48 protein-coding genes (1 of these 48 running past the window's edge) are annotated in these 57,671 nt (G+C 32.0%); 28 read left to right on the top strand and 20 right to left on the bottom strand.

Translation table 11 applies throughout. From position 1 onward, the window contains the following. From GBO31_RS06925 to GBO31_RS06915, 3 genes are all read left to right on the top strand, one after another. A protein-coding gene (locus GBO31_RS06925; RefSeq protein WP_219007605.1) for a cellulase family glycosylhydrolase crosses the window boundary here: on the top strand, window positions 1–1,375 show its 3' portion. The gene continues 98 nt to the left of window position 1, outside the view; 1,375 of the gene's 1,473 nt are visible here — the last part of the coding sequence; the start codon falls outside the window, past its left edge; its stop codon occupies window positions 1,373–1,375. A 140-nt stretch (window positions 1,376–1,515) separates the two neighbouring features. Beyond that, entirely contained in the window at window positions 1,516–1,866 is a 351-nt protein-coding gene (locus GBO31_RS06920; RefSeq protein WP_219007604.1) for a hypothetical protein, read from the top strand. Window positions 1,867–1,984: 118 nt separating this feature from the next. Then, window positions 1,985–2,584 carry an E3 ubiquitin ligase family protein gene (locus tag GBO31_RS06915; protein ID WP_219007603.1) on the top strand — a complete coding sequence of 200 codons (600 nt, stop codon included), beginning with the start codon at window positions 1,985–1,987 and terminating at the stop codon, window positions 2,582–2,584. 3 nt (window positions 2,585–2,587) lie between these two features. On the opposite strand, the gene GBO31_RS06910 is transcribed toward GBO31_RS06915, so the two are convergent. From GBO31_RS06910 to GBO31_RS06900, 3 genes are all read right to left on the bottom strand, one after another. Further along, entirely contained in the window at window positions 2,588–3,058 is a 471-nt protein-coding gene (locus GBO31_RS06910) for a CBS domain-containing protein (protein ID WP_219007602.1), read from the bottom strand. 340 nt (window positions 3,059–3,398) lie between these two features. Next, the gene (locus tag GBO31_RS06905) at window positions 3,399–4,217 is read right to left on the bottom strand and encodes a DUF2306 domain-containing protein (protein ID WP_219007601.1); all 819 of its coding nucleotides are present in this window, start codon (window positions 4,215–4,217) and stop codon (window positions 3,399–3,401) included. A 54-nt stretch (window positions 4,218–4,271) separates the two neighbouring features. Next, the gene (locus GBO31_RS06900) at window positions 4,272–4,760 is read right to left on the bottom strand and encodes a hypothetical protein (protein ID WP_219007600.1); all 489 of its coding nucleotides are present in this window, start codon (window positions 4,758–4,760) and stop codon (window positions 4,272–4,274) included. A 199-nt stretch (window positions 4,761–4,959) separates the two neighbouring features. On the opposite strand from GBO31_RS06900, the gene GBO31_RS06895 reads away from it, so the two are divergent. Beyond that, a complete protein-coding gene (locus tag GBO31_RS06895) occupies window positions 4,960–6,108 on the top strand; it encodes a sensor histidine kinase (RefSeq protein ID WP_219007599.1) in 1,149 nt (382 codons plus the stop codon). Window positions 6,109–6,118: 10 nt separating this feature from the next. Continuing rightward, entirely contained in the window at window positions 6,119–6,826 is a 708-nt protein-coding gene (locus GBO31_RS06890; protein ID WP_219007598.1) for a LytR/AlgR family response regulator transcription factor, read from the top strand. A gap of 77 nt (window positions 6,827–6,903) precedes the next feature. Here GBO31_RS06890 and GBO31_RS06885 read toward each other — a convergent pair whose 3' ends face one another. The 5 genes from GBO31_RS06885 to GBO31_RS06865 all read right to left on the bottom strand — a co-directional run bounded on the left by GBO31_RS06885 (window position 6,904) and on the right by GBO31_RS06865 (window position 13,363). Next, complete coding sequence (locus GBO31_RS06885) at window positions 6,904–7,470, bottom strand: hypothetical protein (RefSeq protein WP_219007597.1); 567 nt, start codon at window positions 7,468–7,470, stop codon at window positions 6,904–6,906. A gap of 140 nt (window positions 7,471–7,610) precedes the next feature. Beyond that, entirely contained in the window at window positions 7,611–9,803 is a 2,193-nt protein-coding gene (locus GBO31_RS06880; protein ID WP_219007596.1) for a prolyl oligopeptidase family serine peptidase, read from the bottom strand. Between the two features lie 120 nt (window positions 9,804–9,923). Further along, window positions 9,924–10,670 carry a succinate dehydrogenase/fumarate reductase iron-sulfur subunit gene (locus GBO31_RS06875; RefSeq protein WP_219007595.1) on the bottom strand — a complete coding sequence of 249 codons (747 nt, stop codon included), beginning with the start codon at window positions 10,668–10,670 and terminating at the stop codon, window positions 9,924–9,926. A 6-nt stretch (window positions 10,671–10,676) separates the two neighbouring features. Beyond that, window positions 10,677–12,692 carry a fumarate reductase/succinate dehydrogenase flavoprotein subunit gene (locus GBO31_RS06870; protein ID WP_219007594.1) on the bottom strand — a complete coding sequence of 672 codons (2,016 nt, stop codon included), beginning with the start codon at window positions 12,690–12,692 and terminating at the stop codon, window positions 10,677–10,679. Between the two features lie 11 nt (window positions 12,693–12,703). Then, the gene (locus tag GBO31_RS06865) at window positions 12,704–13,363 is read right to left on the bottom strand and encodes a succinate dehydrogenase cytochrome b subunit (protein WP_219007593.1); all 660 of its coding nucleotides are present in this window, start codon (window positions 13,361–13,363) and stop codon (window positions 12,704–12,706) included. Between the two features lie 357 nt (window positions 13,364–13,720). Here GBO31_RS06865 and GBO31_RS06860 point away from each other — a divergent pair, with 357 nt between their 5' ends. From GBO31_RS06860 to GBO31_RS06850, 3 genes are all read left to right on the top strand, one after another. Then, the gene (locus GBO31_RS06860; protein ID WP_219007592.1) at window positions 13,721–15,412 is read left to right on the top strand and encodes a helix-turn-helix domain-containing protein; all 1,692 of its coding nucleotides are present in this window, start codon (window positions 13,721–13,723) and stop codon (window positions 15,410–15,412) included. A 546-nt stretch (window positions 15,413–15,958) separates the two neighbouring features. Next, window positions 15,959–16,138, top strand: coding sequence for a hypothetical protein (locus tag GBO31_RS06855; RefSeq protein WP_219007591.1), 180 nt, complete (start codon window positions 15,959–15,961; stop codon window positions 16,136–16,138). 78 nt (window positions 16,139–16,216) lie between these two features. Further along, a complete protein-coding gene (locus GBO31_RS06850) occupies window positions 16,217–17,362 on the top strand; it encodes a methionine aminotransferase (RefSeq protein WP_219007590.1) in 1,146 nt (381 codons plus the stop codon). 1 nt (window position 17,363) lies between these two features. On the opposite strand, the gene GBO31_RS06845 is transcribed toward GBO31_RS06850, so the two are convergent. Both GBO31_RS06845 and dinB read right to left on the bottom strand, forming a co-directional pair. Then, window positions 17,364–18,113, bottom strand: coding sequence for a hypothetical protein (locus GBO31_RS06845; protein WP_219007589.1), 750 nt, complete (start codon window positions 18,111–18,113; stop codon window positions 17,364–17,366). A 39-nt stretch (window positions 18,114–18,152) separates the two neighbouring features. Continuing rightward, window positions 18,153–19,259, bottom strand: a complete 1,107-nt coding sequence (dinB, locus tag GBO31_RS06840) for a DNA polymerase IV (protein WP_343211291.1) — start codon at window positions 19,257–19,259, stop codon at window positions 18,153–18,155. A 205-nt stretch (window positions 19,260–19,464) separates the two neighbouring features. On the opposite strand from dinB, the gene GBO31_RS06835 reads away from it, so the two are divergent. From GBO31_RS06835 to GBO31_RS06800, 8 genes are all read left to right on the top strand, one after another. After that, on the top strand, window positions 19,465–20,520 hold the full coding sequence (locus tag GBO31_RS06835) for a T9SS type A sorting domain-containing protein (RefSeq protein ID WP_219007588.1): 1,056 nt from the start codon (window positions 19,465–19,467) through the stop codon (window positions 20,518–20,520). A 131-nt stretch (window positions 20,521–20,651) separates the two neighbouring features. After that, a complete protein-coding gene (locus tag GBO31_RS06830; RefSeq protein WP_219007587.1) occupies window positions 20,652–21,320 on the top strand; it encodes an NAD(P)H-binding protein in 669 nt (222 codons plus the stop codon). Window positions 21,321–21,429: 109 nt separating this feature from the next. Beyond that, entirely contained in the window at window positions 21,430–22,128 is a 699-nt protein-coding gene (locus GBO31_RS06825; protein WP_219007586.1) for a hypothetical protein, read from the top strand. Window positions 22,129–22,158: 30 nt separating this feature from the next. Continuing rightward, complete coding sequence (locus tag GBO31_RS06820; protein WP_219007585.1) at window positions 22,159–23,262, top strand: AraC family transcriptional regulator; 1,104 nt, start codon at window positions 22,159–22,161, stop codon at window positions 23,260–23,262. Window positions 23,263–23,285: 23 nt separating this feature from the next. Further along, complete coding sequence (locus GBO31_RS06815; RefSeq protein WP_219007584.1) at window positions 23,286–24,119, top strand: DUF2911 domain-containing protein; 834 nt, start codon at window positions 23,286–23,288, stop codon at window positions 24,117–24,119. 35 nt (window positions 24,120–24,154) lie between these two features. Further along, window positions 24,155–24,658, top strand: coding sequence for a hypothetical protein (locus tag GBO31_RS06810; RefSeq protein WP_219007583.1), 504 nt, complete (start codon window positions 24,155–24,157; stop codon window positions 24,656–24,658). Between the two features lie 44 nt (window positions 24,659–24,702). Then, window positions 24,703–25,170 carry a CYTH domain-containing protein gene (locus GBO31_RS06805; protein WP_219007582.1) on the top strand — a complete coding sequence of 156 codons (468 nt, stop codon included), beginning with the start codon at window positions 24,703–24,705 and terminating at the stop codon, window positions 25,168–25,170. Window positions 25,171–25,287: 117 nt separating this feature from the next. Next, complete coding sequence (locus tag GBO31_RS06800) at window positions 25,288–26,193, top strand: transporter (RefSeq protein WP_219007581.1); 906 nt, start codon at window positions 25,288–25,290, stop codon at window positions 26,191–26,193. 48 nt (window positions 26,194–26,241) lie between these two features. Here GBO31_RS06800 and pbpC read toward each other — a convergent pair whose 3' ends face one another. Beyond that, a complete protein-coding gene (gene pbpC, locus GBO31_RS06795) occupies window positions 26,242–28,593 on the bottom strand; it encodes a penicillin-binding protein 1C (RefSeq protein ID WP_343211290.1) in 2,352 nt (783 codons plus the stop codon). 366 nt (window positions 28,594–28,959) lie between these two features. Here pbpC and GBO31_RS06790 point away from each other — a divergent pair, with 366 nt between their 5' ends. The 6 genes from GBO31_RS06790 (at window position 28,960) to GBO31_RS06765 (ending at window position 36,217) form a co-directional block, all read left to right on the top strand. Next, a complete protein-coding gene (locus GBO31_RS06790; protein ID WP_219007580.1) occupies window positions 28,960–31,164 on the top strand; it encodes a tetratricopeptide repeat-containing hybrid sensor histidine kinase/response regulator in 2,205 nt (734 codons plus the stop codon). A gap of 206 nt (window positions 31,165–31,370) precedes the next feature. After that, complete coding sequence (locus GBO31_RS06785) at window positions 31,371–32,228, top strand: helix-turn-helix domain-containing protein (RefSeq protein ID WP_219007579.1); 858 nt, start codon at window positions 31,371–31,373, stop codon at window positions 32,226–32,228. Window positions 32,229–32,291: 63 nt separating this feature from the next. Then, window positions 32,292–32,879 carry a carboxymuconolactone decarboxylase family protein gene (locus tag GBO31_RS06780; RefSeq protein WP_219007578.1) on the top strand — a complete coding sequence of 196 codons (588 nt, stop codon included), beginning with the start codon at window positions 32,292–32,294 and terminating at the stop codon, window positions 32,877–32,879. Between the two features lie 209 nt (window positions 32,880–33,088). Continuing rightward, the gene (locus tag GBO31_RS06775) at window positions 33,089–34,609 is read left to right on the top strand and encodes a CocE/NonD family hydrolase (RefSeq protein ID WP_219007577.1); all 1,521 of its coding nucleotides are present in this window, start codon (window positions 33,089–33,091) and stop codon (window positions 34,607–34,609) included. A gap of 121 nt (window positions 34,610–34,730) precedes the next feature. Continuing rightward, on the top strand, window positions 34,731–35,570 hold the full coding sequence (locus GBO31_RS06770; protein WP_219007576.1) for a helix-turn-helix domain-containing protein: 840 nt from the start codon (window positions 34,731–34,733) through the stop codon (window positions 35,568–35,570). 89 nt (window positions 35,571–35,659) lie between these two features. Then, window positions 35,660–36,217 carry a YbhB/YbcL family Raf kinase inhibitor-like protein gene (locus tag GBO31_RS06765; RefSeq protein ID WP_219007575.1) on the top strand — a complete coding sequence of 186 codons (558 nt, stop codon included), beginning with the start codon at window positions 35,660–35,662 and terminating at the stop codon, window positions 36,215–36,217. Between the two features lie 119 nt (window positions 36,218–36,336). Here GBO31_RS06765 and GBO31_RS06760 read toward each other — a convergent pair whose 3' ends face one another. From GBO31_RS06760 to GBO31_RS06745, 4 genes are all read right to left on the bottom strand, one after another. Further along, a complete protein-coding gene (locus tag GBO31_RS06760) occupies window positions 36,337–36,729 on the bottom strand; it encodes a GNAT family N-acetyltransferase (RefSeq protein WP_219007574.1) in 393 nt (130 codons plus the stop codon). Window positions 36,730–36,736: 7 nt separating this feature from the next. Next, window positions 36,737–42,265 carry an alpha-2-macroglobulin family protein gene (locus tag GBO31_RS06755; RefSeq protein ID WP_219007573.1) on the bottom strand — a complete coding sequence of 1,843 codons (5,529 nt, stop codon included), beginning with the start codon at window positions 42,263–42,265 and terminating at the stop codon, window positions 36,737–36,739. Between the two features lie 195 nt (window positions 42,266–42,460). Next, window positions 42,461–42,817 (bottom strand): hypothetical protein, encoded by a 357-nt coding sequence (locus GBO31_RS06750; RefSeq protein WP_219007572.1) that lies wholly within the window; start codon window positions 42,815–42,817, stop codon window positions 42,461–42,463. A 163-nt stretch (window positions 42,818–42,980) separates the two neighbouring features. Beyond that, window positions 42,981–43,955, bottom strand: a complete 975-nt coding sequence (locus GBO31_RS06745) for a TIR domain-containing protein (RefSeq protein ID WP_219007571.1) — start codon at window positions 43,953–43,955, stop codon at window positions 42,981–42,983. A 125-nt stretch (window positions 43,956–44,080) separates the two neighbouring features. Between GBO31_RS06745 and GBO31_RS06740 the strand changes: the two genes are divergently transcribed. From GBO31_RS06740 to GBO31_RS06725, 4 genes are all read left to right on the top strand, one after another. Next, window positions 44,081–45,154 carry a PA0069 family radical SAM protein gene (locus tag GBO31_RS06740; RefSeq protein ID WP_219007570.1) on the top strand — a complete coding sequence of 358 codons (1,074 nt, stop codon included), beginning with the start codon at window positions 44,081–44,083 and terminating at the stop codon, window positions 45,152–45,154. A 50-nt stretch (window positions 45,155–45,204) separates the two neighbouring features. After that, window positions 45,205–46,953: a tetratricopeptide repeat protein gene (locus GBO31_RS06735; protein ID WP_219007569.1), complete on the top strand. Its 1,749-nt coding sequence runs from the start codon at window positions 45,205–45,207 to the stop codon at window positions 46,951–46,953. Window positions 46,954–47,190: 237 nt separating this feature from the next. Next, window positions 47,191–47,568 (top strand): hypothetical protein, encoded by a 378-nt coding sequence (locus GBO31_RS06730; RefSeq protein ID WP_219007568.1) that lies wholly within the window; start codon window positions 47,191–47,193, stop codon window positions 47,566–47,568. A gap of 690 nt (window positions 47,569–48,258) precedes the next feature. Further along, the gene (locus GBO31_RS06725) at window positions 48,259–51,798 is read left to right on the top strand and encodes a discoidin domain-containing protein (RefSeq protein WP_219007567.1); all 3,540 of its coding nucleotides are present in this window, start codon (window positions 48,259–48,261) and stop codon (window positions 51,796–51,798) included. A 91-nt stretch (window positions 51,799–51,889) separates the two neighbouring features. Here GBO31_RS06725 and GBO31_RS06720 read toward each other — a convergent pair whose 3' ends face one another. The 4 genes from GBO31_RS06720 to GBO31_RS06705 form a co-directional block, all read right to left on the bottom strand. Next, a complete protein-coding gene (locus GBO31_RS06720; protein ID WP_219007566.1) occupies window positions 51,890–52,543 on the bottom strand; it encodes an HD domain-containing protein in 654 nt (217 codons plus the stop codon). Between the two features lie 9 nt (window positions 52,544–52,552). Continuing rightward, on the bottom strand, window positions 52,553–53,554 hold the full coding sequence (locus GBO31_RS06715; protein WP_219007565.1) for an acyl-ACP desaturase: 1,002 nt from the start codon (window positions 53,552–53,554) through the stop codon (window positions 52,553–52,555). 2 nt (window positions 53,555–53,556) lie between these two features. Beyond that, entirely contained in the window at window positions 53,557–54,324 is a 768-nt protein-coding gene (locus GBO31_RS06710; RefSeq protein ID WP_246615791.1) for a lysophospholipid acyltransferase family protein, read from the bottom strand. A 184-nt stretch (window positions 54,325–54,508) separates the two neighbouring features. After that, a complete protein-coding gene (locus tag GBO31_RS06705; protein WP_219007564.1) occupies window positions 54,509–54,919 on the bottom strand; it encodes a BrxA/BrxB family bacilliredoxin in 411 nt (136 codons plus the stop codon). Between the two features lie 210 nt (window positions 54,920–55,129). On the opposite strand from GBO31_RS06705, the gene GBO31_RS06700 reads away from it, so the two are divergent. Together GBO31_RS06700 and GBO31_RS06695 are read left to right on the top strand one after the other, a co-directional pair. Then, window positions 55,130–55,864, top strand: a complete 735-nt coding sequence (locus GBO31_RS06700; RefSeq protein ID WP_219007563.1) for a TerB family tellurite resistance protein — start codon at window positions 55,130–55,132, stop codon at window positions 55,862–55,864. 73 nt (window positions 55,865–55,937) lie between these two features. Then, window positions 55,938–56,981 (top strand): transglutaminase domain-containing protein, encoded by a 1,044-nt coding sequence (locus GBO31_RS06695; protein WP_219007562.1) that lies wholly within the window; start codon window positions 55,938–55,940, stop codon window positions 56,979–56,981. A gap of 3 nt (window positions 56,982–56,984) precedes the next feature. Here GBO31_RS06695 and GBO31_RS06690 read toward each other — a convergent pair. Then, a partial coding sequence (locus tag GBO31_RS06690; RefSeq protein ID WP_246615790.1) for a lycopene cyclase family protein occupies window positions 56,985–57,671 on the bottom strand: 687 nt, incomplete at its 5' end.

Below are 57,671 nucleotides of genomic sequence, written 5' to 3'. Positions count from 1 at the left end.
TGGGAACAAATTATTGGACTCTAATGGAAATGAAGTAATCTTGGCTGGTGTGAACTGGTTCGGATTTGAAACACAACTTAGTAGTTTCCATGGTATTTGGTCTAGAGATCACAAAAGTGTATTACAACAAGCCAAAGATTTAGGTTTCAACTGTTTTAGAATTCCTTGGCATAATATGATGCTAAGAGATGGCGCTTCCATAAATATAAATTCTTATGGAACTGATCCCTACACAGGTGTATCACCAATGAACGAGGAAGAAGCAAACTACACGACTCCTTTAGAATTATTAGACAGAGCCATCGAATGGTGTCAAGAAAATGATATGAAAGTCATTCTTGATTGTCATTCTAGAAATCCTGATGCCTACTTAGTAGAAAAATTATGGTACACAGATAATGTTCCAGAACAACAATGGATTGATGATTGGGTATTTATTGCAGATCGTTATAAAGATTATGATGCTGTAATCGGAATGGATATTAACAATGAACCTAACGGTAAAATTGACAATCCTGAAGGAGCCAGATGGGGAACTAACGATGAATTCGACTGGAGATTAGCAGCTGAAAAGTGTGGTAATGCCATCCTAGAAGTGAACCCTAATGTCTTGATTATGGTTGAAGGAATTGAAGCCTATAGAAAACCGGACGGAGAAGTTACCTCATATTGGTGGGGAGGAAATCTTCAGGGAGCAAGAGATTTTCCTGTAAGATTATCGAATCCAGAAAAATTAATGTATTCTCCTCATGAATACGGCCCTACAGTTTTTGATCAAGAATGGTTCTCTGCACCTGATTTTCCTGATAATATGCCAGGTATTTGGGAAGAACAATTCAATTTTCTTAATACGAATGGAACATCTCCTCTATTAGTTGGGGAGCTCGGAATTAAAGGGCAAGGTGGAAAAGATGAAATTTGGTTCCAAAAGTTTATTGATTATATCAAAGAGGAAAAATTACATTTTACATTTTGGGCGTTAAATCCAAACTCTGGAGATACTGGTGGTATTCTGGATAATGACTGGACCACAGTAGTACAATGGAAAATGGATTATTTGCAACCTATTTTATCCGATCCAATACCTAACTGTTCTGGATCTGTACTAAGCGTTGATGAAGTATCTGAAATTTCGTTTAGAATGTTTCCAAATCCAGCTTCTGAGCAACTGAATTTTAATTTTAAACCGGGAAGTATACAATCCATCAAGATTTATGATTTAAATGGAAGAAAAATAGATATGATAGGCAATGAGGTTTTATCTTCCGATAGTTATAGCTATGATATTTCTAAGCTAACAGCTGGAGTATACCTTTCTGAAGTTACTACTTCCAATTCAAAAGAAGTATTTACCAAGAAAATTGTTATTCAGTAATCAGCAATAACAAATTACTATATTTTAATAAGCGGTTTATTAATAAAATAAACCGCTTTTTTATGTCAAAATCAAATTTCAAAAGCATTTACAAACGATTACAATGGATTATTGTATCTTGCTGATCAAATAGGAATTGTATGCAAAAGGACTGTCTAGAATGTGGTGCAAAAATTGTTGGTAGAGCAGATAAAAAATTCTGTAGTGACTATTGTAGAAATGCTTTTAACAACAAACTCAATAAAGACAGTAAAAATCTGGTAAGAAACATCAACAATCGCCTTAGAAAGAATTATAGAATTCTTGAAGAACTAAATCCAAAAGAAAAAACAAAAACGACTAAATCCCGCTTAATTTCTAAAGGTTTTGATTTTCAATTTTTTACAAGTATCTACACTACCAAAGCAGGAACTATTTATTACTTTGTATATGATCAAGGATATCTTCCCTTAGAAAATGAATACTATGCACTTGTAAAAAGAAATAATTGATATGATTGCTCTTCATTTTTTACAGGTGGACATAGGAAAAGGAGGTATCTTTTTTATTTTTCTTTCGATTTTCTTAATTGTAATCATGTTAACCCAGATATACAGCAAGAAGAATAAGATGTTACGAAAGTTAAAAGAGCATTCTTTTAAAAGGATCCAACTATGTAAGGATAATGAATATATAAAAGTAAAAGGTAAGGCCTTCCCTATTGGCGAACCACTGCTATCTCCTATTGGAAAAAGAAAATGTTTATACTATAAAATTCAGGTAGAAGAAAAAAGAAGTAACGGAAAAAGTAGTTCATGGAGAACTATCATTAAAGAGGAAAAATTTCAAAACTTTATGATCGAAAACGAAGGAGATAAAGCTATCGTTATGGCAGAAACACCAAAGCTCGATAAAACTACATATCTTAACCAAGATGTAGCGTATACTTCAGGAACATGGAACGATGCTCCTGAGTTTTTAGAAAAATATTTAGCATCTCATGGTAGAAAAAGCACTGGATTTCTTGGCTTTAACAAAAGCCTTCGTTATAAAGAAGGTATTATAGAAATAGGTGAGCAAATCACAGTGTTAGGCGTAGGAAATTGGAAGGAATCTGATCATAATTTTGATAGATACTCTTCAAAAAGTCTACACATATCCGGAAACAGACAACAAAAACTTATAATTACCGATCTACTGAAAGCTTTAAACCCTAAAAAATCCAGATAACTGTTATAAATCTCTCCAATGTTGGCTATTCATTTTTAAGGCTGCCTTCATTACATCTTTTTGACTGATTTGACCAACCAATTTACCATCTTCTATGATTGGAAAACGTCTTCTTTTGGTTTCTAAAAATTTATTAGCCGCATCAAAAATGCTAATATTACCATCTATGGTTTCTACATTCTTAGCCATAAATCTTTCTACCTGAGCATCATCAATAGGCATGTTATAATAACGACTTTCATTTAATTGCTTTATACAATCACCTTCAGAAATAATACCTAACAATTCGTTTCGTTCATTGACTACAGGACCACCAGAAATTTTATTTTTTACTAAGGTTTCCATTACCTCTAAAACTGACTGTTTTGGAGAAAAAGTAATCAAATTTCTGGTCATATAATCTGATACCCTAATTGGTGTATTGTCTTGCTTTTTAACTTTGGTTCTCGCGCCCTGAAAACTTATAATTCCCATAATTATAGTGATTTAGTGAATCTTAAATATAGTCATTTTGAATTAGTTATTCAATACCATTTTAACATTTACACCTATAAAATCTTATTTTATTGCCTTTTTACAAATAAATTATGCAACAAAAATTGGGTTTTTACTAAAAAAACAATACTTACAAGAACAATCTGAAAAAAATAGTATCAAAATTGGGGAAATAAGAACTAAATTGATAAAAATAAAGATGTTTTCAATTATTTAAATCAACTATCTTTTACATTACAAAAATCTAAACATCAAATATTTACATTAAGTTACAACTCTTAATTCTAATTTTTCATTTAAGAAGACATTTCTTCGTTCATCATAATCTTGGAAGCCATAATCCCATAGTAGCTGCAAAAATTCCGACCCCAGTCGCAATAGTTGCTACAAATAAGAACAAGGACATACTCAATTGTTCTAATGCTATTTTTCTATCCTTTACCCTAAAATAAGTTTCAAGAATCATTAATGGAATGACATATTGACCAAACCCTAAAAAAGTAATAAACGGTCCTCTAAACGTCTCCGCGTCAAAACCTACTGGCTTCCCATGAATAAATAACCACAACATCAAACCAATTCTAAAGAACCAAACACCATTTACCGCAAGAAACAATCGCAATACCCATCGTTTATGCACTAAAAATTTCTTCTGTAGTGCAGTACGCCAAGCTAATACCGCGAATATCATCATGAGAACTCCATTAAAGCTTACACTTACATCACCAATCCATCCAGTAACAGCACCTTTGGATAATATCATATAAATTCCACTAAAACCAGCTATAAATGTGGTAACAATATATATCTTTCCGTTCCATCGATGAAAAGATCGAGCCTTTGTTCTAATTTTATCGATAAACTGCAATGGTCCACCTATGATAATAATTACCGCAAACAATAGATGAATACCTACTACAATATTACTAATAGTTGCTCCTTCTGTATAGCCATGAGGCAACACTTCATTCCATTTCTGAAAATCTCCATCCATCGCTGCAGTTCCATAAAATGTGGTTACGTAATATGCAAAGATCCATTGACCAAGTACTGCAATGACAAACCAAAATTGAGAAACCAGAACTAATATTTTTTGTGATTTTATTGTTTTATTTTCTTTAGCATATGTTGTATTCATAATTTTAAATTTTAATAATGTGATTGATGAAATTCATATTCTAGAATGATCGTTCTAGTAGAATTTGAAAAGATTTTTGATATAAGTTTTGTAAACATATATCCATGGAATCACCAAGAGGTCTATTGGAATTCCAATGGCAAATGGCTTTAAAAAACCATCAAAAGCTTCAGGAAGATTTCCAGATGACCATAATGGAACGTAAATTCCAAAAAAGAAAATGGATTTATAGAAAAGCTGTAATAACAATAAGGGTAGCATCTTTAATGGATATCTTATTCCTAATCCCATGAGTAAAGCATACGCTGCCCAAAAACTATAGGTAATACCATCATAAGGCCCCCATTGCTCATTTGGATTGAGTATTTCAGACCAAGAACTATATCCCAAGGTTACAAATGTAAGTAGATATAATCCTTTCATAAGGTAGCATCTAAACTTGGATATACTTATACTATCGAAGTTCTTTACAGACAATTCTTTCATATTGGTATTCGCATTCATGATAACAATTGTATTAGTATGTCTGTAAATCAACTTCATTTAATACTAATAGGAAAAAGACTTTGATTACATAACGGAAAGATTTGACAACCAACAAAAATGATTCTTTTACGGTCCTATTTTCCTAATAAGCGTTTAATAAAAACCTGTTATACCTAATAAGTAACATTTGATCAAAAAAAAGCTTCATTTGATAAATCAGAAAAGGAATTTGATTGGTTTTTTATATATTAAAACCATGTTATTCTTTAAAGACATAAAACAACACTGGTTTTTTACTTATAAAATCTATCATTTCCCCTTTTGGGCATTCTATTTCTTTTCTTGGGGCGTAATAGAGCTTAGCTTACCGATAGCTTATAAAGCAATGTTTTTCTCTCCTAGATATGTGATATTCTTATTTTATGTAGTCATACATACGTTAGCAAATTATTTTAATCTATATGTATTATTGCCAAAATATCTTTATAAGGGAAAACTAACAACATATATTCTATCACTTGTTTCATGGATTGCTGTTGTAAGTTGTGTCATGTTTGGTTGTTATTTTCTGAGTGCCTTCATCATTGGTGAATCTTTAGACTATTTTTGTGTCTTTAATGAAGAAAAAGGAGAAACGTATTTTCATACGCTGACTTCACAAATATTACCAGCAACTTCTGGAACTATGCTACTTGGTTTATGTATAAAACTTGCCAAAAATTCATTAATAGCTCAGAAAAAGCAACAGTTATTAGAGAATGAAAAGTTAGCCACCGAACTTAAATTCTTAAAACATCAGTTTAATCCTCATTTTTTGTTCAATACCATCAATTCTATTTTCTTTTTAATTCATAAAGCTCCAGGAGAAGCTTCAGAGGCTTTAGCTAATTTTTCGGATTTACTTCGATACCAATTATATGAATGTAATGAACAGTTAATTCCTATTGATCAAGAGCTTAATTATCTGGAAAATTTCGTTGCCTTAGAAAAGCTACGAAGAAATAAGAACCTAAAGATTGATCTTTCTGTACATCTTTCTAACAAAAAACCTTTAGGAATCGCTCCTTTTATTCTGGTTACCTTTGTAGAAAATGCATTTAAGCATGTATCTAACTCTAAAGAAATGCTTAACTGGATTGAAATAAAAGTGGAAGTAGACGATAATAATTGCCTACATTTTGATGTAACTAATAGTATCGAAACCAAAAGTGATTTCAATACTAATCTGACTTATGGAGGAATTGGTTTGGAAAATGTATCTAGAAGATTGGATTTGATATATTCAAAAAACTATGATCTAAAAATTGATCATCAAAAAACACGATTTAGTGTTGCGCTAAAAATCACCTTAGAAGAATTGGTTCTTAAAGATCAAATCTCACAAGAAAGAAATATGGTTTCATAAAAAAAGCACTATGATAAAAACGGTTATTGTTGATGATGAACCATTAGCTAGAGAAGGACTTTCCAACTATGCAAAAGAGGTGGATTTTTTGACAATTATAGACACTTGTGAAAACCCATTAGAACTAGTCGAAATATTGGATAGTCAGACTGTAGATTTGATATTTTTAGACATTCAAATGTCCAAGATGAACGGAATTGACTTTTTAAAAATTACTAAGAATTTACCAATGGTAATTATTACTACAGCCTATCCTAGCTATGCGATAGAAGGATTTCGACTCAATGTGTTAGACTATCTTTTAAAACCAATTACTTTTGATAGGTTTGTGCAAGCAGTTCAAAAAGCAAAAGAGCAATTTATCTTAAAGTCTGATAAAAAAGAGGTTTTAGATTCATATTTCTTCGTGAAATGCGAACATAAATATGAAAAGATCTATTTCGATGAGATTCTTTACATACAAGGTTTACAAAATTATGTAGCTATTCATACTACCAAGGGAAAACACATAACACTACTCAATCTAAAGGATATTGAGGGAAAACTAGATCCCTTACATTTTATGAGGGTTCATAAATCTTATATTATTGCTATTACCAAAATTGAGACAGTAGTAAGTCACGAAATTAAAATTCAAAACACACTTATTCCCTTAAGTAGAAATTATAGAGATCAGGTATTAAAAACAGTTGTAGAAGAAAAATTATGGAAAAAATAGAAGATTAAGATTTCTAATTGAATTCACTATAAAACTCTTCAATTTACAAGAGAAAAGATTTGAATTTAAAACACTTTTTAGTCACTTAAATCCAGCCTTGTTATCAATGAGTCAATTAATTGTTCTTCTCTATATGGATTTGGTAATGTAAATCGATTTCCAAATTTCATTCGATGCATCCTTTCTAAATAAAACGAAAAACTACCCGTACTCAAGTCTCCACTACGATACGCTTTATATAAGTGCTCAAAATTTCTCTCTCGAGATGCTATATTTCCAGAATGATGAATCACGAGGCAAGGTGTTCGACTAGCTTTATCTCCATGTTTAGCAATAGTTGGATGTCCATATTGTTGTAAATACAATTCAATTCTTTGAAAATTCTTGTGATCATGATTCGCCATTGTTTTCAATGCTTCTTTTCTCTCAACACTATCATATCCATATTTCAATTCGATATCCATCAACGTTTTCCTTGATTCCTGATCAACATTATAGATTTTCTCTAGAAATTCTTTTTGCAAATCATTAGTTGATAAAGAATTAACTTCTTTGACAAAATCTTCTTCTAAATCGACTTTTTTTTGATGACAACCAGAAACAAAAACCAATAAGATTAAGAGGGAAATTAGTATTCTTTGCATATCACTATCCTTAAGGTTAAATCATAGACATACTAATATAACTTCAAAAGAAAAGCGATGTGTCACTATTGACAACGTAAGACCATAAAAAAACTCCAAGCCGTAATCGATTTGGAGTTTTGATTTGATTTTAGGAATAGTTATTTCTGCAGTTTATAATCAGGATGTCCCACTTGCCAGAATGCAAAAGCAAACACATTAGCCATTTGTTCAAATTCCTTTGATTTTGTATCATTGATTCCATGTCCCGACTGATAATCAACATGAAAAACAATTGGTTTATCAGAGGTGTTTAAAGCTTGTAATTTTGCTGCAAACTTGCCTGGTTGCCATGCAATTACTCTTGGATCATTCATTCCCGTTGTGATGAGAGTTGCAGGATACTTTGTTTTTTCCTTAAGGTGTAGATATGAATCCATTGCTATCAAAGCCTTACACTCTATTTCATTTTTACTAGTCCCGAACTCTTTTGTGTTATTTGGACCATTAGGTGTAACCTCGTTTCTTAATGGATTCATCATACCCACTTCAGGAATCGCTACTGCAAATAGATCTGGTCTTTCTGTCATTGCTCTTCCAATGAGAATMCCTCCAGCACTACCGCCATGAATAACCGTTTTGTTTTTAGAAGTATATCCCTCTTTGATCATATACTCTGTACAGGAAATTAAATCTTTCCAGGTATTAGGTTTGGTGACCTTTTTACCAGCTTGATACCATTTATCACCCTTTTCTCCTCCTCCTCTAACATGCGCAATACAAAAAATACCTCCTTGTTCTACCCAAGATAATCTAGTAGGAGAAAAAAACGGTCGATAAGACACACCATACGAACCGTATCCTAATAGTAAAGTTGGATGTTGTCCATTTAATTGAATATCTTTTTTATGAATAATGGACAATGGTATTTTTTCTCCATCATGTCCAGCAACAAATACTTCTTTTACAACAAAATCTTCGAACTCTGGATATTCAGCTTCTTCTATTAGATTTTCCTTTTTAAATTGTTTTGTTTTAGCATCATATTTATAACGAGTATTATCATCTTTCCATCCCATTGAAGTAATCCAAAATTCAGGAGAACTGGCTCCTTTGAAATCGATATTTAAACGGCCTGCTACTTTTGGTAATTTGACTTCGGTATCTTCATCATCGTTCTTAAAGTACAACTTTCCTTGAACACCATTTTCAACCGTTGTATAATATAATCCGTCAGAAGTCATTCCWAAGCTTCTTAAAACCTCATCATCTTTTTGCTTTATCAAAACTTCAGCTTTTGTAAGATCTAAGTTATTCATCGAAGTTTTTAACAAACGGAAGTTAGGCGCATTTTGTGCTGACATATAAATAAAATCATCTCCACTAAACATTCCTTCTCCAACTTTATCTTCTTTTTTATAAAGTGGTTTCCAATTAATATTACCTTTTCCTAAATCCTTTATATCACCATAATAGCAATCCTGATATGCAGTAGCACCCCCAATGTAACCAAATATGTATGTATCACCTTTAGATCGAATAGAAGCAATTGGAAAGTCCTCAGGAGATAGTCCTAATTCTGGATTCGTCTCCCTGCTCAGTACTACGTTCAATTTTTTCGGATCATCCCCTAGTTTATACAAAACAGATTTCATGTCTTTTAAAAATTGATCCGAGGTATGATCAATTTCAGGATAGTATAAATACATAAAACCGCTATTATCTGGCATCCAGCTAACTCCTCCTCCATCAGACGGCCAACAATGATCAATAATCTGCGGTAGTGGTTGTCGGGTTTTCATATCAATAATAATCATCTCAGAAATTTCAGCACCACTATGAGTCATCGCAACTACCAAATGAGAGGCATCCCAACTAGGTTTGATATAATTTATAACATATGTATTTCCAAGATTAGGCTTAAAGTCCTTTGGATCATAAAGTAACTCGTCTTCACTATCAAAGTTTTTACGATAGAATAATCGTGCGACATCTTCATTTTTACCTTGTTTCAAAAAGAAATATTCATCTTTTTCAGTAACTTGAATATTAGAAACTTTATGTGATTTTCTGCTATCATACTCCATCATTTTCTTAATCAACGCTTCTTTTCCAGAAATTTTGTTAAGAATATTATCCGCAAATTCTTTTTCAGCATGAAACCATTTTAAAACAGAGGAATCTTGTAAATCTTCAAGATTCCTATATTCGTCATTAATAACAGTGTCAAAATATGTTTCTTTTACTGGCTTTGAAGGAGCCTCAGGATATTGGAAAGCTTTTTCCTCTCCTTTTGAATCTCTAATACAGTTTATGCAAAAAACAAATACCACCAATAGACATAGGTATTTCATAAGTTGGTTTAAAATTAATTGTTATTGTTTCTATTAGTACTCCAATAAAGAGAAATGTTACCATAAAAAAACTCCAAATCGATTTCGATCCGGAGTTTTCCTTATTCATATAATTGAATATTATCCTTTTAGACTAGCTTTTAGGTACTCACGATTCATACGAGCAATATTTTCTAAGGAAATACCTTTTGGACATTCAATTTCGCATGCTCCTGTATTCGTACAATTACCAAACCCTTCTTCATCCATTTGATTCACCATTGCTAATACACGTTCTGTTGCCTCTACTTGTCCTTGAGGTAATAATGCATATTGCGATACTTTTGCAGAAGTAAATAGCATTGCAGAAGCATTTTTACAGGCTGCAACACAAGCACCACAACCAATACAAGTTGCTGCAGCGAAAGCATCATCAGCATTTTCTTTATTGATCGGAATTGCATTTGCATCGATTGTATTTCCGGAAGTATTTACAGAAATATATCCTCCTGCATGTTGAATTCTATCGAAGGCACTTCTATCTACCATTAGATCCTTTACAACTGGGAAAGCTTTAGCTCTAAAAGGCTCGATGAAAATAGTATCACCATCATTAAACTTTCTCATATGCAATTGGCAAGTAGTAATCAAACGATCCGGTCCATGAGGTTCTCCATTGATTTGTAATGAGCATGCACCACAAATACCTTCTCTACAATCATGGTCAAATACTACAGGTTCCTCTCCTTTATTGATCAATTCTTCATTTAACACATCTAGCATTTCTAAAAAAGACATGTCTCCTTCAATTCCTGAAATTGGATATTCTACTATCTTTCCTTTGGATTGAGCGTCTTTTTGACGCCATATTTTTAATATAAGATTCATAGCTTTTTATTTATAAGAACGTGTTTTTAATTCAATATTTTCAAATACGAGATCTTCTTTATGAAGTACTGCATCTTTAGGTTCTCCTTTATACTCCCAAGCAGATACATACTTAAAGTTCTTATCATCTCTTAGGGCTTCACCCTTCTGTTCTCCAGATTGTTCTACAGATTCTTCTCTAAAATGTCCTCCACAAGATTCATTACGATCTAGCGCATCTTTGGCAAACAATTCTCCAAGCTCTAAGAAATCAGCAACTCTTCCCGCTTTTTCTAGTTCTGGGTTCATACTATCAGCTGTTCCAGGAACTTTTACATTTTTCCAGAAGTCAGCTCTTAATGCCGCTATTTCATCAATAGCTTCTTTCAATCCGCTTTCATTACGAGACATTCCACATTTATTCCACATGATTTTACCTAATTTCTTGTGGTAATAATCTACAGAATGTTCTCCTGAACCAGACATTAATTTTTCAATTCGATCCTTCACATCTTTCTCAGCCTGATCAAACTCTGGTGTATCCGTTGGAATCTTACCCGTTCTAATATCATGAGAAAGATAATCTCCAATTGTATAAGGCAATACAAAATAACCATCAGCCAAACCTTGCATCAACGCGGAAGCTCCTAATCTGTTTGCTCCATGATCAGAGAAATTAGCTTCTCCTGCTGCATAACATCCAGGAACTGTAGTTTGTAAATTATAATCTACCCAAAGACCACCCATTGTGTAATGCACAGCAGGATAAATCATCATTGGTGTTTTATATGGATTCTCGTCTACGATTTTTTCATACATCTGGAATAAGTTACCATATTTATTTTCGATAACTTTTTCTCCAAACTCTAAAATCTGTTGAGCAGAAGGATTATGAATTCCCGAAGTCAAAGCTTTTTCTTTTCCATATCGTTGAATTGCTGATGCAAAATCAAGATAAACAGCTTCTCCTGTCTTATTTACTCCAAAACCTGCATCACATCTTTCTTTAGCTGCTCTAGAAGCCACATCACGTGGTACTAAATTACCGAAGGCAGGATATCTGCGCTCTAGATAATAATCTCTTTCCTCTTCTGATAGTTGTGTAGGCTTTAGTTTACCAGCACGTATTGCTTCAGCATCTTCTTTTCTTTTTGGAACCCAAATTCTTCCGTCATTACGAAGAGATTCTGACATCAGTGTTAATTTCGACTGATGATCACCAGAAACAGGAATACACGTTGGGTGAATCTGAGTGTAACAAGGATTTGCAAAGAATGCTCCTCTTCTATGTGCTCTCCAAGCAGCCATTACATTACTACCCATTGCGTTCGTACTCAAGAAAAACACGTTACCATATCCTCCTGTTGCTAATACAACTGCATGTGCAGAATGACGTTCTATCTCGCCTGTTACCAGGTTTCTTGCGATTATACCTCTTGCTTTTCCGTCTACTTTAACAAGATCCAGCATCTCATGACGGTTAAAAGCTTCAATTTTTCCTCGATTTATTTGACGATTCATTGCAGAATAAGCACCAAGCAACAACTGCTGACCTGTTTGCCCTTTTGCATAAAATGTACGAGATACTAATACACCTCCAAAAGATCTGTTATCTAACAAACCTCCATATTCACGAGCAAAAGGAACCCCTTGTGCTACACACTGATCTATAATATTTGCAGAAACTTCTGCTAGTCTATATACGTTTGCTTCTCTCGATCTATAATCACCACCTTTTATAGTATCATAAAAAAGGCGATAGCTAGAATCTCCATCTCCTTGATAATTTTTTGCTGCATTGATACCTCCTTGTGCAGCAATTGAATGCGCACGTCTTGGAGAATCTTGATAACAAAATGTTTTTACATTATATCCAAGTTCTGCCAAAGTAGCGGCAGCGCTTCCTCCAGCTAATCCAGTACCAACGACAATAACATCGATATTACGCTTGTTAGCTGGATTTACTAGGTTGATTGTATTTTTATGTTTTGTCCACTTATCTGCCAGTGGACCTTCTGGTATTTTAGAGTCTAAAATTGACATAATAGTGGTTTTTAATGATTAAAATGAAGTACTAAGGAAATGATGATAAAACCTAAAGGAATTACAACTGCAAATACCTTAGCAAATTTAGTTGCTCCTACAGAAAACTTATTATTAAATCCTACTGATTGAAAAGAGGAAGCAAACCCATGCCACAAGTGCAATGCCAAGAAAAAGAATGAAAGCACATACAATCCTGTTCTCACTGGACTTACAAATTTTTCTGACAACTCATGATAATATCGAGAAGGATCTTCTGGAGCAAACTCTACATATTTATGAACCATTTCAGGAATCCAAAAATCATAGAAATGCAATCCTAAGAACGCCAAAATTACTAATCCAGAAAGGATCATGTTTCTTGACATCCAAGAAGAATTAGCACCACCACTATACTTTGCATACTTAACCGCTCTTGCATTTCTATTTTTAATCTCTAAAATAAATCCCATAATAAAATGGAAAACCACTCCAAAAATTAGAACAGGTTGCAAAGCAAACTGAACTACTGGATTTGTACCCATAAAATGAGACAACTCATTGAAGGTATCCGGACTAAAAATAGAAGTAAAATTGATGGTAAAGTGTTGTAATAAGAAAAATACTAAGAAAAGTCCCGAAAGTGCCATCGCAACCTTTCTAGCTATTGAAGATTTTATCAATCCACTCATTATAAAGAATGTTTAAAATTTTTGATTAGCAAAAATAAGGCTCAAACATCTTTTTAACAACATTTTGATACAGGAATGCAGTATTTATAATGAATATAAAATAGATTCTAAATTTTGTTTAGTGTTCATTACGAAATCGTTTGAAATAAGCTACTAAATTTAAACAAAAAGCAATGAGACTACTATTTGGTAGTTTAGAAAATATAAATTCGTACATATATATTGTCAGGACATACATCAAAACCAACTCGGTAAAAACCAACTCTAATTTGGACAACTATCTATTCTTTGAGATACAAAATTCGAAAAACGTTACTTTTGAAAAAATGATCAAAATTCTAACAAATTAATTCTTTGGTGAAACATATCCTTTTTACATGTATTTTTTCAATACCTATACTTGGTTTTGGAAACTTATTAATGACGGTAAATCAATCTAAAAAATCAGATAGTTTACAAACTAAATCCACCCAAGAAATAGTTACATATTTAAAATCCTCTAGTCCAGAAGAAAGTATCATATTAGAAAATGCCCTTTCTAACCGTATTACCGATCTATCAATTTTGGCAGAGTATTACTATATTATTTCAGATACTTTTTACGAAAAAGGAAAAACAGATCGCAGTGAATATTATTTAAATAAAGCCATTAGCAATGCTAAAACTGCAGGAAATGATTCAATTTTAAGTAAATACTTTATCGGATTAGGTCATACCTATTTAAAGGATTGGAAAAATCAAAAATCATTAGACTATTATAATGAAGCATTGGAGATTGCTGCCAAATATAAAAACACTCAACATCAATATTCAGCTAATTCTGGAATGGCCATAATTCTAAAAAGAATGAAAAAGCTAGATGAGGCATTAGATGTTTGTAAAGGTATATTAAAGCAAATCGAAAAGTCTGAGGATAGAAATACCGCAAATCAAGTGAGATTTCTTACCATTATCAGCGAAGTCTACCTAAACCAAAAAAAATATGATTCAGCAATATATTATGCAGACCAAGGATTGGCCATTAGCGAACCTATAGATCACTCAATAGGATCCATTGATTTGTATACCAAAAAAGGGATTGTTGCTCTAAAAAGACAAGAAAGAGCTAAGGCACTACAATATTTTCGAAAAGCGGAAGAAATCATTGTTACCAAAGACATTTCGCAAAAAAAATCAATATTAAATCTCAATTATTTCTTTGCTCGCACCTTTCATGAGGAAAAAAAATACGATCAAGCCATWTCCTATCTAAACAATAGTATATCTATTCTTGAAGAAAAAGATGTTGCAAATGTTAGAGTTCTTGAAACTTATATTCTTTTAGCAGAGTGTTACGCTGAAATCGGAGAAACAAACGTGGCCACATACTGGTTTCAAAAATCAAATAAATTACGAGATCAATTTCAGGAAGCAAAACATCAAACCATATCTAAGATTAACGATCAAAAGATCAATAAATTAGAAAAACAAATTGAGCAACTCAAAAATCAAGAAATAAAACAAGCCTATCATAAAAAACTGATGTTTTTCATTTTGATAGGAGTTTGTTTGAWTTTACTGTTTTTTGTTTTCAAGTATTTTCAAAAACAAAAAAAGAACAACCTAAGATTTGATCAATTAATAGAAAAGATAAACTCCTTAGAATCTAGAGAAAATAATGATAAAAAAGATTTTGTAATCGATGATAAAAAAGTAAAGGATGTTTTAAATGGTTTAGAGAAATTAGAAAAACAAGAATATTTTCTGCAAACGGATTGCGATCTACGATCCATGGCCAAAAAAGTAAAAACCAACACTACCTACTTATCAAAAATTATCAAAAAACATAAAGCAACCAGTTTTAATGATTACATCAATGAATTACGAATTGACTATGCATTAAAAAGATTGAAAAACGACAAAAAATTCAGATCCTTTTCAGTTAAATCCATTGCTTTAGAGATTGGTTATAAAACCGATAATTCTTTTACCAAACATTTTAAATCCAAAACTGGATTGAATCCTTCTTACTATATTAAAAAAATAGAGCATCAAAGGGAAAATTCCTAAAGATTCAAAATAACCAATATCAATTTTTCTCCTTTTGATATGCACCGTTAAAAGCCGATTAAACCTTACCTTAATTTCTTTAAAATAAGGTACGTGTTTTATGAATTAATGACGAATAAAAGTACCTTGATACGAGATTCAAATTGGAATAAACTAAAAACAATCTATTTTTAAAATTAAGATCATGAAAACAAAACAAGAAAACAAAATTCCGTTCAAAAAGCTTACTATTGCTAAGATTAACTTACATTCTATGACAAAAATAAAGGGTGGTGATTGTGATCCTATAAAACCAGATACTGATTCACATCATACCATGTGTGACTGTGATAATATACTTTAAATGGATAAAGATTTTATTCTTTTATTTATAACTCTTTTTGCATCCGTATTTTTCGAAAAATACGGATGCTTTGTTTTTTTGAGGGTTTATTTCGGTATACCTTGAGTACAGAATCATATTAGCTAATGTTTGATTTTAAAGGGGTAAACCGAAAACCTTTAACAGAGTAGGTGACACATAGTATAACTTAAAAACACCAAATTATGTTATCCAAAATTTTAGAATTAAAAGAAGTTAAAAAATTGAATAAAGCTGCAAAGCAATCCATCAATGGAGGTTATTACTGTAGAACCAATATTCCTTGTCAAACATCACAAGATTGTTGGGATTTTTCAGGTGATTTTTCCGATAGATGTAACCAAGGGTACTGCCACGTATTTTAGACAATATACTTCACATTGTAATATCACAACCCTGAAAATTTCAGGGTTTTTTTATACCTTGACTTTTTTGTTTTATCTATGAAAAATATCAGTACAAAATTACCCAATGTAGCTACTACCATATTTACTGTGATGAGTAAAATGGCAAATGAGTTTCAAGCTATTAATTTGTCTCAAGGTTTTCCGAATTTTGAAACAGATAAAAAACTTACAAATTTGGTGACTACTGCCATGCAAAAAGGGTACAATCAATATGCACCCATGCCAGGATTGCTATCATTAAGAGATGTTATAGCGCAAAAAACCAATTCTTTGTATGGCAGCAATTATCATCCTGAAACCGAAGTAACGGTAACTTCAGGAGCAACACAAGCTATATTTACAATTATTTCTGCGTTTATTAATCCTGAAGATGAAGTTATTATTTTTAAACCTGCCTATGATTCCTATGAGCCTTCTATAGAATTATTTGGTGGTACTGTGATTCCTATTCAGTTGTCTGCTCCTAATTTTACAATAGATTGGAAAGAAGTAGCGGATAAGATCACTTCAAAAACCAAGATGGTCATCATTAATACACCGCATAACCCTTCAGGAACCGTTTTATCCAAAAATGACATGCTCCAATTAGAAGCTTTACTAAAAGGGACTGATATTATTTTATTAAGTGATGAAGTATATGAACATATCATTTTTGATAACAAAGAACATCAGAGCGTAGCCAGATTTCCTCATTTAAGAGAACGTTCATTTATAACAGCTTCATTTGGAAAAACATTTCATACCACTGGTTGGAAAATGGGATACTGCATCGCTCCAAAAGATCTGATGGAAGAATTTAGAAAAGTTCATCAGTTTAATGTTTTTTGTAGCAATCATCCTATACAATATGCATTAGCCGAATATCTTAAAACTCCTAGTAACTATAAAGAACTACCTAATTTCTATCAACATAAAAGAGACCTATTTTTATCCCTTATCAAAGAATCAAGATTTACTTTTACACCAGCTGCAGGTACTTATTTTCAACTATTGAATTATGAATCCATAACCCTTGAAAACGACGTGAAATTTGCAGAACGATTGACAAAGGAGTATAAAATTGCATCTATTCCCGTCTCTGTTTTTAATCTTAATCAACAAGATGATAAGGTATTACGTTTTTGTTTCGCTAAAACTGATGACACTTTAAAACGCGCTGCAGAGATACTATGTAAAATATAAATTACCGGTTTCCTCTTAAAGCGGTATAATTCATCAAGACCACTTCTACGCTTTCATCATTCAATATCTCTCGTGTTGTCAGAAAGTCAATATTTACAAAAGGGACCAAAATCCAAATATATTTTTTCTGATTTGGGAAATACTCTTTTATAATACTATAATCTTTATGGCTAGTTGAAATTCCAWTCGAAGGTTGTTCTTTAAGTACGCTCTTTATCATTTTTATATCTTTCTGTAAAGAAATACTATCTTTTTTTGCCATATAAAAAGGAAGATAATAACTTGTTTTAAAACCTGCTTCCATAAAAATAGGTAAAGCTTTTGGATATCGTGTTTCGATCAAAATACGATCCAGAGGATATTGTTTTTCTCTAAACAATAGGCGCAATTTATCTAATATCAATTGAGCATTGTCTTCTTTTAAATTTTTAATATCAAGCCATAATGATGGATATGGTTGTTTTTCCAAAGAATTAATGTACGTTTCAAACCTTAAATCAATTGATTTTGCTGGTGGATGATTGATATCAAAAAAGTTTTCCTGGCTATTATARATTAGATCCAACTCCACTCCTTTGTAATAGTTAAGTGCAGAATGAAGTTTTTCGATACTATTAGCTCGATGTGCCCATATTTTATGGTAATGACCTAAAAACTCTAGCTTATATGGATTTAGATAATAACACCATAAACCTACTAATAGCACACATCCAATTACAATTCTTGATTTAGACACTTTTCTAATTTTCACAGGTTTAAATTTCTTAATGTTCGTTTCATCTGTTTATATCTAAAAATCAAACTTTAATTGAATAATTTCTACTTCTTGTTTCTCTTTTTCCTTTTTATCTTTATTAGATGTATTCAGATTTGAAAGTGATATACCAAGCAATCGCACGGAGTTTTTCATCTTTTCCTGATATAATAATTCTTTAGCTGTTTCTAACAAAATTGCCGCATCACTAACAAAATACGGTAATGTTTTACTTCGTGTTTGTAACGTAAAATCACTGTATTTAATTTTTAATGTCACCGTTCTTCCTGCTACTTTACTTCTTTTCAAGCGTTTTTGTAATTCTTCGGCTATATTCTCTAACCTTTCTAACATATAAATCTCTGAAGAAATGTTTTCGCTAAAAGTTCTTTCTGCAGCCAGTGATTTCCTTTCTCTGTTAGGTTTTACTTCACTTAAATGAATCCCTCTGACTATCCGATAATAGTGTCCTCCTGATTTCCCAAAATGCTCTGTTAAGAATTCCTCGGACTTTGCTTTTAAATCTTTCCCTGTATAAATCCCCATTTGGTACATCTTAGCTTGGGTAACTTTTCCTACTCCATAAAACTTCTTTACATCCAGGTTTTCCAAAAACTCCAATACCTCTTCCGGATTTACCGTCTTTTGTCCATTTGGTTTATTATAATCGCTTGCTACTTTTGCAATAAATTTATTGATAGATATTCCGGCAGAAGCGGTAATACCTACCTCATCCAAAATACGTTGTCTTATTTCTTGTGCAATTAAAGATGCACTTGGATTTCCCTTTTTATTGGTACTTACATCCAAATATGCTTCGTCTAAAGACAAAGGTTCTACCAAATCTGTATACTCAAAGAATATTTTTCGTATTTGCTTAGAAATCTCATGATATCTATCGAATCTAGGTTTTACAAACAACAGATCAGGACATAATTTTCTCGCTTTAAATCCAGGCATTGCAGAGCGTACACCAAATTTTCTTGCTTCATAGCTGGCTGCACTGACAACACCTCGTTTACTTCCGCCTCCAACTGCTAAAGGTTTCCCTTTTAATGCCGGATTATCCATTTGTTCTACAGAAGCGTAAAAAGCATCCATATCAACATGTATAATCTTTCTATGTTGTACTACAGTTTCCACAAAACAAAAATAATGGATTTGGCTATTCCTTCTTGATAACAAACCCGATAATCACATATACTTTAAAAAAACCAAGCCTTCATGAAAGGAAAATTTTATAGAAAATAAAGAAACTTATACTACAAAAACCCCGAAAACAGTGATTTTTAATATGATAAAAGCTATTAATTTTATTACATCAAATCTACTTATCAAGGCTTATATCATGAAAAACTATCTTTTGCTTTTAATTCTTATCCTATCGGTAACTTTTAAGATCCATGCTCAAAAACCTTCTCCCGATAATACTGGTACAACAGGTACTCTTACTGAATATACAGGCGCTACTACCATAACTCAAGATGGAACTACCCTTGAAAATTATAGTATTAATGGAACTTTAAACATTAGAGCTAACAATGTGACGATTAAAAATTGTTTGATTGCTACTAGTGGAATTTATGGAATACGTGCTAATTATGGACATACTGGATTATTAGTAGAAAACTGTGAGATAAAAGATATGCAAAGTGCCGCCATACTTGGAGATAATTTTACTGCACGAAATTGCAATATATGGAACAGTGGAGGCGATGGGATTAAACCTGGCAATAATTTTCTGATTGAAGGATGTTATTTTCAAAAATTAGGATATAAAGAAGATGCTCACGCTGATGGAATACAAATGGTAGCTGGAGGAAATGGAATCATTCGTGGTAATACTTTTGATATGCCTTATGATGTGCAAGGTTATAGAAATAGTCAATGTATTATCATCCTTACGAATAATGCTTCAATTGATAATATCTTAATCGAAAATAATTGGATAGATGGCGGTGGTTATAGTGTACAAGTACGCGATAAAGGAAATGGTCATGGTATACCAACAAATGTAGACATTAAAAATAATTTGCTTGGTAGAAATCATCAATTTGGAACGCACGTTTTAGATGAAGGTGTTGTATGGAGCTGTAATCGTTGGGAAGACACCAACGAACTTATTGGCTCTTGTAATTCTTTATCCGTAAATGATGAATCTTTACAATCGGTTATCTCTATTTATCCAAATCCAGTTTCTAATGAATTGCATATTGAATTATCCAAGAATGTTAATGGGCAACTTAATATCTCAAGCATAGAAGGAAAGAAAGTAAACTCATTTCAAATTAATAACAAAAAAATGTTCCAGATACCTACTAGTGATTTAGCAAACGGATTATATATTCTTACTTTCAAAAATGGAAGATCTTCTATTTCTCGTAAAATTTTAGTTCAGAACTAGAGATAGCGATCCAAATTAAACGATAACTGCAGTTATATATTTAATACACTCTTGTAACGCTATAAAAGATTTTATAATACAAAAGAATTAAGAACTATTGTTTTGCTTATTTTTAAATATAAATTTGTTTAATGGGCAAAACAGCTATTATACTAGGCGCTACAGGATTAACTGGCAACATCCTACTAAATAAATTATTAGGCGACAAGCGCTATGATACTATCAAATTATTCTCAAGAAAAGCCATTGGTATATCAAACCCCAAAATTGAAGAATATGTGATCAATCTATTACAGCTACAATCAWGTATTAATGAATTTAATGGCGATGAGGTATTTTGTTGTATTGGAACTACAAATGCTAAAACTCCCGACAAAGAATTATATCGTTCTATCGATTATGGTATTCCAGTCACTGCTGCTCATCTTTGTAAACAAAATAATATTGAAACTTTTATAGTGATCTCTGCTTTAGGAGCAGATTCGAATAGTAAAATATTTTATAATTGTACTAAAGGTGAAATGGAAGAAGCCGTTTTGGACTTAAAAATTTCTAAAACCCATATTTTGCAACCTTCACTCATAAGCGGAAAAAGAAATGAAAAAAGAAATGGTGAATACTTTTTCAAATTACTAATGAAATTGATCAATCCATTCTTAATTGGCTCGCTTAAAAAATATAGATCCATACATCCTGAAATTATTGTTTTTTCAATGATATGGCTTGCCAATAATTTTTCTAAGAAAAAAAGAGTCCTTTCTGATGAAATCAAAGAATTATACGTAAATCACACTGAATAATTTGTTCGTATACGGTATCCGTATCTTTCTGAAGCCCTATTATTACTGAATTTCTAATTCCACTTCTACATTTGTCATAAAAGTTATAATTCCTAAAAAACGACAAGTTATGAAGCTATTAAAAAATCTATCGCTACTACTTTTCATCTGTTTGATGATGTCTAATATCAATGCTCAATCAGATATCAAATCTTTCTCATTCAAAAAAGGAGAAATTCTTGATATTCTTCTATTAACTACAAAGCCAAATACAGATTCGCATTTTGATAGATATAAAAAAACGGCTTTTCCGGTTGCTTTTAAAAAAACATACCAACCGCTACCTGGTTTTAGAATTGCCAAAACAACTCAAGGAAACATTCAGCCTTCTAGTTTTATATTAGGTAAGTGGAGCGATCTAAAAAATCGAGAAGCCTTTATAACAGAAATTGAAGAAGTTGTACCAGATTTCCATGAACAACGAAGAGATTTGTGGTCTATTTTTAATTTAACGTATTATGAAATGCAGAAAGACGTTTCCTTTAAAATTAACAAAAGTAAATACACCGTAGCTACCTCTTATTGGAAAAAAGAACCGGCTTCTTTTAAAAAATTTGTAGATCAATGGTATCAAAAAACTACATCAAAAGGCGGAAAGAAAATCCTTGAACTTACCAACGGAAAATCTCCTGTAGGATATTATCACAATCCTGATTTGTTGGTAATTACAGAGTGGAACACTAAAGAAGAGTTCGAAGCTTTCTATACAGAAAATCTTAAAATGAATCATGAAGGCGTATTACATGTAAATCAGTTTGTTTTAAACTAGTATCTTAAAGCCGAAAAAGATCAAGCTTCTATGCAATCATTCCTAAATCAACTTGTATATTTTGGATATTTTCAAAGTCTATTTTTGCTATTTATCTATATTTTTTCTCCCAATAAAAGAAAAACTATTAACAAATACATAGCATTTTTAGTACTTGTCCTTGCAATAGGACTTACAGGTCGTGTACTTTATATTTCGGGATTATTTGGAGATAACTATAGATGGGTGATTTTTTCAGAATTTTCAACTTTATTGTTTGGAGCTACTATTTATCTATTCACTAGATCTAGTTTAGTAAACAAAACCTTTTCTTATAAGGAGTTACTTCATTATGTACCTGCAGTATTTTATAATATTGGAGTTACTATTGCATTTATTCTTCCTTCTGACGAAACATTACGACATAGAGTTGAAATCGGAAATCAATTTAGAATCACACTAATTTTTATCGCCATTGGTTTAGTTTTTAATATTGGTTATTGGACGAAAAGCTTTCTAATTTTCTGGAGGTTCAAAAAAGCCATTCAGAATGAGCTGAGCTATCATGTGAAGTCTCGATTTTTTTTAAACTTTCTAATTGCAATTGGTATTTGCCTTTTTTGTTGGTGTACCATGTTTATCAATTGGATTTTTGACTATGGACTTTTTAATAGAATTAGTTGGCAAGTGATATGGATTAGTATTGCATTGATTATTTTATTCATCACATTTTATGGAATGAAAGAACCTGATTTATTTAAGGTATCTTCTAAACTAATTCCTAAAAAATATTCACAATCTAAATTATCCAATAACCAATTAGATGATTTAAAAACCCGATTAGAACAGCTAATGATTGAGAGAAAACCTTATTTAAATAGAAAACTACTCAAATCTGAATTAGCCGAAATGTTAGGCGTAAGTAATCCGGAAGTAGCGCGTTTACTAAATGAACGCATAGGAATGAATTTTTTCGAATACGTAAACTATTACAGAATCAAAGAATTCATTGCTTTATCAAAAACAGAACAGGCCAAAAACATGACCTTTTTTGGTCTTGCACAAGAAGCGGGCTTTAATTCCAAAACCACTTTTAACAAATCCTTTAAGGATCTTATGGGAACTACTCCAAAAGAGTATTTCTCAAATCATTAATCTTAGTAAAATTTCAAAACATTATGTTCAAAATATTTTTTATCAGTGTATTTACTGTAGCAACTGTTCATGCCCAACTTTCGATACCAGCATTGAGTCCTTCATCAAAATTCACCCAAACTGTTGGGTTAACAGATATAGAAATTCAATATTCAAGACCTAGTAAAAGAAACAGGGTAATTTTTGGAGAAAATGGTATTATTCCTTTTGGAGAATTATGGAGAACCGGAGCAAACAGGGCAACAAAAATTACCTTTAGTGAAGATCTTAAAATTAAAGGAACCCTCATACAAAAAGGATCCTATGCGATTTTAACGAGGCCTAATAATCCTAATTGGGAAATCAATTTCTACACATATGAATCAGGTAATTGGAGTTCATATGTTGACAAAAAACCAATTGTTAGCCTAACAGCAAAACATCAAAAATTAACGGATGTCTTAGAAACATTTTTAATCTATATAGATCAAATCACCTTGGATACTGCTTCTTTAACCTTTGCATGGGATCAAAGTAAAATTGTATTACCATTACAACTAGGCACCCATCCAAAAGCAATGGCTAATATTGAAAAAACACTCGCTGGTCCATCCAGTTTCGATTATTTTCAAGCGGCATTATATTTACATGAAACAGGAAACAATCTAGAAAAAGCTCTTACGTATATTCAGAAAGCTACCAAATCAGAAAACCCGCTTTTCTTTCAGGTACATAGAGAAGCATTAATTCTAGCAGATCTTAATAGAAAAACTGAAGCAATAACTGCCGCAAAAAGATCTTTAGAACTTTCTAAAAAAGCTAATAACAAAGACTTTATTCGTTTAAATGAAAAATTTATTGAAAAATGGTCTAGATAAACAATATCTTTCGGGAAGATTAAATTAATATTTCCATGAAATACCTATTGTTATTCTTACTTATTTGTATTGGTTGTACTAATACAACCAATACAAATAAAGAGAGTAAGGTTGAAGAAAAGCCAGACCCACCTAAAATTGAAAAAAATAATAGTACTAAGAAATCAGATGATTCCTTTGATATGGTTTTTATGGCTAAGGAGGAGAATACAAATGATGATTTTTCTCAAAAGCTAAGAATTAACTGGTTTTCGCTATATGAAATCCAATATAACATCATATATTCCAATCAATTGTGCGAAGGCGAGTGTAGTGGAAACGCTGTTCGTAAAGATTTTAAAATCACCACCAAAACCAATACATATCCAGAGGGAGATTATGAATTTTCTTTTATTGAATTTGAAGATCAAAAAGAAGATTTTAGTATCCTAATCAGGATACAGGCTTCGGATAAAAAAGAAGCAGAAGTGGAATTTGTTTATAAAAACGAACCAGGTGATTGTAGTCCATATGAGGCATTAATGCTAAAGGTTAAATAGAAGCTTAGTTCTTATAAATTCTTTAAAAAAGATTCGAAATTACAATGATTGAAATAGAGCGTAAATTCTTAGTGTCTTCAGATGTTTATAAACAAGAAGCGCATAAAAGCACACTTATTATTCAAGGGTTTTTAAATACTGATCCCGAAAGAACCGTAAGAATTAGAATCAAAGGTGAAGAAGCCTATATTACCGTAAAAGGTAAAAGTAATAGATCTGGAACTACTCGATTTGAATGGGAAAAGAACATTACTGTTGAAGATGCGAAGCAATTAATAACAATTTGCGAAAAAGGAGTTATCAAAAAAAACAGATATGAGATACCTTTTGGAGATCACGTTATTGAAGTAGATGAGTTTTTTGAAGATAATGAAGGATTAATTATTGCAGAAATTGAATTAAAAGATGAAAATGAAACTTTTCATAAACCCGATTGGTTAGGAAATGAGGTAACAGGCGATCCTAAATATTATAATTCTCAATTAAGCAAGCATCCATTCCGAAATTGGTAAAAAAACTTCCAAAATTTGATAATATTTCAATTAACAAATATGTAACATTTTAGTTTGTAATTATGGGTAAATATTCCCCGTCTAAGGAGGCTTATTAACCTTTTTAAATAAATTATTATGTTACGCAAATCTAAAAAGTCTCTTTTAGGGGCAATGGCATTATTATGTCTATCCGCTCCTTTGGCAGCACAAACAGAAGTAAGTGGATTTTATCCACAAAAAAATGAGCTTACAATCGCTCCGAGCTATTCATTTAAACAATACGATCGATTTTATAGAGGAACCGAACTTACAGATGGTAATCCAGCTGGTTTAGGTGAAATATCATCATATATCGTAAATTTATATAGTGAGTACGGAATTACTAATTGGTTATCTGCATCTCTTAACATGCCTTATATTTTTATAGAGAGCGAAACAGGAGAGCCAGATCCCGTACAGGGAACATCAAGTGTGGATGGTATTCAGGATTTAAGTGTCTTTTTAAAAGGAAGAATTTTAGAAAAAGACATACAATCTTTAGGCAAACTTGGTTTAGGTGCTGCGGTTGGCGCAAGTATTCCAGTCGGTAATTATGAACCTGAAGGTGTTTTATCCTTAGGGAATAATGCAAATACTCTTAATGCGAATGTTATGGCACAATTGACTACTAAGGTGAATTTCTTTACAGAACTTCAGTATGGGTATAGCTTAAAAGATAATAGTGATTTCGACGTTCCTAACGCTATGGTATATGGTATAAAATTAGGGTATTTTAACAATTATTTTTACACACATGTACAATTGGCTGTGCAGGATTCTATGGATGGGTTGGATATTGGAACTCCAGAATTTGCCGAAGCTGGAGGACCACGAGCACTTCCAGAAACTGAAGTTGATTATACCAATCTAAATGTGAACCTGTATATTCCTGTTTATAAAAACGAAATCGGTGTTTCTACCGCTTACAATCAGAACTTAGATGGTCGTAATTTTAGTAAAGAAACTTCATTCTCTCTTGGATTAGTATATAAACCTTTGTAAACCAATATATCAAAAGTCTATATCTCAATAACGCATTGGGATATAGGCTTATTCTTTGATTTCAATTCTCTTTTTGAGTTCGTTTCCTTTTTCGTCTATTACAGTAATAATATGCTTTCCTGGTTTTGGTTGCACTGGCATTTCATGAAACTGCTTCGTAACCCCAATAAATTTGTTATCCACATACCAAAAGACTCTTGTTTCTGGTTCAGTATGTGCTATTTTTAACACTACTTGATTAACCTTTCCATCAAAACCTTTGGGTAAATACACACTACTCTTTCCTTTCGGAAAAATAAAATCCATAGTTCCTACCAGTTCTTTTTTACAATCTGGTCTATATGGAGGCAACGCCCTATAATTTGCATTTTTACTTTTAAAATAATAGGCTTGTAAGGGTGGTAATATAAACCAAGACTCATGAATCATATTATCTACAGCTTCGCAAGAAGAATTCACCTGAAATGAACGTGTAGGATCTAAATGAATTAATTGATGGTATGGACAAGGTTTTGTCTTCATTCCAGATAGAGGAATCAACATTTTTTTAGAACGACATCCTGAAGCAGCCAAAAAACCACTTAATTCGCATACTTCCGCTTCTACCAGATCGTCATAGGGAATTGGAAACCAATTAGAATTAGGTAATAAATTAACCACATCAAATAACAATGGTGCAGCAGAGTTCAATCCTGTAAGCTCTGGTCTTCCCTCTCCATCTGCATTTCCAATCCATACACCCACTACATAATCTTTACTTGCTCCAACAGCCCATGCATCTCGATTTCCAAAACTTGTTCCAGTTTTCCAGGCAATTTCTCTAGCCGAATCATAAAATTCCCAGGCTTCATCTCCTTCCGGCCGATTTACTTTTTTCATAGCTTCAAAAGTTAACCAAATGCTTCCAGCACCGAATACCTGTTTTTGCTGCAAAGGTTTACCAAAATCAACTTTATGATTTATGTTAATAATAGGTTCAGCAAATTCATTACTAAAATATTCACTAGAAGATTCTTCATAGTGGTTTAGGGTACTTGCTAGACCAGCATAGGTTTTGCATAGATCCCATAGATTGCCCTCTGCACCACCAACAATCAGTGATAATCCATAATGATCTGCACTGTATTTTAGATCTTTAATTTGAAACACATTTAATTCATCTCTAAAACGTTGCAAACCATATTGTTGCAACAACCTTACCGCTGGGATATTTAGCGACCTTGCCAGTGCTTTATTTGCAGGAACGGCTCCGCTAAAAGTTTCATCATAATTCATAGGAGTGTACCCTGCTATTACCGTCGGTATGTCTGATACTAATTGTTCTGGTAATAACTCTCCTTTATCCATCGTCGCTGCATACAACAACGGTTTCAGGGTACTTCCTGTACTTCTCGCCGCTCTAATAATATCTACATCTTTCTGATGTGCCTTATCTGTTGGAGAGTTACCCACATAACTTAATATCTCTCTAGTACGAACATCTAATACTAAAACCGCCAAATTATAAACTTCATTTTGTTTTAAAGATGTATAGTGACGTGCTGCCAACTTATTTACCTGTTGCTGCAATGACCTGTTAATGGTAGTTTGTGTACGCTCGCCTGTATTTTTTAATGCCAATCTATCTAATAAATGTGGAGTATCTTGTGGTAATTGATAAGGACGTTGTGGTAACAATTCACTTATTGACAATTCATAAGTTATAGAATCAATTTTCTCTTGCTCTAATAATGTCTTGAGTAATCGGTTTCTCTTTGTTAATAATTGCGTTTGGTTCTTACCGGGATAAATCAAAGAAGGTGCATTGGGTAATACTGCTAATGTTGCACTTTCCGACCATGATAATTGGTGTGCAGGCAAACCAAAATATCGCCAAGAAGCCATATCAATTCCAACTACGTTACCACCAAATGGTGCATAAGATGCATATAGTTTTAAAATATCTTCTTTGGATTGACCAAACTCTAATCGAGTGGCCAAAATAAGTTCGATTAATTTTTCAAAATAGGTTCGCTTTTGACCTTTACGGGAAAGTCGGATTACTTGTTGGGTAATGGTACTACCACCTCTTACTACCTTTCCTGCTTTTATATTTTCACTAATAGCTTCGATCATCGCAACAGGATTAAATCCAAAATGTCTATAAAATTGTTGATCTTCAAAAGCTAGGATACATTCCTTAAACTTTCGTGGCACACTATCCGTTTCCGGAAAACGCCACTGTCCATCTTTAGCTATTTTGGCTCCTAACAATTCTCCACTTCTAGTTTCAATAACCGTAGCGGTAGGATCATCAAATAGAGGTTTAGGCAGCGAAAAATAATACCATATCAATACTATTGTTGCAAAACAAAGTTTCTTTGGATGTCTTTTTACAAAATTTACGAGTAGAGCAAACACAGTATTAACTACATTGGGATAATAATGATGAAATTTATGTAAATGTATTTAGATATTATTGAAACTTTACGAAATTTAAATATCAATCTATTCTTCTTCTAAATCTAGCAAACTTTCAATAGTTGAAAAAAGTGTAAAATTCCCCTAATTTCTATAGGTTCAATTCACATTTTCTTTAGTTTTCTTAAAAAACTTTACGAATAAACCATGTAATTTCACTAAATTATGACACTTTTAACACAACCAACTTTGTAATATCTTCCAATAAATCAAGAATCATAGGGCTTAAAATGAAAAATAAAACTACGTAATACATCCAATGATATTGTTATTAGATGTGTTCATTTTTAATAAAATTGTTTAGAATTGAAAAAAAATACCATCTACATAATTGCTGTTTTATGTACTTTAATTGCGTTTTCTCAGGATAAACCTTCTTATCAAAAAGTTGACAGCCTAGACGTTTTATTAAGAACTTCTGAAAAATTACGTGTTTCCAATGACATGTATGAATCTATTGAATATGCTTTTAAGGCGGTTAATTATGCACGAGAGCTTAAGAACGATCACTATCTGTCTCATGCTTACCTATTAATGGGAACTGTTCAATATGAAATTATTGATTATGAAAATGCTACTAAAAACTTTCTCAAAGCCTTAGAACAMACTGAAAAAACTGAGGATAAAATACTGTTGCCATATATTTTACATAGTTTGGCTAATATTTATTATGATGGAAATAATGATTATGAAAGTGCACTAAAATATTATCAAAGAGCCGTAGAACTCGGAAAGAAAAATCCTCATATTGGACAATATCAGGTTCCATTACATAATCTGATCTGGACTTATATGGACTTGGATAGATTCGATGAGGCCTCAATGTATCTCAAAGAAGCTGATAGTATAGATGCAAGTATTCCTGATAGCATTCAAGTGGATAGAAGTTCTTTGTATCTTTTAAGAGCAAGAAATTATGCATATCAAGGAAATATTGCTAGAGCTGAAGAATACTTTGACAAATCATTTGAATACTTACAAGATGAATCCTATTGGCCTAAAGGGAAAAGCTATTTCTACCAATATCGATCAGAGATGTACGAAGATATTGGAGATTATCCAAGGGCAATCGCTGATTTAAAATTACTTAATGAAAACGAACGTAAAGTTTTTGACAATGCAAGATCTAAAAGCAACAAAACAGCAAAAATTAGATCTAAGGTGGATGCATATGAAAAGCGATTAGCTATAGCTGAAAGAGAAAAAGATTTATTGCTAGATATTGATAAAAATAATAAGCTCATTATTTTCATCTCTTCTGCTGCTCTCCTACTATTAGCGGTTGCGTTTTTCTTCTATTACAGAGGATATCAATCTAAGAAAAGGATTACCGAAATTCTTGAAGTCAAAAATTCAGAATTATATGAAGCCAAATCACAAGCTGAAAAATTAAGTAAGATTAAATCACAATTTATCTCTACCATTAGCCATGAACTTAGAACTCCATTATATGGGGTAGTTGGTATTTCTTCTATATTATTAGAAAATGAAAAGCAATCGAATAAAGATAAAAAGCTACTTAATTCATTAAAGTTTTCTGCTGACTACTTACTTGATCTTGTAAACAATGTATTGAAAGTTAGTAAAATTGATTCTGAAGAAACAGGACTTATCAAAACACCTACAGATGTTCATTCATTAGCACAAAATATTTTACAATCTTTTGAATATCAAGCTCAAAAAAAAGGAAACGAGCTTATCTTGAAACACAATCATAAAATACCAAAACTACTAAATGTTGATGCGTTAAGAATTTCTGAAGTACTGATTAACCTTCTTGGAAACGCTATCAAATTTACTGATCAAGGAAAAATATGGCTTAGGATTAAATTAATATCCAAAGAAGGCACTAAAGTTAAGATTCGTTATGAAGTAGAGGATACAGGAATGGGAGTTCCTGAAGATCAAAAAGAATACATTTTTGAAGAATTTTCACAGATAGGAAGTGTCTATGACAATAAGCAAGGAACAGGACTTGGACTTTCTATTGTTAAAAATCTTGTACAAGTAATGGAAAGTGAGATTTATTTTGAAAGTAAAAAGGGAATTGGTTCCTTGTTTTATTTCGAATTAGATGTTGATATCGCGGAAAGTTTACAATTATCAGATAAAGATCAAGAACAAAAAGAACAAGATACTATTAATGCTAAAATTTTGGTAGCAGAAGATAATAAGATCAATCAATTGGTAACCAAAAACTTATTAAAGAATATTGGATGTGATTGTGAGATTGTAGCAAACGGAATTGAGGCTGTACAAGCCATAAAAAAAGAACAATTCGATCTCATATTAATGGATATCAATATGCCTGTGATGGATGGTATGCAAGCTACGTTAGAAATTAGAGAATTTAATAAAAGTACGCCCATTATCGCATTAACAGCTTCCGAATTAAGTGAGGTTTTTGATGATTGTAAAAAAGCAGGTATGAATGATTTGATTAACAAACCGCTTAATAAAAAAGACCTTCGTTATGCTATAGAAAAAAATCTTGTAGTAAATAGTTCTTAGAACCAGTTCCTAAAAAAAAGATCAAAATAATAAACAATACAGTACTATAATTTTCCTTGTTTATACTACTATCAAGTGGTTTTAGAGCATTCTTTGCTCAATCAATATAAAAAGTGATGTTGTAATTTTGACCCAAATTGACAACAAAAAAGACCTAATTATCAAAAACAAATAGTTCCCTAAAGATTATCTTTACATAAAAAGTAATGATCCTTGATTATAAAAAGATTGATCTGTTTGGAAAAATAGTATTTGAAACTATTACACTGACACCTCCCTTTAAAAAGCCGAACCTCATGCACAATGAAGCTTGCTTTTTATATATCATTAGAGGAACATACGATTCCATTTCAGAAACAGAAAAACTAAAGGTAGCTTCGGAAGAGTCGGTTTTAATGAAATGTGGTAATTATTCTTGTAATATGTTACCCTCTAAAACATCTGAAGAATACCAAGGATTAGCGGTACATTTTCATCCTGAAGTCTTACAAAAAGTTTATGAAAACAAGCTTCCTAATTTTCTAAAAAACAAGCAACCGTTGGAAGCTGGGATGTCCAAAATACAAAGTGATATTTTGGTCAAAAAATATATTGAAAGTATCTTGTTTTATTTTGAAAACCCAGACTTGGTAAATGAAGAAATTTTGGTCCTAAAAATAAAAGAGATTATACTATTGCTGAATCAAACTAAAAATGCTCCAGCGATCCGCTCTATACTTTCCAATTTATTTCATCCTACCTCTTATACTTTTAGAGAAGTTATTGAAGCTCATCATTTTTCGAATATCACATTAGAGCAATTAGCACATTTAACAAATAAAAGTCTTTCAACTTTTAAAAGAGAATTCAAAAAAATATATAAAACATCTCCTGCTACTTACTTAAGAGAAAAAAAACTTGAAAAATCTATTCAATTACTAAGCACAACAGATTTAAGAGCAACTGATATTGCCTATGATTGTGGTTTTGCCAATGTTTCACACTTTTCTAAAACCTTCAAATCTTTTTATGGTACTTCTCCTACTAATTACAAATTGACCCATTTTAGTAAATCATTGAACTAATTATAAAACATCTTTTTATCGCTTCTTTTCATTTTTGTATTGGTAATTATAAATCAAATAAAAATGAAAACAACTGCAAGAGATTTTAGCCTAGAATTAAATGAAAACCCAATTCCTGAAGTTGCCAAAAGAATTAATTGGTACCAAGAAAAATTCAATACCGTACCTAATTTAGGGAGGTTATTAGAATCTGCTCCAGCAACATTGCTTTCTTATGTAGATACACAAAATTACTTAGCAGAATTTGGAACGTTATCTCCTGAAGAAAATAATATTGTTCAAATGACAATAGCAGTAGAAAATGCGTGTGCTTATTGCGCTGGCGGTCATACTTTTGCTGGAGAAGTTTTATTTAACTCAAATCCTGACGACCTTAAAGAGATTATTAACAAACAAAAACTTTCCAATCAAAAGTTCAATGTGTTGCACGAGTTTACTAAAGATGTATATAATAAAAAGGGAAGAGTAAGTGATCAGAGTTTACAAAACTTCTTTGATGCTGGATATACAAAGCCGCAAGCACTAGATGTAATCACTAATATTGCTGCAAAAGTACTTTCGAATTTTGCCAATCAACTTGCAATAAACATTCCAGATGAAATGTTTGCTGATATTTCCAACAGTCTTAACTATGATTCTGAGTATAGGTAACAAAACCTAAATTCATTATCAGAATATAATATTAAAAGTCAGTTACGTGTTTAGTTATGTAACTGACTTTTTGCGTATATAAAATTTATAAGAATAACTCTTATACTTTTAATACTGTTTCTGTACTTAATTAATTAGATACGAAGATATCAACTGTAACAATCAGCATATAATTGAATCTATAAAAAAGAATCAATATTCCTAAAGCCATGCGGATACTTACTTTATTAATTGTTACATCTCTCCAAATACAATTCGTTTTTTGTCAAACTTCACTAAAAGAAATAAACCTCCCATATGGAGCACACAAAGTGGGTTTTAAACACTATACTTTAATCGATAGTACTAGAACCTACCGTATTAAAAATGAGTTTAATAATCAGTTGACATATAGACCCATTCCTGTAAGTGTATGGTATCCTGCCCATACGAACATTAAGAATTCTCAACAATTAAACGTACTAGATTATCTGCAAATCCTGAAAGAAGAGGAAGAATGGAAGAACTTACCAGATGAATACTTATTAGATTGGTTTCATTATCTATGGAATACTCCACAGAACAAGGCGCATCTACCGGAACAAGCCCATTCATTTGCTAACGCACCTATGTTGAAGGAAAAATTTCCAGTAATTGTATACGCTTCTAGTTATGAAGCTACTTCTATTGAAAATTTTGCTATGTTTGAATATCTAGCCAGTTATGGCTACGTAATTATATCAAGCCCATCAAGAGGAACAAGTATCAAAGAACTTGAAGGTGCAACTCCCAGAGCTGCAGAAACACAATCTAGAGATACAGAATTTATTTTAAAAGAAATCCATAACTATAGCAATATAACTATGGATAAAATAGCACTAATGGGATACAGTTTTGGTGGCTTATCGAATATAATCACAGCCATGAAAAACCCTAATATAAAAGCATTGATAAGCTTAGATGGTTCTGAAAGATATAATTACAAAGTATTAAACAAATCACCTTATTTCAATATACAAAGGTTTGATATTCCATATATTCATTTTGCCCAAAAAGACATTCCAGAAGCAGTACTCATAAGCGATAAAATTCCTGCCGAATTAAATTACCAATTCAAACTATATGACTCTCTAAAGTATAATGAAGCATATAGTTTTAAGTTTCATGATTTAACACATTCTTATTTTAGTTCCTTTGGAGTTTTGTTTGCCAATAGAGATAAAAGACAAGATAAAAGTGATGATGAAATTATGAGGTCTTATCGTCTGTTATCTCAATATACTTTACAGTTTCTAAATTTTTATTTGAAAGAAAATGGTAACAAAAATAGATCTATAGCATCTCTAGAAATTAATGATAAACTAGTCTCTCTAAAAACAAAAAAGGGATCAAAGAAGGCTTTTAATTATCGAGATTTTAATGATCTGGCATTATATCAAAATTATCAAGATCTTATTAAGCTATATCAACGCGAAAAAGAAAAACATCCAACACTCATGTTAGAAGAAGGAATGCTCAATACTTTAGGCTTACGGTTATCTTTTGATCCAAACAAAATAGAGCAAGGTATCCAGGTATTTTTATTGGCTTTACATATTTATCCCGATTCTTCAAATCTTTATGATAGTTTGGCAGAAGCGTATTTACTTAATAAAGACGTTAAAAATGCAATTATCAATTTCAAAAAATCGCTAGCGCTAAATCCTCAAAATCAAAATGCCGTAAACAAACTAAAATTATTGAAACAGTAGAGTTCTTAGTTTAATTCATATCAAAAACAGGCTGTTTCATTAATTTCTTTGATACATCCATTCTAATTTTTACATTGTGATGGTATTGTTTTCAATTAATTCGAATAGTAAATAAATTTACATGAAGACCATTGTCTTACCAGATGAATTAAATTTGGATACTTCCAAGTCTATGGCTGTTTATGATTACGAAAGTAATAAGGAAATTGCCAGGCAACAAATCTCGCTAAATACAAATACCTTTAGCTTTCTCCAGAAAGGTTTAAAAGAAGTATTTTTCGACGATTCTTCGTATGCCATTGATAATAGTCAATTCTTATTGATAAAATCCGGTCATTGTTTAATGACCGAAAAGCTATCTAATAATTCTGAACATTATCGCAGTGTTCTTTTCTTTTTCACTAATGAGGATATATTACAATTTATTAGAAAATTTGAATTACAAGCATCAAACAACACTACCCTCTATTCCACCTATTCTTTTCAATATGATACTTTTATAAAAAGATTTGTAGACAGTCTTTTGGATATTGTAAAACTTTCTCCTGCGATTCAAGATAAAATATTACCTACAAAATTTGAGGAGATCATGCTTTATCTCATAGAATTAAAAGGGGTAGATTTTTTATATGCTTTTACAAAGAATATCGATGATCAAACTCAAAGATTTATACAAACTGTAGAAAGTAATCGTTTAAATAAATTAACGCTAAAAGAACTTTCTTTTCTCTCCAATATGAGTGTTTCTAAATTTAAACGAGAATTTGAAAAGCATTTTCATGCTTCTCCTAGTAAATGGTTTCAAGAAAAAAGATTAGAACATTCTGCCTACTTATTAAAAAACAAATCAAAACGTCCATCAGACATTTTTGAAGAAATTGGATACGAAAGTCTTTCTAATTTCATTCAGGCCTTTAAAACTAAATTTGGAGTGACCCCAAAACAGTATCAATCAAGTTGAGCTTTTAGCAATACTTTTTGGACTAAAACCCATATCTGATTTCATACGATCCCACATAAATTTGCTCCCATAATTAAAAGACAAATAGTATGAAACGTCGGAATTTTATGATAGCAGTCATTATTGCTTTTACAAGTTCAATTTTTGGACAAAATACCTTTACCTTATCAAGTAACAATCTAGGCGGTGAAGCTACAATTAATGAAGAATTCAACGGTTTTGGTTGTACCGGAAAAAATCAATCTCCACAATTATCTTGGAAAAATGCTCCTAAAGGAACTAAAAGTTTTGCTATTACCATGTATGATCCAGATGCGCCAACTGGAAGTGGATGGTGGCATTGGGTAGTTTTCGATATCCCAAAAAATAGCACTGAATTACAATCTGGTGCGGGCAATACTGCATTAAACTTAATGCCAAAAGGAATTATTCAAAGTATTACAGATTATGGTACACAAGGGTATGGCGGTCCTTGTCCTCCACAAGGACATGGATTACATCAATACATCATAACCATTTATGCTTTAAAAACCGATAAACTTGGATTAAATGCAGACACAAACCCTGCTGTAGTAGGATATTATTTATGGAATAATACAATAGCTAAGGCAAGTATTGTGGCATACTACCAAAGGAAAAAAGTCTAGACTATTTATCATCAAAAAATAAGTACTACTAAAAAAGCATAAGCCCAAAGGTCTTATGCTTTTTTAATACTTTATATGCAATATCACTTGTTCTAATATCACTGTTATAGATTTATATATTATAAACTCATGGAGACAGCTTTGGATTTAGTGAATCCAAACTGATGATAGAATGGTTCCAACTCTGGTTTTGTGTTTAGAAAAACTTGCTCCACCTCACCTAACTGTTGTAATAAATTTTCAACGATACATTTTCCTAATCCTTTTTTCCTGTAATTTGTATCGATTACAATATCGTCTAACAATGCTCTAAATACTCCATCAGAAATGGCACGACCAAATCCTATAAGTTGATTAGTTTCTTCATTTCGAATTACTACAAATATTTCGGTATTTTCTAATAACTTCCGGATACTTTCTATAGTTCTATCTTTTGCCCAACTCGTTTGTAAAAAAAGAACCCTAATCTCTTCTACATCTGGAAGTTTAGTTTTGTCAATAATGTATTGCATTTAATTTCTATTTCACTACCTGTATCCACTTTCCTTTTGTTCGAACTATATAATCATTATCATACATTGCTTCACACTGGATTCCAGGCAAATAGTATTTCCCTAAATACGATGCATTTAATAATAAAGTAACTGTTTTACTTTCTCTTGGCTTTAGATCAAAGTAAAAATTCACTCGATCATCTCGGATATCAGTATACGTCACTTTATTAGTTCTAAAAGATCCAAAATCGGTAAAACGTGTATTTACTACTTCCCAACCAGATGGGAAGATCTCGGTTAAAGCAATATCTTTTACTTTACTACCTGTAGTATTGGTGATTGTTACTTCTGCAACAAAATCGGTTCCCTGAGATAATTGAGTGATATCAATTATTTTACCTTCTCTATTTTTGTAATCAACAATAGCTTTAAAGTTACTTTGGATTACTTTTTCTTGTCCTACTGGTAAAATTCCACTAGTTGCTAATTGCACAAAAATGGTATTATCCTTATTGTTCTTAAGTACAAGTTTATTATTCTTTAAAATTGATAACTCTCCTGAAGATTGTAAGGTTTTATCCGTTTTAGCTTTTTTAGAAGCCCCATTTAATGAATAATCTACATCTATTCCTTTTCCACCAACATAAGCTGCATATTTCGCCATCGCCATTAAGGCATAGGAAGTAGTTTGAGTACTCATCCATGTTTTTGATGATAATTCTTTGGCAAGCTCTTCTGCTAATTTCTGTGCTTTTACCTTTTGATCTAATAATACCAATGTTTCTAAGGCCATGGCTCTATTTCTATTTGTAGATCCGTAAGTATAATAATTATTATTTTTCCTAGGTTGAAAATCAATATTAGCAGTACTCATAAGTTTCTCAGCAGCAGTTTTTTGCCCAACTAACCCATAAGCTGCAGCTAATCTTAATTTTGCATCATTAGATAGATTAGAAGTTTCTCTTAATCTATTCATAGAAGATAAATCTGGGCTACCTGCTAATGCCAAAGTATACAATCGATAAGCCTGAGCTAAATCACTACCGTTACTTCTCCAACGTTTGGCTTGTTGTTGCTGATAGTTAATCCAATTACTCTTAAAACCAATTGGAAGTACATATCCTTTTTTATTAGCTTCTAATAAGAAGTGTCCTGCATAGGTAGTTCCCCAATCATTTGGATTGCTATAACCAGGCCAGTAAGAAAGACCACCATTTGGTTGTATAAAGCTTTTTAATCTATAAATCGCTGCTTCCATATGACGTTGTATTTTCGCTTTCTTTTCTGAAGGTAAGGCAAATATATCATTCAAATACAGCTGTGGAAATGCTCCGGAAGTAGTCTGTTCCACACAACCATGAGGATAACGTATTAAATACTTTAATCTTCCTTCAAAATTCATTGGCGGTAATGAAGATAACTCTACAGTAGTCGTATTACTTCCATCTACACCAAAAGCTGCAAAATCAATTTCTTGTTGACTATTTGGTTCCAGAACTATAGAAGTGATCTCTGTAGTCATCGGATTAGGATTCATAATATCAATCGGAATACTATAAGATGCTTTCTCACCATTACCGCTTGCTACAACTTCAATATCTGTTATAGAAGCTCCTTCTAATACTTCAATGTCAAAATAAACCATTTTTTCGTCTGGCTGAGCAAAAGAAAGTTGCTTTGTAGTTTCTCCTGTAACAGTAAAACCTTTATTCGGTTTTAGCGTAACATTTACATTCTTCACTTTATTTTCCATTGCAAAAACAGTAACTGGGATCGTCACTTTTTCACCAGGTGTAATTTTTCTAGGAATGGATGTTAGCACCATTAGTGGTTTTCTAACTGGTGTTGTCTTTTCTGTGCTTCCATAGGCAGCATTTGTAGCGTCTGATGCAACGATCATTGTTCGTACAGAACCAATATATTTTGGAATTTTAATTTTATGAGACTTTGTTTCTCCTTTCTTCAATTCAAAAGGTCCCTCATAAACGACCATTGGTTTAAAACGATTCGCTTTTTTGGCTTTACCTCCACCTGCTTCTGCATCACCACCAATGCTAAAAATCTGATTAATGCTACCTCCATAAGCACCAATAATATCATCATATACATCCCAAGTTTTCACACCTAACGCTTCTCTTGCATAAAAAGTATTCCAAGGATTTGGTGTTTTAAACCTTGTAAGATCTAGCAGACCTTCATCTACAATAGCAATCGAATATGTCATTGCTTTTCCTTCTGTTTCGCTGATTTTTACATCTATTGTTTCTTCTGGTCTCAGCACATCAGGCATTTTTACTATAGGTTTGATTCGTGTTGCCGGATTTTCAACAGAAATAGGTATTACACCATATAATCGAATAGGCAAATCATTGGCCGTAGAATTATGAGATTGTAGTAGCGTAATATGAATATATATATTAGGAGTATATAAATCTTCAATTGGTAATTCGAATTTAGTTTCTCCTTTTTGAGGAGTTACCCACATAGAGGATAATACTTCTGTACCATTTTCTACAGTTACTAAAGCTCTACCTCCATCACTAGAAGGAAATGTTATAGTGGCTTTTTCTCCAACATCATAGGTTTTTTTATCAGAAGAAAACATCAACATAGTTGCTGCAGAAGGATCATTTTTATTAGCTCTTCCTGCCCAACCTGGCCAATCGATATAAATTGCTTTTCCTGTTGCATGTCCTCCATTGGGGTCTACTATCCTTACAAGATATCTTCCCCACTCTGGATGTTTTATTTCAAAATTAAAATTAGCTTGCCCTTTGCTATTGGTGGAAACTTTAGTTTTAAACACTTCATTTCTGTAAGAACCTCGTTTATAAGAGGAAAGGTTATCCTCTGATGTATCCCACCACCATCTCCAGTGAACCTTGTATACAGAAACTTCTAAGTCTTTTACGGATTTTGGTTTTCCATTTTTATCTACAGAAACTACTTCAAAATTATGTTGCGTATCAGTAAGTAGCATTCCACGAGCTTTATCACCTTTGGGAACATTTAACCCAACATAAGTATCGTATGGAGAAAAATCTTTGGAGATCGCATCCGTACTAAAATCCCCTCCATTTTCATATACTTTGGTAATAAATGATGCTTTCAGCATTCCTGCAGCTTTATTTTCCAATTTTGGTTTAATGGAAAAACCAGCTTTTCCTTCAGAAGAAAGTTTTCCTTTAAACACTTCCTGTTCATCTGTTACAAATCTTCGAGATGGATCATCGAAAATGAAGCCTGGAAAGGTTTTAAAACTTGTTTTCTTGGGTGTAAAACGAACATTTACATCGGTCTGTAAGTTCTTAGCAACAGCCCCATGAAGCCATAATACTTCGAGATTTCCGTTTATACTTTTATTGATTCCAAGAACCTCATCATCAAAACTCGTTTTTATTTTTAATCGATTCGGTTTGATCGTTTCGATTTTTAAGGATTTTGAAAAACTTGCTCCTCCAACATTTACCTTAGCTTGCCAGTTACCTGTTGGAGCCTCATCTGAAGTTGTCACCTCAAATTTGTAGAAATTTCCAACACCTTCTGTTTTCGTTTCTTGATGAACAACTTTTCCATAAGGGTCTTTTAATTCAAATTTAACGGGATGTCCTTTTGGTAATTTGTTAGCATTATCATTAAGCATAAACGATAAAAACAAAGTATCTCCTGGTCTCCAAACTCCTCGTTCTCCATAAACATATCCTTTGATCCCTTTTTGAAGTCTTACGCCAGCTACATCAAACTTACTTACGGATAATGCATTTCCGTCATTTAGTTTTACATATGTCTGTTGTTTACCATAAGTAGCAATTGCAAAATATGCCGGTTTATCCGCATCAAACCCAGTCATCCCTTCAGCATCTGTAGTAGTTACCCCTATCTCTTGCTGTTGGTAATTATAAAATGTAACTTTTGCATTGGATATAGGATTGGTAGTAATAATATCATTTACAATTACTGAATAGGAATTATTTAACCCTTTTTTTATAACTACTCCTAAATTAGAAGCTAAAACATTAGCAGCAACTTTTTTATTTCTATAAAAAGAATTACTACAAGGGTTATCCCTTTCATTCCAATCATAGTCATAATAATCTTCATAGTAGTATTGGGAACTATCCCAAAAACTAGATTCTTCTTCAGTATCATAATTCTCAGCAAGTTCTTCTAATGGCGTTTCATCTGCAGCTTCTCCATCACATTTGTATAGTGAGTATGCTTTTCGATATTTTAATTCGACCCTATAAATAGATCCCGGATCTGGTGAAATCAATTCTTTTAGATCAATTGCAAATGCATTCCATTTACTAAGATTTAAGGATGCATTTTCTTGAAGGTTGATTAATTTCTTAGCAATTGGCCTAGCAACACTTCTTAAATTACTTGAACCATCTAGGTTATTATTTTGTAAAAATTGAAGAACATTGTTTTCAAAAACCTTCACTACCTGAACTTCAACAGCTCTTAAGTTTATTGCTTCAAAATTAAACTTAAGGTTTTCTGATGTTGGCAGAATTACTCCACTTTGTAATAATCGTATTTCAGGTTTTGGTTGTTGAAAAGAGACACGCTCTGAATATGTTTGCTTTAGTTTATAATCATCAATACTTTTTATCCCTTGAAAAATGGTAACCTCTAAAGTTCCTTTCAATTCTTGTTTAGGGTATACTTTCAAATTTTGCCCTTGTACAGTATATTTTAGATCTTTAGCACCAGCAATAGTAACTAGTCCATCGAAATTTTGATTTTTTTTCAACGGATCCGAAAAATTCACTTCTACATATTGCCCATTAAAATTAGAGACGGAAACACTTATTACAGAAAAATTATTTTTTCCTGGAACATACAGTACATCTTCACCTTCGGTATCTATATCATAGGATTTTCCAGACCATGTTATCGCTACTTCGGAATCATCATCAAAACGTTGTATACTATCTATTCTAAAGCTAAACTGACGACTTTTCTCCAGAGATTCTCCAAACTTAATCGGGATGTTTTTTCCTTTTTGAGTTGCTTTAACTAATTTTTTTGCCGTATCAAACTTCAATTGATCACTAGATGTTAAAGTTCCATTGATATATTGCCAATCTTTACTGTACGATTGCAAGTTATCAGTAATGACAGAAAACTGTTGTTTTAAGGTCTTCACACTAAAAACAAACTCATCATCCAAACCATCTTTCATATCTTTTACTAGGTCTTCTAAGTGTAAAGTAAAAGTATATTGTGTGTCTTCTTTAAAACCTTCTTCTGGTTGAAACGCAATTGTTTGATTATTAACTGCAAAAACTCTTCCCTTAACCTTTGGAGAAACAGACAGTATTTGATCAGAAAGTTCTTGATTATCATCCCAACCCTCAACAGGCGTTTGTAATACCACATATACATTATCTAATACTGAAATAACACCAGTAGAAAGATCTGAAATATATTCCTGATACTTATTAAGTTCAGAAGCATTTGCCTCCGCGATTGATTTATCATCTTTCTTTTTACAAGAAAATATTAAAATTGAAAATAAGAAAAGACTTAAAATACGAGAAAAATGCATGGATAAAGGTTTAAGTTGTTTGTATAAAAGTAAGATAATTTTTAATGTTTCCTAAAAGAATAAAGATGTAATCTTCACCTTATTACAAATAAAATCTAAGTACTCTTTAGTAGATTAAATACAACTTTTGTTACCTTAAATTCATAAAAAAAGCCTGATCAATATCAGGCTTTTTAAATTATGTTATCACATAGGCTATTCGATAATCGTATTAATAAGTCCAAGAGTTACTAATTTTTTTCCTAAATCAGTCATTTCTTGTTTAGAGGTGTACGATTCAAGCCTTGCTACATATTTTTCATATTGTTTTCTATCAGATACTAAATCGTACCTCCAATACATGACAACAGAAATTGGTTTACTTTTTAATATTAATTCGTTTTCTTTCTGTTTTATACCTGCTTGTTCTATACCTTTCGCTACTTGATCATCTGCTTTATCACAAAGTAAAACAAAGTCATTTTTAACATCAGTTTCTACATTTACATTTGTATCCACAATCTCTATAAACTGAGCGTGTACATTTTGCATCAAACCCAGTACAAATAACATTATCAAAAAATTTCTCATACATCTAAAACAGGTATACCCTTCTTTTGTGTCTTAAAGAAATGTTAAAAAATTATTCGTTAACCTTAAATTTTCCTTATTATATAGGGTTTACATCAGATAACTAGACAATTGTTAGATCAAAATTGCGATTCAATGAATTCATTTACTTTTTGTGAAAATCAATTAATGCAATTCTTGCTTGAAAAAAACGAAAAGTTAAATAAACAATATTTCCCTTATTGTCCTCTAGTGTAATGGCTTCATCCAATTCAAAATGATATGGTTGATCTTTGCCACCTTCTATGGCAATATTATCAGCATAAACTGACAATCCTTTATCGACATTGGCTACAGGCTCTATTTTTCCAGAAATACCAGGTATTTGACCTGATTTATTGATAATTAACGAACCAGAATTCTCAGATTTTTCAATAGTAACCTCAATATCTTCTTTTGGATTTACATTACTAAAAACCACTGCTGGATAATCCAAATGGGCAATTAAAACAGTATATAATTTTCTTGTCCTAATGACAAAATGAGCTAATCCATTTTCATCTGTAAATCCTTCTAGATATGTTGAATTGTTAGCTACCAACACCACTTTTGCGTGTTTAATTAATTGCCCTTTTTCATCCACCACTTTTAATGTAAAAATGAATGGTTTGGGGTTAATCATAGTAGAGAGTTTCGACCATCGGTTCCTGAAAAAGGTTTGATCTTTTTTCAATTTGTTCTCGATCAGAATGGCTAATTCTTCCGGACTCCTATTTTCCAGATTGATATAACCGATCGTTTTGAGAATTCCAGGAATTTCGGTATCATCAAATCTAGCAGGTAATATATATTCTCTGCTTTCCTGAAATGCTCTTGCTTGCATCGAAACTCTCTCATGATTTGTCCATAATTTCTTATTGTAAAAACTAGATACGAAAAGTACTGTATACCTTGCTTTATTTTGATAGATCTCTGATAAGTATTCATATAAATTTTTACCCCATAAATTTGCTTCTTCAAATAAATCATAAAACACCTTAATACCCTTGTTTTTAAGACTATTTGCTACCTTCTCCACATACGCTCTATTCTCTCCTGCAAAAGATAAAGCCACATCATATTCATAACTTCTATTCTTCATCACTGACTATTTTTTTACCTAAATCCGACTATTACAAAATTACTTTCTTTATTTGGAAATATTCCATTTTTTATTGGAAAAATTCCAATAAAAGTTTTACTTTTAAACCGTAAAAAACAACACTTTTGGAACCAAAGAAAAACATAAAAGGAAGAGGAGCTCAGGAAAATATTCATAATCGCTTTTCAGAAAATCACTATGAATTAAGAGATGATTTCTTGAATTATTTAGTGAAAGAAGGAGAATCTATTCATAATCACAAAACAACATTTATAGAAACCTTTCCTAAAACCATTGTTAACAAAGTAAATAGTCCAGATGTTGGAATGCTATATTCTTTAAATCCATATCAGGGTTGCGAACATGGATGTGTATATTGTTATGCTAGAAATTCCCATGAATATTGGGGTTATGGAGCGGGATTAGATTTTGAAAGTAAAATACTCTTAAAAAAGAATGCTCCTGAATTACTCGAGAAAAAACTTAAAAGTAAACATTGGAAAGCATACCCAATTGCCCTTTCAGGAAATACGGATTGCTATCAACCTGTTGAAAAAAAACTGGAAATAACCAGACAGCTTTTAAAGACATTTTTAAAGTATAAACATCCTGTTGGCATTATAACAAAAAATGCTCTTATTCAAAGAGATATAGACATTCTCAGCGAGCTTGCCAAAGACAACTTGGTCTCTATTTTTCTATCAATTACCACATTAAATGAAAAGACTAGAGGAATATTAGAACCTAGAACCGCAAGTATTAAAAAAAGGCTAGAAACATTGGAGAGGCTAAACGCTCTAGGTATTCCTACCGATGTAATGATGGCACCAATTATTCCATCTATAAATAGTCATGAAATTTTAGATTTGTCCAGAGAAGTATCTGAGCGAGGAGCTAAAAGTATTGGTTACACTGTTGTTCGACTCAATGGGGCTATTGGCAAGATTTTTACAAAATGGTTAGAACATACACTGCCTGATCGTAAGGATAAAATTCTGCATCAGATCATGGAATGCCATAACGGTAACCTGAATGATAGTGAATTTGGAAGAAGAATGAAAGGAAGTGGGAAAATTGCTAATCAAATTCATCAACTATTTACCATTGCAAAAAGAAAATATTTTGGTGAAAATCAACGGATCTCACTCAATTGTGAATTACACAGCCTTCACAAAGATGCTCAATTGAAGTTATTTTGAAACGATTTTAGTTATTTTTGGTACGAAACTTAAAGTTTTGGCCTTTCTTTATGAGATTTCATCGGATATTTATTGTTTACACACTTCTGATTTGTAGTCAAATTACTGCACAAATTGATGAGATTTTAGTTGATAAAAGTATCGAAGATATTCGTTTTGAACTAGAAGCTTTAGAAGACAATAATATTGATGGAATTATTTCCGTAAGCAACCGGTTATATAATACTGCTCTGGAGCGTGAAGATGTAGAACACATGATACTTGCTTTAGAAAACCTAAGTATCGCTAATCTTAATGAGGGAAACAATAGTACTGCTATTGAGTACTTAGATAAAGCTATTATAATTGCAAATAAATATGATGTAGACAAAAAAATCCTCGTAGACATTATAAAATTAAAGGGAAACCATTATTTCGATATAGAGGAATACGACAACGCTGCTAATTCCTATTATGAATCTCTCAATATTGCAAAAAAAATAGAATATCCCTATGCAATCTGGGCTTTACAAACCAATCTAGGCTTTGTTAAACTTCGCTCTGGAGATCCGCGACAAGCACTTGAGCAACTTAAAAAAAGTGATGAAATCCTGGCAAGTGGTAAAGGAGAATTTACAAAGCACGTTCCTATGCTTAATAAAGCTAGAATATGTGAAGCTTACATCAAACTAAATCTTTTGGATTCTGCATTATACTATAATGATGCAGGGCTTGAATTTGCTAAAAAAGTAAGGATTGATAATATTCATATTGACCTTTTAATGCACAGAGGTATTATTTATAAAAACAAGAAAAACTACTTACAGAGTCTTTCTTTTCTTAATAAAGCAAAAGCATTATGCTATAAAGCAAATGATATTATTTTTCTTGGAAAGATTTTAAACCTAATTGCCGCTTGTAAATTAGAACAAAAAAAATATGATGAAAGTATTAGTACACTACAAGAATCATTGAAAATATTAACCGAAAAATACTCCAATTCAGATGAACTTAGTATATGTTATAAGCTTTTAGGGCAATCCTATAAAATGAATGGAGATTTTGAAAAGTCCAACGAATATTATGAAAAGCATATTTTAAGTTTAAGTAAATTAAACAATAAAAAATCCATAGCTTCCAGAAAAGTTCAAGATATAACGATGAGTGATTATCAAACCGAAATCAATAATCTTGAAAATCAAAAAAAAAGACAAAAAAACAAACTTACCTATTCTCAAATTGGTTTAGTAATCTTTGGTATAAGTCTGTTTATAATAATACTACTCTTTCAAAAAGCTAAAAAGAATAACAAAAAGAAATTTGAAACTTTACTTGCTCAAATAGAACAAGAAGAAAAAATAGAGGTCTCATCTTTAGAAACGACGAATCAAAGTAAAGTTATTGACACAAAAGATAAAAAACTAGATACGCAATCCAGCGAATTAGATATTAATCAAGAATTATATGAGCAAATTCTTAACGGTCTTAAGAAAATAGAAACTCAGGAATATTACCTCAAAACCGAGTGTAATCTGTATAATGTTGCTAAAAAAATTAATACCAATACCTCTTACCTATCTAAAGTAATTAATGTTCATTTTAATAAAAACTTTAATACCTATATCAATGATCTTAGGATAAATTATGCGATTGTAAGATTAAAAAACGATTCCAAATTTAGATCATATTCTATCAAATCAATCGCCAAAGAAGTGGGATATAAGAGTGCTGACTCCTTCTCTAAATATTTCAAAATTCATACTGGGCTGTTACCTTCTTTTTATATAAAACAACTAAAGTCAAAAAAATCAACTTCCTAGTTTACATTTGAAATTCTCCTAAAAAACACCCCAAATTTATAAATATAGGGTGTTGTTGATTTCTATTAGAAAAAACATCGAAAATAAACATAAGTTATTTAAAAACAGTGTTTTAAAAACCTAAAACACAACCCGTTTTCTTTAAAATAGGTTTACTTCTCTTGTTATTACTGTTTTTTTAAGAGTACTTTGAATAAACAAATAGACAATCCCTTATTCGTTCAAATTAATCAATAGATGAAAAAGCAGCTTCTTTTATTTTCAATCGGTATCATGGCAGGGATTATAACATACGCCATAATTACACGAAACAGAGTTGAAGATAAATCAAATGCTATTCTAAAAGTTTTAGAATCCAATTGTGAATGTGATCAAATAAAACAGTTTTTATATGTAAAAGGTTTAGCTACTTCTAAAAAAGAAGTATCCACGGAAACGGCAGAATACGAATTAAAAAATTGTAAATACACTGATCTTAATTCAGAAGCTCATAGAATTAATGAACTACTGATTAAAAAAGTAGATGGTTATAAAGAAATTGACCGATTTACTTTAGAATTTGTTGATCAGAGCTCATCCAAGTTAGTAACAATTAATAATGGGAATATAAAATAATCAATCATGATAGCACTTACAAAACTGTTAATCGACTTTATACTAAATCATTTCCTAATCATACTGGAATTTGTACTTAGTATTTTTGCATAATCAAAAAACGAATAATCAAAAAACGAACAATCAATCATTCTTTCAAACAAAAAACGAACTTTGGAATTCTAAAAGGTAAGCAACTCATCATTGCTTACCTTTTTAATTTTATCTAAAACAATATTTAGAGGTTTTCATCAATCTAATATTATAGAAGTTGAATAGATCTGTATAAAATAAAATGGTTCTTATACATTTAATCTAATTCTACTTTTATTTCAAAAAAAGCAGTAATTTTGGTTAACCAATATCCTAGGTATTTTAAAACTAATCTCTTACTAACTAACCTTAAAACCTCAAAAATGAAAAATTCCCTTATTTTTTATGAACTGATCTGAATATATTGATAAGATTTCAGTTTCCAAAACACTACAAAAGACAAGTAGTTTACTTCGACATTTATTAAGCAATTATCAATTCAAAATAGATTCATATTTAACGATATGAAACCTACACATACATCTATTTAAATTACTGATTGACTTAAATCATCTACAGAAGCAAAATAATCATGAAAAGCTTCTGGTTGCACAAACCTATTCAAAATATTGAGGGTAATTGACATTTATTCTAATCCCCTTCTTAAAACCAAAAAAAATGACTCAACTAAGTAACAAATCCATTTTACCAAATTGGAAGTATCTACTGATATTTCTAATCATCAATTCCGTCTTTTATAAAAGTTCTGCTCAAGAATTTTATGAACTTCTTCAAGAGGAAAATCTCAAAGTATCTAAACTAGAACGCTTAGGAACTAAGTATTACAAAAACAATGATAAAGGAAAAGGAAGCGGTTATAAATTGTACATGCGAAGTCTCTATTGGGCAAAACGAAATGCAGATGCCAATGGTCATGTAATTAGTGATTCTAAAGTGGTTGATGAATGCAAAAAATTTTATCGATCCTTTGAAAACAATTCGGAATCAGATACCAAAAACAATCAACGAAATAGCAGTTGGCAGGAACTTGGACCTTTTAACTGGACACGAACCTCTAGTTGGACTCCTGGTCTGGGAAGAATCACTGCATTTGCAGTAGAACCATCACAACAGAAACTGATGTATGCTGGATCTCCTGGTGGTGGTATCTGGAAATCCATAAACTCAGGACAAAGTTGGACTCCTTTGGGAGATCAAATGTTTAGCATGTCAATTTGGTCTATAGCTATTGACCCTAATAACACAAATATTGTGTATTTAGGGAATTCTGCCGGTCAAATTCTAAAATCAACAAACGGAGGATCTTCCTGGTCCGAAATCCAAAGAGTAAGTGGGACTCCAAGAAGAATTCTTATTCACCCAAATAGCAGTAGAATATTTATAGGCACCACTAGAGCACTATATAGATCTAACAACAGTGGATCTAGTTTCAGTATTGTATTAAATACCAAAGCTGAAGATATAGAATTTAAACCTGGTAATACAGATATAGTATATGCCTGTGGAAATGATTTTTATAGATCCACCAATGGTGGAAGCTCATTTAGTAGAATTACCAGCGGTATTAATCGTAGTGAACGTATGAAAATGGCAGTAACACCTGCAAATCCAAATGCTATTTATCTAGTACAAAAAAGAGGTAGTGGTTTTGGTTCACTTTATAGATCTTTGAATGGAGGTTCCAGTTTTACCACAAGAGCAACTTCTAGTAGCACCAATCAAGTCTATTTTACACAAGCTTCTCGAGATATGGCAATAGCCATTTCTAATACCAACGCTAATGAGGTACATCTAGGAGGTATGAACTATTCCAGATCACTAGATGGTGGTGTCACTTTTTCTACGCTTGCTACATGGAGTAATCCTGGAGATAGATCGTATGTCCATGCAGATATCGAAGTAATGCAATATATCAATGGAGCAATCTATGTAGGTAGTGACGGTGGTATTTTTAGAAGTACAGATCGAGGAAATAATATGACAGATCTTACACAAGGTGGACTTGCTATTAGGCAGTATTATCGATTTGGTGGAGCTTTTACAGATCCCAATATGATCGTTGGTGGAGCCCAAGATAATGGAACCAATATTATGAATGGATCTAATCGCCAATTTAAAGAATGGCTAGGCGCAGATGGAATGGAATGCTTTATAGATCATAAAAACAAAAATATTGTCTATGGAACCGTTCAATTTGGTTCTTTATACAAAAGCACGAATGGAGGAAATAGTATTGGAAACATTAGTAAGCCAGGAAACTTTAGCGGCGAGTGGGTTACTCCATTTATGATGGATCCTATAAATAACAATAAAATATACGTGGGATATAGAAATTTATATCGCAGTAATAATGGCGGTAGCAATGGAAGCTGGAGAAATCTAACAACCAATATAAACCTTGGTGGAAATCTAGACGAAATGGCAATTGCTTCCTCTAATAACAATTATATATATATCGCCCAAGAAGGAAGAGTTTGGAGAACTAAAAACGGACAAAGTAACACACCCAATTGGACCGAAATAAGTAATTTTAGAGGAAACGTAAACTTTATTGCTGTAGACCCAACAAATCCTGAACGTGTTGCTTTGGCTGCAACGGGTTCTAGAGTTTACATATCCAATAATGCTGGGAATTCTTGGACAAATATTAGAGGGAATCTTCCAGAAATTTCAGTACAATGCTTGGTTTTTGATGATACCAATGCGAACGGTCTTTATGTAGGAATGCAATCTGGAGTGTATTACACAAATGATAATCTTAGCTCATGGATTCCCTTTTCTACCAACCTACCAAGAGTACAAACCACAGAACTTGAAATCCATTATCCATCAAGAAAAATACGAGTTTCCACCTATGGAAGAGGAATTTGGGAATCCAACCTTTATAATGAAGATTCGAATCCCGATGAAATTAATCCACCAACAAACCTAACTGCACAGGCAAATCAAAATAATATAACACTAAACTGGAATGACAATTCCAGTAATGAGAATGGATTTACTATTCAACGTAATAATGGTAATGGTTTTGAAAGAATTGATTTTGTGGGAACTGGAGTTGAAACATATACAGATCAAAATTTACAGGATGGTTCTTATTCCTACCGAGTAAGAGCATACGATACGGATAGTTATTCTGAGTTTTCTAATGTTGCTGAAGTTACAATAGGAAATACAGATCCAAACGAAATTAATCCACCAAGTGGTTTAACTGCTCAGGTAACTCAAAACAATGTAATACTCTCTTGGAAAGATAATTCAACCAATGAAAATGGATTTACTATTCAAAGAAATGATGGCAATGGTTTTGAAAGAATTGATTTCGTGGGAACTGGAGTAGAAACCTACACTGATCAAAATATCCAAAACGGATCCTATTCTTATCGTGTACGAGCATATGATACAGATAGTTATTCGGAATTTTCAAATTCTGTAGAAATTACGATTAGTGATGTACTTGAAGACTGTAATGGTTGCGTTGTTTATGACACTAATAGTGAAGAAACTACAAATGCTGATCATTCTAAAGAAAAAGCTGCCGATGGAGATCCTAATACGTATTGGCATAGTAACTGGTACGAAGACAACACATCACATCCTCACTTTATCGCCATAGATTTAGGGCAATCTAAAGATCTCGTTGGGTTTTCTTATCTAGGAAGACAAACTGGAACTACAGGTATGGTAAAAGATTATATTTTATTTGGTTGGGACGGTAATGATTGGCAAGAACTGTCTACTGGTAGTTTTCAAAAATCAAGTTTAAAGCAGACCGTAGAATTCAACACCTTTAGCACTCGCTATATTTATTTTAGAGCACTTTCTGAGGTTGATGACAAACGTTGGGCATCTGTTGCAGAAATTGCTGTTAGATATGTTCCGTCACCTAATAATAATACACCTTCAATACTGGATAGCGCAGCTCCTTCTCCACCAATATTGGATATATACAATTTTGATGGAATAAGCGTATATCCTATTCCATTCAAAGATCAAATCATTGTTAAAGGAATTAAGTCTAATAAAATGATGCGCTCTATAAAACTTTTTGGAACCGATGGAATTTTGCGAAAAGTTCAAACAAATAAAGACGGAGATAATATTAAAGTTCTTGCTCCTAACCTGAACACCGGTTTTTATATTCTACAACTAGAAAAAGAAGGCGCTCAAAAAAGAATAAAAATATTCAAAAAATAATGACCAAACTCTAAAGCATAACAAGCTTTAAACTATTGTACAATGAAGAGTCTAAATAGGAATATTTAGGCTCTATTTTTTTGAGTACAACTTAAGATTTACCTTCCCACTCCCGATAAAATTGATCTAAAAACTGTTCCATAAACAGATGTCTGTCTTCAGCCATTTTTCTTCCAGTTTGTGTATTCATTCGATCTTTAAGTAATAACAATTTTTCGTAAAAATGATTGATTGTTGGTGCGGTAGAATTTTTATATTCTTCTTTGTTCATATGAAGATTGGGCTTAATTTCAGGATCATATAAAGCTCTATTTTTAAACCCTCCATAATTGAAACATCTAGCAATTCCAATGGCACCAATAGCGTCTAAACGATCAGCATCTTGAACAACATCCAACTCAGCAGATGTGAATTTCTGTGCTACATTTCCTCCTTTAAAGGAGATGTTTTCTATAATACTAATAACATGATCAATAATTGAAAAATCGAGCTGTAAACCTTCTAGAAAATCTCGAGCAATTCTCGGTCCTATAACTTCATCTCCGTCATGAAATTTGGAATCTGCTATATCATGTAATAATGCTCCTAATGAAACCACCAACATATCCACATTTTCGGATTTTGCGATGGTTTTAGATGTTTTAAAAACTCTTTCTATGTGGAACCAATCATGTCCTCCTTCAGCATCATGTAGCGTATGTTTTACAAAATCAACAGTCTTCTGTATAATTTCATCATTGTTCATACCCTATTTTTATTTAACCAAAGCAGGTTCTACCCATTTAAAATGAAAAACTTTTTCCGGAACCACTAATCTTTCATTAATACGTTGCATTCTAGCTGGTAATTTCATAACAAAATCCCGTGCTTTTTCTGCCTCATCTGTTAGATCTACTAACTTATCAATTTCCCACTTATTAATTAAACGCTGCATGATATCAATATAATCCTGAGAAGTGTACACACCTAAACGTTGCGCTGCATAAGAAAATTCGTCAAATGCACTTCCAATTGCATTTCCAGATTCTCTTAAAAACATTGCTGGCATTACAATTTTGTGTTTCATCATATCTTTAAATGCAACCATCATCTGACTTGGATCTACTTCAAAAATATTTTTCACAAAATCACTATACGCATTAAAATGACGCATTTCATCCCCTGCAATAATTTTGCACATTTTTGCGAGTGACTTATTAGAGTAGCTTTTAGCAAGTTTTGCTACTCTACCATGAGAAATATTCGTAGCCAACTCCTGAAAACTTGTATAAATGAAATTTTTGTATGGATCTCTATCTGTTCCAATATCAAAACCATCATTGATCAAATGCTGGGTCGTACGCTCTACTTCTATCATATTTACTCTTCCGGACAGATACAAGTATTTATTAAGTACATCTCCATGACGATTCTCCTCACTCGTCCAATAGCGTACCCATCTAGACCAACCGTTGCCACCTTCATCTTCATGTTGATTAATTCCTTCTACATCCATTAACCACGATTCATAGGTAGGAAGCGCTTCTTCAGTAATCGTATCTCCAACCAGAACTACCCAAAAATCATAAGGAAGTTCCTTTGCTAACTCCCTCAATTCTTTTACCTCGTCAAAAAAAGTATCCTCATTCTGAGAGTCTGGTAAAAAGTCTGTAGGTTGCCATACCTTATCGATTGGAATTAAATAGGTATCTATAAAAGATTCTATCTTTTTTTCCAACAATTGCATTACTTCTAATCTAATGTTATCTATAGCCATGACTAATTTATTTGGGTTTTTATGGTAGAGATTACTCTTTTTTCTGTAATATCTAGTATTTCTTCTTTTGTTAACTCTTCTGAAAAAATAGGTTCTTTCACTTCTAATGTTAAATGTAAACCTATTCCCATCGGAAAATTACCTCGTTCCACTAATTTCCAGCTATTATTAATCGTTACTGGAACTACAAGTGCTTCTGGAGCATTTTTAAATAATATTTTTAATCCTGTAGCTGCAAATTGTTTTGGTTTTCCATTTCTACTTCTAGTTCCTTCTGGAAAAATCACCGCAGCAAATTTATTTTCAGCAATGGTTTTACCGAATCTTGAAATCTCAGGTATCGACTGTTTTGCATTCTTACGATCTATTAAAGCATGACCTCCGTATTTCAAATTAAAAGAAATGCTTGGTATTCCTTTTCCTAATTCTATTTTTGAAATAAATTTTGGTTTATGTTTACGTAAATACCATGATATTAACGGAATATCAAACATACTTTGATGATTAGACACAATGATTAAAGAACGATCAGCTGGTAACTTATGTATATTCTTAAAACTAAATGTTACCCCCAAAAAGTGTAAACACCTTAATAAACAAAGGTTCATCAAATTAACCACACCTCTATGACCTTTTGCTCCTCCAAGCTTAAGTCCTAACCACTGTAACGGTTGAAAAACTACTAGGGTAAGTCCAAAAAACAAATAGAAAACTACTGAAAGAGGATACGAAATGATCCTTTTTAATGCCCCCATAACTTCTCTTAGCAATTAATGATTTTTATTTGTGTTACAGTTGTGCAAGGTCTGATATTATTTTTAGACAACCAATTCTTTATTGCACAAAATTACGATACCTAAAATATGACGAAAAGCTTCATCCTTTTGAAGCTTTATAAATAAAAACCGCCTGTAAAAACAGGCGGTTTTAAGACATTTAATATGTTTTTGATTCCTAACAATGCTCATTATAAGCATCTCTAAGGTTTTCTGCAATCATTTCTGCAGGTCTTCCTTCGATATGATGACGCTCTAACATATGTACTAATTCACCATTCTTAAATAATGCCATTGATGGAGAAGAAGGCGGAAATGGAATCATATATCCACGTGCTTTATCAGTTGCTTCCCTATCTACTCCTGCAAATACAGTTACTAAATTGTCAGGTTTTTTATCATTTGCCAAAGAAGCTTTTGCTCCTGGTCTTGCATTAGCTGCGGCACAACCACATACAGAATTTACTACAACTAAAGTAGTACCTTCTTTTGCAATAGCTGCATCAACATCTGCAGCTGTTTGTAATTCATCAAAACCTATATTCGTTAGGTCTTCGCGCATTGGCTTTACTAAATCTGCTGGATACATATTTCTTTACTATTTTTTATTTTAAAAGTTTATGACAAAGATACAAATAATGTACCATATCCTTATGACTGCCAAGTAGTCGTAAAAGAAGTATAAAACTATCTAGAATGCTAATTTTAAGTAACAAAAACATAGAACAGTATACTAATAGAGTATACTTAAAAATGTGTGAATAATTCGATTATCTTTACACACCTAAATTTACTATGAATGATTAAATGGTTTGCGGCGGTATTAGGCGGTATATTTTTTAAAGTTCCAGGAGCAATTCTTGGTTTTATTCTTGGTAGCCTATTAGATGGAAAAACTAGTAAAAGTGCTCGTGGCTTTACTCAGGTGTTTACACAAGAAAAAGAAGTGAGTCCAGGAGATTTTGAACTAAACTTGCTGTCACTTTCTTCTATTGTAATCAAAGCGGATGGTCGTGTGAATCAAACCGAATTAGATTATGTACGGCAATATTTCGTAAGTGCCTATGGAAAAGAACGAGCGAATGCAACCTTTAGAACATTTAATGAAATTATAAAAAATCGCGAGATTTCTGCTCAAAGGATTTGTATGTTCCTAACCCAAAGAACCCGTTATGCTGCTCGATTGCAAATTCTTCATTTTCTTTTCGGAATTGCAAATGCTGACGGCAATGTCAGTGAATCTGAAGCTCGGGAAATTCAGAGAATGGCCGGTTTTATGCGAATAAATTTTAGTGATTTTGAAAGCATCAAAGCTATGTTTTTCAAAACTGGCAACCATGCTTATAAAATTTTAGAAATTGATAAAACTGCCACAGATGCAGAAGTAAAAAAAGCGTATAGAACGATGGTAAAAAAATATCATCCAGACAAAGTACAACATATGGATCCTGTTCATATAAAAGGGGCTGAAGAAAAGTTTAAGGAAGTACAAAAGGCGTATGAACAAATTCAAAAAGAACGAGGACTTACATAATTTTATAATCTCTTTTAAAATCTAACGAATAGTTGTAACTTAAATGGTTTAATTTTTGATACTACATTTGTGTATGTATAAGCCTCTATTTTTACTTATTATCTGCCTATTATCTACAATTAAAATCTATAGCCAAGATTTTGACAAAATTGATGCTATCGTTCATAAATACCCTACGAAATTCAAAACCCCTAAAAAACTTGCGGATCAAATAGCAAAAGATTTTAACTCAGAATTAGATCAAGCAAAAGCTATTTATTCCTGGATTACAAAAAATATATCCTATGATTATAAAGAATCGGGAAAGTATTATACTGATTACGCTAACTCTTATAAATCTGTAAGACATAATCCTTTTCCAAGTTTTAGATCCTCTAATTATATAGAATATGATAAAGCAAAATCTGGTTCTAAAAAACATCTAAAAACAGAGAAAAAGTATAGAGAAAAAATTTCTAAAAGAGTTATTTCTAGTGGAATTGCTGTCTGTGAGGGATATACACAACTTTTTAAAGATGTCTGTGATCATTTAGGTATTACCTGTTTTTATGTTTTAGGAAATGCTAAAAATCAAATTTATCATATTGGAAGAGAATATCGCTCGGATCACGCTTGGAACATTATAGAGATTGACTTTAAAAAATACTTAATTGATGCTACTTGGGGAAGTACTGGGTATTATAATGTAGAAACCCAAGAATTTATTGAAGAGAGTAATCGCTTATATTTTAATATGCCTGCGGACGTATTTATTCAAGGACATTACCCTGATTTTTACGAAAACAGTTTGCTATCCAAAACCATCAGTAAAGAAGAATTTTCAGATGCTCCGTTATTTTATCAGCATGAAAAAGCCAAAAAATTTGATTTGATTTCTCCCTCAACCGGAATCTTGACTAAAAGTGATTCTGAAGCTGAGTTATTTGAAATTTCTTATGAAGAACCTGTATATTCTATTATCTATACAATTAACAATAGACAATTTAACTATAATGGTGAAATTAAGACCATAGATGGAAAAATTCGTTTTAAAATAGATACTTCTACTATTCCAAATCCAAAAGAACTGATTTTATTTATCAATCAAATTCCTATGGTAGGTTTTAAAATAGAATAAACATTATTTAAATAATCGATGTAAAATCATTTTAATAAATTTCAAGGACGGCATGGTTGACATAATCTTCAGATCCTCGGCGAATGAGGTTTCTTCATTTAAAAATTTCAGAATTTTCTCTGTTTTATTTTTTCTAAACAATCTTGAAAACAATTGTGCTCCATTGTGATTTTCTTTGGATAAAACATCTAGAAACAATAAATCATAATACCAAAATTTGGTTCGTTTATCAAATCTAGAAAGATCCTTACCTTCTTTAAGAAACTTGATTAGCTTTACAACCTTTTTCTCAGTATTTCGAAAAGTAAAACCTGTACTCGCTTTTGTCCATCCTCCAGCAGTTCCGATGTGCAAAACATTTTTTGAGTTTTGTTTCTTAAAATCGTAACAAGTCATTGGGATACAACCCTTTTCTTTCTCAGTGATTTGATACACTTCAACTCCTTTTTTATGTAAGTACGATTCTATTTCCTTTTCATACTCTTGCTCAGAAAGAAGATCTTTAGAAAATAAAGTATATTCAAATAAAGCCTCGGTTTCAGACAAAGGAAGCACGTACATAAATCTTGTATTACCTTTCTGATCCAAATCAAAATCCATAAAAGTTGCAGTTGTGCTATCAAACTTTGGCGTTTCGGTTTTGATAAACCAACCAACGAAATGTTGATTAAGAAGCGGGTACTTTTTCTG

This window comes from Aquimarina litoralis (assembly GCF_019295435.1).
Classification (GTDB): domain Bacteria; phylum Bacteroidota; class Bacteroidia; order Flavobacteriales; family Flavobacteriaceae; genus Aquimarina; species Aquimarina litoralis_A.
Note: the sequence above shows the minus strand (reverse complement) of the source record. Positions and strands in the feature narration are given on the sequence as shown.

Bases quoted from the DNA above. Each gene is read 5' to 3' on its own strand.
- GBO31_RS06725 (WP_219007567.1), top strand. From the start codon at position 48,259: ATGACTCAACTAAGTAACAAATCCATTTTACCAAATTGGAAGTATCTA.
- GBO31_RS06835 (WP_219007588.1), top strand. From the start codon at position 19,465: ATGAAAAACTATCTTTTGCTTTTAATTCTTATCCTATCGGTAACTTTT.
- GBO31_RS06870 (WP_219007594.1), bottom strand. From the start codon at position 12,692: ATGTCAATTTTAGACTCTAAAATACCAGAAGGTCCACTGGCAGATAAG.
- GBO31_RS06920 (WP_219007604.1), top strand. From the start codon at position 1,516: ATGCAAAAGGACTGTCTAGAATGTGGTGCAAAAATTGTTGGTAGAGCA.
- GBO31_RS06750 (WP_219007572.1), bottom strand. From the start codon at position 42,817: ATGTTATTTGTACTGGGTTTGATGCAAAATGTACACGCTCAGTTTATA.
- GBO31_RS06900 (WP_219007600.1), bottom strand. From the start codon at position 4,760: ATGAAGTTGATTTACAGACATACTAATACAATTGTTATCATGAATGCG.
- GBO31_RS06805 (WP_219007582.1), top strand. From the start codon at position 24,703: ATGATTGAAATAGAGCGTAAATTCTTAGTGTCTTCAGATGTTTATAAA.
- GBO31_RS06910 (WP_219007602.1), bottom strand. From the start codon at position 3,058: ATGGGAATTATAAGTTTTCAGGGCGCGAGAACCAAAGTTAAAAAGCAA.
- GBO31_RS06700 (WP_219007563.1), top strand. From the start codon at position 55,130: ATGATTAAATGGTTTGCGGCGGTATTAGGCGGTATATTTTTTAAAGTT.
- GBO31_RS06775 (WP_219007577.1), top strand. From the start codon at position 33,089: ATGCGGATACTTACTTTATTAATTGTTACATCTCTCCAAATACAATTC.
- GBO31_RS06905 (WP_219007601.1), bottom strand. From the start codon at position 4,217: ATGAATACAACATATGCTAAAGAAAATAAAACAATAAAATCACAAAAA.
- GBO31_RS06810 (WP_219007583.1), top strand. From the start codon at position 24,155: ATGAAATACCTATTGTTATTCTTACTTATTTGTATTGGTTGTACTAAT.
- GBO31_RS06875 (WP_219007595.1), bottom strand. From the start codon at position 10,670: ATGAATCTTATATTAAAAATATGGCGTCAAAAAGACGCTCAATCCAAA.
- GBO31_RS06760 (WP_219007574.1), bottom strand. From the start codon at position 36,729: ATGCAATACATTATTGACAAAACTAAACTTCCAGATGTAGAAGAGATT.
- GBO31_RS06850 (WP_219007590.1), top strand. From the start codon at position 16,217: ATGAAAAATATCAGTACAAAATTACCCAATGTAGCTACTACCATATTT.
- GBO31_RS06695 (WP_219007562.1), top strand. From the start codon at position 55,938: ATGTATAAGCCTCTATTTTTACTTATTATCTGCCTATTATCTACAATT.
- GBO31_RS06825 (WP_219007586.1), top strand. From the start codon at position 21,430: ATGAAGCTATTAAAAAATCTATCGCTACTACTTTTCATCTGTTTGATG.
- GBO31_RS06915 (WP_219007603.1), top strand. From the start codon at position 1,985: ATGTTACGAAAGTTAAAAGAGCATTCTTTTAAAAGGATCCAACTATGT.
- GBO31_RS06865 (WP_219007593.1), bottom strand. From the start codon at position 13,363: ATGAGTGGATTGATAAAATCTTCAATAGCTAGAAAGGTTGCGATGGCA.
- GBO31_RS06730 (WP_219007568.1), top strand. From the start codon at position 47,191: ATGAAAAAGCAGCTTCTTTTATTTTCAATCGGTATCATGGCAGGGATT.
- GBO31_RS06755 (WP_219007573.1), bottom strand. From the start codon at position 42,265: ATGCATTTTTCTCGTATTTTAAGTCTTTTCTTATTTTCAATTTTAATA.
- GBO31_RS06895 (WP_219007599.1), top strand. From the start codon at position 4,960: ATGTTATTCTTTAAAGACATAAAACAACACTGGTTTTTTACTTATAAA.
- GBO31_RS06770 (WP_219007576.1), top strand. From the start codon at position 34,731: ATGAAGACCATTGTCTTACCAGATGAATTAAATTTGGATACTTCCAAG.
- GBO31_RS06765 (WP_219007575.1), top strand. From the start codon at position 35,660: ATGAAACGTCGGAATTTTATGATAGCAGTCATTATTGCTTTTACAAGT.
- GBO31_RS06735 (WP_219007569.1), top strand. From the start codon at position 45,205: ATGAGATTTCATCGGATATTTATTGTTTACACACTTCTGATTTGTAGT.
- GBO31_RS06745 (WP_219007571.1), bottom strand. From the start codon at position 43,955: ATGAAGAATAGAAGTTATGAATATGATGTGGCTTTATCTTTTGCAGGA.
- GBO31_RS06715 (WP_219007565.1), bottom strand. From the start codon at position 53,554: ATGGCTATAGATAACATTAGATTAGAAGTAATGCAATTGTTGGAAAAA.
- GBO31_RS06720 (WP_219007566.1), bottom strand. From the start codon at position 52,543: ATGAACAATGATGAAATTATACAGAAGACTGTTGATTTTGTAAAACAT.
- GBO31_RS06890 (WP_219007598.1), top strand. From the start codon at position 6,119: ATGATAAAAACGGTTATTGTTGATGATGAACCATTAGCTAGAGAAGGA.
- GBO31_RS06705 (WP_219007564.1), bottom strand. From the start codon at position 54,919: ATGTATCCAGCAGATTTAGTAAAGCCAATGCGCGAAGACCTAACGAAT.
- GBO31_RS06855 (WP_219007591.1), top strand. From the start codon at position 15,959: ATGTTATCCAAAATTTTAGAATTAAAAGAAGTTAAAAAATTGAATAAA.
- GBO31_RS06815 (WP_219007584.1), top strand. From the start codon at position 23,286: ATGTTCAAAATATTTTTTATCAGTGTATTTACTGTAGCAACTGTTCAT.
- GBO31_RS06800 (WP_219007581.1), top strand. From the start codon at position 25,288: ATGTTACGCAAATCTAAAAAGTCTCTTTTAGGGGCAATGGCATTATTA.
- GBO31_RS06785 (WP_219007579.1), top strand. From the start codon at position 31,371: ATGATCCTTGATTATAAAAAGATTGATCTGTTTGGAAAAATAGTATTT.
- GBO31_RS06820 (WP_219007585.1), top strand. From the start codon at position 22,159: ATGCAATCATTCCTAAATCAACTTGTATATTTTGGATATTTTCAAAGT.
- GBO31_RS06885 (WP_219007597.1), bottom strand. From the start codon at position 7,470: ATGCAAAGAATACTAATTTCCCTCTTAATCTTATTGGTTTTTGTTTCT.
- GBO31_RS06780 (WP_219007578.1), top strand. From the start codon at position 32,292: ATGAAAACAACTGCAAGAGATTTTAGCCTAGAATTAAATGAAAACCCA.